At 70.3% G+C, this 57,278-nt stretch carries 47 protein-coding genes and 1 pseudogene; 25 read left to right on the top strand and 23 right to left on the bottom strand.

Annotated features, from left to right (window positions below; genetic code table 11):
• Positions 1-375: 375 nt before the first annotated feature.
• Both ACFYZA_RS31525 and ACFYZA_RS31520 read left to right on the top strand, forming a co-directional pair.
• Positions 376-822, top strand: a complete 447-nt coding sequence (locus tag ACFYZA_RS31525) for a hypothetical protein (RefSeq protein ID WP_388494169.1) — start codon at positions 376-378, stop codon at positions 820-822.
• A gap of 118 nt (positions 823-940) precedes the next feature.
• Positions 941-1,954, top strand: coding sequence for an NADPH:quinone reductase (locus ACFYZA_RS31520; protein WP_388494168.1), 1,014 nt, complete (start codon positions 941-943; stop codon positions 1,952-1,954).
• 226 nt (positions 1,955-2,180) lie between these two features.
• On the opposite strand, the gene ACFYZA_RS31515 is transcribed toward ACFYZA_RS31520, so the two are convergent.
• A complete protein-coding gene (locus tag ACFYZA_RS31515) occupies positions 2,181-3,083 on the bottom strand; it encodes a LysR substrate-binding domain-containing protein (RefSeq protein ID WP_382593348.1) in 903 nt (300 codons plus the stop codon).
• Positions 3,084-3,296: 213 nt separating this feature from the next.
• Between ACFYZA_RS31515 and ACFYZA_RS31510 the strand changes: the two genes are divergently transcribed.
• A complete protein-coding gene (locus ACFYZA_RS31510; protein WP_382593351.1) occupies positions 3,297-3,590 on the top strand; it encodes a DUF1330 domain-containing protein in 294 nt (97 codons plus the stop codon).
• A 114-nt stretch (positions 3,591-3,704) separates the two neighbouring features.
• Here the strand turns inward: ACFYZA_RS31510 and ACFYZA_RS31505 are convergent.
• Positions 3,705-4,061, bottom strand: a pseudogene (locus ACFYZA_RS31505) (DUF2267 domain-containing protein); the annotation flags it as partial.
• 457 nt (positions 4,062-4,518) lie between these two features.
• Here ACFYZA_RS31505 and ACFYZA_RS31500 point away from each other — a divergent pair.
• Complete coding sequence (locus ACFYZA_RS31500) at positions 4,519-5,364, top strand: glycoside hydrolase domain-containing protein (protein ID WP_382593363.1); 846 nt, start codon at positions 4,519-4,521, stop codon at positions 5,362-5,364.
• Positions 5,365-5,532: 168 nt separating this feature from the next.
• On the opposite strand, the gene ACFYZA_RS31495 is transcribed toward ACFYZA_RS31500, so the two are convergent.
• Positions 5,533-6,174, bottom strand: a complete 642-nt coding sequence (locus tag ACFYZA_RS31495) for a DUF6461 domain-containing protein (protein ID WP_388494167.1) — start codon at positions 6,172-6,174, stop codon at positions 5,533-5,535.
• Positions 6,175-6,799: 625 nt separating this feature from the next.
• Between ACFYZA_RS31495 and ACFYZA_RS31490 the strand changes: the two genes are divergently transcribed.
• Together ACFYZA_RS31490 and ACFYZA_RS31485 are read left to right on the top strand one after the other, a co-directional pair.
• Complete coding sequence (locus ACFYZA_RS31490; RefSeq protein WP_388494166.1) at positions 6,800-6,979, top strand: hypothetical protein; 180 nt, start codon at positions 6,800-6,802, stop codon at positions 6,977-6,979.
• A 296-nt stretch (positions 6,980-7,275) separates the two neighbouring features.
• The gene (locus ACFYZA_RS31485; protein ID WP_382593372.1) at positions 7,276-7,620 is read left to right on the top strand and encodes a VOC family protein; all 345 of its coding nucleotides are present in this window, start codon (positions 7,276-7,278) and stop codon (positions 7,618-7,620) included.
• 115 nt (positions 7,621-7,735) lie between these two features.
• Here ACFYZA_RS31485 and ACFYZA_RS31480 read toward each other — a convergent pair whose 3' ends face one another.
• Positions 7,736-8,101 carry a MerR family transcriptional regulator gene (locus tag ACFYZA_RS31480; protein WP_388494165.1) on the bottom strand — a complete coding sequence of 122 codons (366 nt, stop codon included), beginning with the start codon at positions 8,099-8,101 and terminating at the stop codon, positions 7,736-7,738.
• Positions 8,102-8,197: 96 nt separating this feature from the next.
• Here ACFYZA_RS31480 and ACFYZA_RS31475 point away from each other — a divergent pair, with 96 nt between their 5' ends.
• The 4 genes from ACFYZA_RS31475 (at position 8,198) to ACFYZA_RS31460 (ending at position 10,745) form a co-directional block, all read left to right on the top strand.
• A complete protein-coding gene (locus ACFYZA_RS31475) occupies positions 8,198-8,677 on the top strand; it encodes a hypothetical protein (protein ID WP_388494164.1) in 480 nt (159 codons plus the stop codon).
• A 208-nt stretch (positions 8,678-8,885) separates the two neighbouring features.
• A complete protein-coding gene (locus tag ACFYZA_RS31470; protein WP_388494163.1) occupies positions 8,886-9,317 on the top strand; it encodes a hypothetical protein in 432 nt (143 codons plus the stop codon).
• Between the two features lie 82 nt (positions 9,318-9,399).
• The gene (locus ACFYZA_RS31465; RefSeq protein ID WP_382593384.1) at positions 9,400-9,981 is read left to right on the top strand and encodes a hypothetical protein; all 582 of its coding nucleotides are present in this window, start codon (positions 9,400-9,402) and stop codon (positions 9,979-9,981) included.
• Positions 9,982-10,349: 368 nt separating this feature from the next.
• The gene (locus ACFYZA_RS31460) at positions 10,350-10,745 is read left to right on the top strand and encodes a hypothetical protein (protein ID WP_388494162.1); all 396 of its coding nucleotides are present in this window, start codon (positions 10,350-10,352) and stop codon (positions 10,743-10,745) included.
• A gap of 161 nt (positions 10,746-10,906) precedes the next feature.
• On the opposite strand, the gene ACFYZA_RS31455 is transcribed toward ACFYZA_RS31460, so the two are convergent.
• Positions 10,907-12,028, bottom strand: coding sequence for an epoxide hydrolase family protein (locus tag ACFYZA_RS31455; RefSeq protein WP_382593390.1), 1,122 nt, complete (start codon positions 12,026-12,028; stop codon positions 10,907-10,909).
• Positions 12,029-12,527: 499 nt separating this feature from the next.
• Here ACFYZA_RS31455 and ACFYZA_RS31450 point away from each other — a divergent pair, with 499 nt between their 5' ends.
• Entirely contained in the window at positions 12,528-13,571 is a 1,044-nt protein-coding gene (locus ACFYZA_RS31450; RefSeq protein ID WP_388494161.1) for a LacI family DNA-binding transcriptional regulator, read from the top strand.
• On the opposite strand, the gene ACFYZA_RS31445 is transcribed toward ACFYZA_RS31450, so the two are convergent.
• From ACFYZA_RS31445 to ACFYZA_RS31435, 3 genes are read right to left on the bottom strand one after another with little or no spacing between them, the layout of a single operon-like run.
• Positions 13,555-14,265, bottom strand: coding sequence for a sulfite exporter TauE/SafE family protein (locus ACFYZA_RS31445; protein ID WP_388494160.1), 711 nt, complete (start codon positions 14,263-14,265; stop codon positions 13,555-13,557). The two genes, ACFYZA_RS31450 and ACFYZA_RS31445, sit on opposite strands and share 17 nt — an antisense overlap.
• Entirely contained in the window at positions 14,262-15,746 is a 1,485-nt protein-coding gene (locus ACFYZA_RS31440; RefSeq protein WP_388494159.1) for an amidohydrolase family protein, read from the bottom strand. Before ACFYZA_RS31440 ends, ACFYZA_RS31445 begins: the two co-directional genes overlap by 4 nt.
• On the bottom strand, positions 15,743-17,044 hold the full coding sequence (locus tag ACFYZA_RS31435) for a uracil-xanthine permease family protein (RefSeq protein ID WP_388494197.1): 1,302 nt from the start codon (positions 17,042-17,044) through the stop codon (positions 15,743-15,745). Before ACFYZA_RS31435 ends, ACFYZA_RS31440 begins: the two co-directional genes overlap by 4 nt.
• Before the next feature lie 700 nt (positions 17,045-17,744).
• Between ACFYZA_RS31435 and ACFYZA_RS31430 the strand changes: the two genes are divergently transcribed.
• From ACFYZA_RS31430 to xdhC, 4 genes are all read left to right on the top strand, one after another.
• Entirely contained in the window at positions 17,745-18,545 is an 801-nt protein-coding gene (locus tag ACFYZA_RS31430; RefSeq protein WP_382593402.1) for a maleylpyruvate isomerase family mycothiol-dependent enzyme, read from the top strand.
• A gap of 834 nt (positions 18,546-19,379) precedes the next feature.
• Entirely contained in the window at positions 19,380-20,858 is a 1,479-nt protein-coding gene (locus ACFYZA_RS31425) for a xanthine dehydrogenase small subunit (RefSeq protein WP_388494158.1), read from the top strand.
• On the top strand, positions 20,855-23,263 hold the full coding sequence (xdhB, locus tag ACFYZA_RS31420; RefSeq protein WP_388494157.1) for a xanthine dehydrogenase molybdopterin binding subunit: 2,409 nt from the start codon (positions 20,855-20,857) through the stop codon (positions 23,261-23,263). The genes ACFYZA_RS31425 and xdhB overlap by 4 nt, the downstream gene beginning before the upstream one ends.
• 1 nt (position 23,264) lies before the next feature.
• On the top strand, positions 23,265-24,077 hold the full coding sequence (xdhC, locus tag ACFYZA_RS31415) for a xanthine dehydrogenase accessory protein XdhC (RefSeq protein ID WP_388494156.1): 813 nt from the start codon (positions 23,265-23,267) through the stop codon (positions 24,075-24,077).
• Between the two features lie 60 nt (positions 24,078-24,137).
• Here the strand turns inward: xdhC and ACFYZA_RS31410 are convergent, their stop codons facing one another.
• Positions 24,138-25,091 carry a LysR family transcriptional regulator gene (locus tag ACFYZA_RS31410; RefSeq protein ID WP_388494155.1) on the bottom strand — a complete coding sequence of 318 codons (954 nt, stop codon included), beginning with the start codon at positions 25,089-25,091 and terminating at the stop codon, positions 24,138-24,140.
• A 50-nt stretch (positions 25,092-25,141) separates the two neighbouring features.
• On the opposite strand from ACFYZA_RS31410, the gene ACFYZA_RS31405 reads away from it, so the two are divergent.
• The 3 genes from ACFYZA_RS31405 (at position 25,142) to ACFYZA_RS31395 (ending at position 28,351) form a co-directional block, all read left to right on the top strand.
• On the top strand, positions 25,142-26,455 hold the full coding sequence (locus ACFYZA_RS31405; RefSeq protein WP_388494153.1) for an MFS transporter: 1,314 nt from the start codon (positions 25,142-25,144) through the stop codon (positions 26,453-26,455).
• A gap of 80 nt (positions 26,456-26,535) precedes the next feature.
• Positions 26,536-27,255: a cyclase family protein gene (locus ACFYZA_RS31400; protein WP_382593420.1), complete on the top strand. Its 720-nt coding sequence runs from the start codon at positions 26,536-26,538 to the stop codon at positions 27,253-27,255.
• 169 nt (positions 27,256-27,424) lie between these two features.
• Complete coding sequence (locus ACFYZA_RS31395) at positions 27,425-28,351, top strand: LysR family transcriptional regulator (protein WP_388494151.1); 927 nt, start codon at positions 27,425-27,427, stop codon at positions 28,349-28,351.
• Between the two features lie 74 nt (positions 28,352-28,425).
• Here ACFYZA_RS31395 and ACFYZA_RS31390 read toward each other — a convergent pair whose 3' ends face one another.
• Positions 28,426-29,016 (bottom strand): pyridoxamine 5'-phosphate oxidase family protein, encoded by a 591-nt coding sequence (locus ACFYZA_RS31390; protein WP_388494148.1) that lies wholly within the window; start codon positions 29,014-29,016, stop codon positions 28,426-28,428.
• A gap of 399 nt (positions 29,017-29,415) precedes the next feature.
• Here ACFYZA_RS31390 and ACFYZA_RS31385 point away from each other — a divergent pair, with 399 nt between their 5' ends.
• From ACFYZA_RS31385 to ACFYZA_RS31375, 3 genes are read left to right on the top strand one after another with little or no spacing between them, the layout of a single operon-like run.
• A complete protein-coding gene (locus ACFYZA_RS31385; RefSeq protein WP_388494146.1) occupies positions 29,416-30,372 on the top strand; it encodes an iron-containing redox enzyme family protein in 957 nt (318 codons plus the stop codon).
• A 48-nt stretch (positions 30,373-30,420) separates the two neighbouring features.
• Complete coding sequence (locus ACFYZA_RS31380) at positions 30,421-31,377, top strand: fatty acid desaturase family protein (protein WP_388494143.1); 957 nt, start codon at positions 30,421-30,423, stop codon at positions 31,375-31,377.
• Positions 31,374-31,748, top strand: coding sequence for a hypothetical protein (locus ACFYZA_RS31375; RefSeq protein ID WP_388494141.1), 375 nt, complete (start codon positions 31,374-31,376; stop codon positions 31,746-31,748). The genes ACFYZA_RS31380 and ACFYZA_RS31375 overlap by 4 nt, the downstream gene beginning before the upstream one ends.
• A gap of 96 nt (positions 31,749-31,844) precedes the next feature.
• On the opposite strand, the gene ACFYZA_RS31370 is transcribed toward ACFYZA_RS31375, so the two are convergent.
• The 7 genes from ACFYZA_RS31370 to ACFYZA_RS31340 all read right to left on the bottom strand — a co-directional run bounded on the left by ACFYZA_RS31370 (position 31,845) and on the right by ACFYZA_RS31340 (position 40,442).
• On the bottom strand, positions 31,845-32,840 hold the full coding sequence (locus ACFYZA_RS31370) for an NAD(P)H-dependent flavin oxidoreductase (RefSeq protein ID WP_388494139.1): 996 nt from the start codon (positions 32,838-32,840) through the stop codon (positions 31,845-31,847).
• A gap of 189 nt (positions 32,841-33,029) precedes the next feature.
• Complete coding sequence (locus ACFYZA_RS31365; RefSeq protein ID WP_388494137.1) at positions 33,030-34,823, bottom strand: NlpC/P60 family protein; 1,794 nt, start codon at positions 34,821-34,823, stop codon at positions 33,030-33,032.
• Positions 34,824-35,055: 232 nt separating this feature from the next.
• Entirely contained in the window at positions 35,056-35,490 is a 435-nt protein-coding gene (locus tag ACFYZA_RS31360; protein ID WP_382593445.1) for a VOC family protein, read from the bottom strand.
• Between the two features lie 277 nt (positions 35,491-35,767).
• Entirely contained in the window at positions 35,768-37,090 is a 1,323-nt protein-coding gene (locus ACFYZA_RS31355; protein ID WP_388494196.1) for an ATP-binding protein, read from the bottom strand.
• Complete coding sequence (locus ACFYZA_RS31350) at positions 37,090-37,797, bottom strand: response regulator transcription factor (RefSeq protein ID WP_382593448.1); 708 nt, start codon at positions 37,795-37,797, stop codon at positions 37,090-37,092. The genes ACFYZA_RS31355 and ACFYZA_RS31350 overlap by 1 nt, the downstream gene beginning before the upstream one ends.
• A 44-nt stretch (positions 37,798-37,841) precedes the next feature.
• Positions 37,842-39,371, bottom strand: coding sequence for an alpha/beta fold hydrolase (locus ACFYZA_RS31345; protein ID WP_388494134.1), 1,530 nt, complete (start codon positions 39,369-39,371; stop codon positions 37,842-37,844).
• A 186-nt stretch (positions 39,372-39,557) separates the two neighbouring features.
• On the bottom strand, positions 39,558-40,442 hold the full coding sequence (locus ACFYZA_RS31340) for a phytanoyl-CoA dioxygenase family protein (protein ID WP_388494132.1): 885 nt from the start codon (positions 40,440-40,442) through the stop codon (positions 39,558-39,560).
• A gap of 523 nt (positions 40,443-40,965) precedes the next feature.
• Between ACFYZA_RS31340 and ACFYZA_RS31335 the strand changes: the two genes are divergently transcribed.
• From ACFYZA_RS31335 to ACFYZA_RS31325, 3 genes are all read left to right on the top strand, one after another.
• A complete protein-coding gene (locus ACFYZA_RS31335; protein ID WP_388494130.1) occupies positions 40,966-41,283 on the top strand; it encodes a trypco2 family protein in 318 nt (105 codons plus the stop codon).
• Positions 41,284-41,294: 11 nt separating this feature from the next.
• The gene (locus tag ACFYZA_RS31330) at positions 41,295-43,712 is read left to right on the top strand and encodes a hypothetical protein (protein ID WP_388494128.1); all 2,418 of its coding nucleotides are present in this window, start codon (positions 41,295-41,297) and stop codon (positions 43,710-43,712) included.
• Between the two features lie 374 nt (positions 43,713-44,086).
• Positions 44,087-45,214, top strand: a complete 1,128-nt coding sequence (locus ACFYZA_RS31325) for an FAD-dependent oxidoreductase (RefSeq protein WP_388494126.1) — start codon at positions 44,087-44,089, stop codon at positions 45,212-45,214.
• Positions 45,215-45,463: 249 nt separating this feature from the next.
• Here the strand turns inward: ACFYZA_RS31325 and ACFYZA_RS31320 are convergent, their stop codons facing one another.
• The 4 genes from ACFYZA_RS31320 to lysA all read right to left on the bottom strand — a co-directional run bounded on the left by ACFYZA_RS31320 (position 45,464) and on the right by lysA (position 52,277).
• A complete protein-coding gene (locus ACFYZA_RS31320) occupies positions 45,464-47,179 on the bottom strand; it encodes a hypothetical protein (RefSeq protein WP_388494124.1) in 1,716 nt (571 codons plus the stop codon).
• A gap of 240 nt (positions 47,180-47,419) precedes the next feature.
• Positions 47,420-48,796, bottom strand: a complete 1,377-nt coding sequence (locus ACFYZA_RS31315; RefSeq protein WP_388494121.1) for a hypothetical protein — start codon at positions 48,794-48,796, stop codon at positions 47,420-47,422.
• A gap of 385 nt (positions 48,797-49,181) precedes the next feature.
• Positions 49,182-50,687, bottom strand: coding sequence for an FAD-dependent oxidoreductase (locus ACFYZA_RS31310; RefSeq protein ID WP_388494120.1), 1,506 nt, complete (start codon positions 50,685-50,687; stop codon positions 49,182-49,184).
• A 303-nt stretch (positions 50,688-50,990) separates the two neighbouring features.
• A complete protein-coding gene (lysA, locus tag ACFYZA_RS31305; RefSeq protein ID WP_388494119.1) occupies positions 50,991-52,277 on the bottom strand; it encodes a diaminopimelate decarboxylase in 1,287 nt (428 codons plus the stop codon).
• Positions 52,278-52,415: 138 nt separating this feature from the next.
• Between lysA and ACFYZA_RS31300 the strand changes: the two genes are divergently transcribed.
• Positions 52,416-54,026 (top strand): helix-turn-helix domain-containing protein, encoded by a 1,611-nt coding sequence (locus tag ACFYZA_RS31300; RefSeq protein ID WP_388494117.1) that lies wholly within the window; start codon positions 52,416-52,418, stop codon positions 54,024-54,026.
• Here the strand turns inward: ACFYZA_RS31300 and ACFYZA_RS31295 are convergent.
• Together ACFYZA_RS31295 and ACFYZA_RS31290 are read right to left on the bottom strand one after the other, a co-directional pair.
• Positions 54,023-55,603 (bottom strand): serine hydrolase domain-containing protein, encoded by a 1,581-nt coding sequence (locus tag ACFYZA_RS31295; protein WP_388494115.1) that lies wholly within the window; start codon positions 55,601-55,603, stop codon positions 54,023-54,025. The genes ACFYZA_RS31300 and ACFYZA_RS31295 overlap by 4 nt on opposite strands.
• Entirely contained in the window at positions 55,603-57,096 is a 1,494-nt protein-coding gene (locus ACFYZA_RS31290) for an APC family permease (RefSeq protein WP_388494114.1), read from the bottom strand. Before ACFYZA_RS31290 ends, ACFYZA_RS31295 begins: the two co-directional genes overlap by 1 nt.
• Positions 57,097-57,278: the final 182 nt, after the last annotated feature.

The following is a 57,278-nucleotide window of genomic DNA, read 5'->3' as shown; positions in this document are numbered from 1 at the left end:
GAGGTTGGCCGTCGTCCCGCCGACCCTGCGGCTGAGGATGGTCGGTGCTGTGGGGCGGCCGGTTCCTCCAGGAGCAGCCTGTTGAACGATGTTCCCCAGGGATGGTCAACTAGTGCCATTTGCCTAGGTGTTGGGCATGACAGAGCGCTGTGAGGCGCAAGTTGTGGGGCTGCCAACAGGAACGCTGGTGCAACTCGTGCAACACCTATCGCGCGCGCGTCACGGGCCACGGCCACGCCGCCGATCCCTGCCAAGCCCCGATGGCCCCTGCACACCTGGCGGGTGCCCCACCGCAGAGAAGACCCCGGGGCGCCATGCGTGACGTGGGTACGCTCCCGTTCGAGAGCAGCGCGTCCGTCCGGGAGGGGCCCCGCCATGACAGTCCGCAAGCCCGTCGACATCCTCGAGTTCTCCGACGACCTGCACTCCGCGGACACCGAGCCGTTGCGGGAGTTCCTGCGTGCGCGCCTTACCGAGCTCGCCGAGCGTCAGGAGGAGGGCAGTGAGGCGGCCTGGGCCGCCTTCCGGCTCCGGCAGAGCACGGACCGTACCGCCCTGTGCCTGTCCGATCTGCTGACCAGCTGGGGCATGGAGGTGGATGCAGGCCGTGCACAGGAGCCGGGACTTACCCAGCGGCTGCGTCAGGACATCCAGATGTGGTGGAACGAACTGTGCCTGACCGCCGCCCAGTTCCGCGACCACCCCGACTATCGGCCGCGCTGGCGCCACCTGGAATACCCGAGCGTCGAGTTCGCCGAGTGGCACGAGCATCTGACGGACGGCTTCTCCACCGGCACCTATCACGACGGCGCCCACCCGTAGCCCGGTTGGAATACCGGTTCAGCAGGGGGAGTTCGTAAGGAGTGCCCCGTGCGGGGTCGCGCGCCTCTCCGGGCTCCGGCCGGCCGTTCCCCAGGGGCGAGTGAAAGACAGGTGAGAGATGAAGTCCGTCATCCGGGCGGCTGCCGGCGGCCCCGAGGTCCTGCAACTCGTCGAGCGTCCGGTTCCCGAACCGGGCCCGGGCGAGGTACGAGTGCGTGTGCACGTCTCGGGCGTCAATCCGACCGACTGGCGCAGCCGCAGACGAGCGCTGCCGCCGGGCATGAGCGAGCAGGTGCCCCACCAGGACGGTGCCGGCGTGATCGACGCCGTCGGACCGCAGGTCGACCCGAGTCGGGTCGGACAGCGGGTGTGGCTCTGGGAGGCCGCGTGGGAGCGACCCTGGGGAACAGCTCAGCAGTACACGCTCGTTCCCGACCGGCATGCCGTTGCCCTGCCTGATCACGCGCCGTTCGAGCTCGGTGCGGCCCTGGGCATCCCGGCGCTCACCGCTCACCGCGCGCTGACCGTTCATGACGGGGGACCGGGACGCGTTGCGCCCGGCACTCTGACTGGCGCGACCGTGCTGGTGGCAGGCGGCGCCGGCGCGGTCGGCAACGCGGCCGTCCAGCTCGCCTGCTGGGCCGGGGCGCGTGTGGTTACCACGGTCAGCAGCCCTGCCAAGGCCGTGTTGGCGCGCGCGGCCGGTGCCCATCGGGTGGTCAACTACCGTACGCAGGACGCGGCATCGGAGATCCTGGCGTTCGCCCCCGGGGGAGTCGACATCGTCGTGGAGGTCGCGCCGGGCACCAACGCCGCCCTCGACATCGCGGTGGCCGCGCCGGGAGCCGTGGTGGCCTTCTACTCGGGTGGCGAGGGCGAGCAGCTGTCCGTCCCGGTGCTCTCCTCGCTGCCGGCGAACCTGCGTTGGCAGAGCGTCTTCGTCTACTCGGTGCCGCCCAGGGCGAAGCGGCAGGCAGTCGCCGATGTCACGGCAGCGGTGAGCGCGGGCGCGCTCAGGGTGGGCGAGGAGGCCGGCCTGCCGATGCACCGCTTCACGCTGGAACGCACTGCCGAGGCCCACGCCGCGCTCGAACAGGGCGTGGTCGGGAAGGTCCTGCTCGATGTCCCGTGAACGGCCGCGCCTGCTGGTGGCCGGGGCCGGTGGACGCGGGGGCGGGCCTTGCTCCGCACGGGAACGTACACGGGCTCGTGCCTCGGGGACCAATGAACCAGGGGTCGGCGTCAAGCATTGACCGACGTCATGGACTCGTTGACGGCAGGCGCTCCCGCCGGTTGCCCGTGCTTGTCCGGTTCGGCCTCGCCACCGCAGACGTCCGTTTCGCTCGACCTCTTGCGGGTCAGTCCGGCAGCCAGTGCAGCTCGTGCGCCAGGGTTTTGGCGACGGCACGGATCCGGCGGTGTAGTGGCGACTGCTCGCGCGGGAGGACCAGGTGGATCGTCAGGCTGGGCGCGCCGCGCAGCGGTCGCCAGGTGATGCCGGCCGGTTGTGCCGTGATCGCCGTCTCTCCGGCCGGGGCGAGGGTGAGCCCGTCGCGCAGATCGCGCTGAGACATGTCGAAAGAGACTGCGGGCGTGTGGAATTGGGGGTGTGGCCGGGTGTCCCGGAACAGTGCGGACAGCTGATCGTGGATCACGGGGTTGGCCGTGCGGTCCGGGAGTCGCAGCGGATACGCGGCCGCGTCGGCGATCTCGATCTCCGGGTGTTCGGCCAGCGGATGGTGCTGCGCCAGCTGGACCCCGACGCGCATACGCCGCAGCAGGAACCGGCGCACGCCACGGCCCGGCTGCTCACCGCGGGTGATCCCGGCGTCGATACGGCCGTCGGCTACAGCGGGGGAGATCTCCGGTGTAGCCATCGGGACCGCGCCGACCTCGAGTCCGCTGTGGCCGCGGATCAGCCTGTCCACCAGCGCCGGTGCCGTCTCGGCCCCGGCGCTGAGGCTGTATCCGATGCGTAGCGTGCCCAGTTCGCCGGCCGCCGCGCTCCGGGCGGTGTCCCATGCCCGGTCCAACGCCGCCAGCGCGGGCGGCGCGGACTCCGCCAACGCCGCACCGGCCGTGGTCAATACGACGCTACGCGTGTTGCGGACCAGCAGGGCCGTACCGAGCTCCGCCTCCAATCGGCGCATCCGGGCGCTGAGTGCGGGCTGTGCGATACCGATCCGTGCGGCCGCGCGGGTGAAGTTCAACTCCTGCGCCAGTACCAGGAAGTACCGCAGGCTCACCGTATCCGGCGCCACGTGCCCTCCCCGCCGATTGATAACGATCCGTTCTGAGTCTATCCCGCACCGGTCTTTCCCTTGACCGCAGATCAAGCCCTAACCTGCGCATATGGCGCTGCAACTGACCGCAATGCCCGTCACCGGGATCGATCGATCTGAGTGGCTGAGTGGCCCAGTGGTCGAGTGGCAATTCGAAGTCGGACCTGTCCGGCCGAACACAGGAGGTTTTCCATGGCCAAGGGCTACTGGGCCAGTGTCTATCCCGACATTTCCGACCCTGAGACGCTGACCGCCTACGAGGAGCTGGCCGGTCCGGCTGTCCGGGCCGGCGGCGGGCGCCTCCTGTCCCGTGGCGGTCGAGTCGTCGCCCACGAGGCCGGAATCACGCAACGCGTGGTCCTGATCGAGTTCGACAGCTTTGAACAGGCCACCGCGGTATACGAGAGCGAGGCATACCAGAAGGCGCTGGTGGCCCTCCCCGACGGCTTCGAGCGCGACTTCCGCATAATCGAAGGCATCGACTGACCGCCGGGTCCACCTTCGCTCTGTCTCTGAACAACTGTGGCCAGGGTGTCTTCCGGAGCTCCGGGCGCACATCGCCGGAGCCCGTTCTGGTCTTCCGCCGACCTCGACGGGCGGCTACGCGGCTTGGGTGAGTTCGGCGCGGCCGAATAGGAGGGCGTATCCGGACTTCACGTGTCGGGGCAGGATGCGGCGGGGCAGATCTTCGCCCGCCGCGTCGGCGGCCACGCTCAGGGCGGCGCTGACGTCCCAGGTCGCGGTGTGTTCGGTGGCTCCCTCGATCCAGGCGGCGGTCGCCCGTAGGAAACGCTCCGGCGGGAGGGGCTCGGTGGCCCGCAGCGGGTTGAGGAGAATCAGGGCGAAGGTCTCGGGAAGCCGGGCGGCAAGCTCGGCCCGGACCTCGCCCACCGTTGAACGAACGGCTTTCGTACGGAATCGCCTCGCCGAGAGCTCAACGCGATGTGCCTCCCGGGGCCCTGGGCCCCGGGAGGAAGGACTGTCTGGCTGCTGCCTGTTCGGGGGAGGTGGTGGGGCCCCGCGTGGGCGGGCGTGTGGGTCCCGAGTGGCGCGGCGCGCCTGCACAGGGCAGTCGTGCCGGAGCCACGCTGTGGCTGGTTGAGCAGCCGGACCCGCGTGGTGGAACAGGTCTGCACCGACCTTGACCAGCGCTGGCCGGAGCGCCGTGGGTAACGACAGTGTGGGGATGGGCGAGGAGCGGGCTCGTGGCGAATTTGTGATGCCTTGACCAAGCTTTGTGCTGGCCAAGATCACGGATTCCTCACGGCGTGGAGCGTTGTGGGTATCCTCTGGTGCGCTCAGGGGGCGTGCGCCGGAGTATCAGTGCACACGTCGCGCCACACGCGTCGTACCGCACATTCGCGGCAGTAACCGCACACATCGACAGCAGCAGCCAGCACAAGGGGTGGGGACCATGTCCGACAAGTCGCGCAAGCCTGCGCACCGTCTCTCGAAGAGAAACCGCTACATCGGGTGGGGCGTGGCCGGTGTGGCCGTCGCGGCGACGGGTGGCCTGATCGCGCAGAGTGCGTCGGCTGCTCCGGCGTGGCCGGCGCAGAAGACGTTCACCGGTCTTGCCTTCGACACCTGCGCGGCTCCTTCCGCCGCCGCGATGAAGGCGTGGAAGCCCGGGCCGTACGGTGCGGCGGCGGTCTACGTCGGTGGCAAGAACCGTGGTTGTTCCCAGCCGAACCTCACCGCGTCGTGGGTGAAGACGGTCACCGCTCAGGGGTGGAAGCTGATTCCCCTGTATGTGGGTGCTCAGCCGTCCTGCCAGACCGGCTCCAGCCCGGAGAAGATGACGGCCTCCAACGCCTCCTCGCTCGGTGCTTCCGACGGCGCGGACGCGGTGGCGAAGGCTTCCGCGCTCGGCATGAAGCAGGGCAGCGCGATCTACCTGGACATGGAGCCGTACGACATCAAGAACACGGCGTGCAACAACGCGGTTCTCTCCTATGTCCGTGCCTTCACCAAGACGTTGCGTGCCAAGACGTACCGGGCCGGGTACTACGGTTTCAGCACCTCCAGCGCGCAGGCCGTCGCCACCGCCGCTGACCGTACCGACCTGCCGGGCAACCTCTGGTACGCGAAGTGGGACAACGTCAACACGACGACCAGCGACTGGCCCTGGGCGAGCAAGCTCTACACGGACCACAGCCGGGGTCACCAGTTCATGGTCAACAGCAAGGAGTCCCGCGGCGGTTACACCATCACGGTCGACCGTGACGCCTGGGACGCCCCGGTGGCCATCGTCGGCTGACCCGGCGGCGAAGGGAGGAGCGGCGAGGCGCGGCCTCTGCCGCTCCTCGTGGGAAACTTCAGGCAGTGTGAAGGTTGCACTCGGTGCGGGTGTGGTGGCCGCCGAGGGTCACTCCGGGGGTGGCACCAGCACATCCGAGCAACAGCTCAACCATCAGAAAGCCGCGCTTCAATCGGCGAGCAGGAACGCCGGTAGTGGGGCCTCCAGCACCAGGGCCCGGGGAAGTGTCAGGCCGAAGTGCCGCTCCAGCACCCGCAGCGATGTCCGGTGCACCTCGCGGTCCTCTCGCTCGTGGTCCGGCAGGCCTTCTGCGGTCAGCAACTCCCGCACCCTCTGGGCGACTTCGGCGTCTCCGACGACCTGGCCGTTGCCCCAGGAGTCGTCCAGGTGCAGGTTGAACGTGCACACCGTCCGGCCATCCCGGTGGTGGTGGAAGGCCGGCGGCACCGGCTTGCCGTTCTCCTCCTCGTACTCCACCCGAAAGACCTCGGCCCCGCCCTCGGAGATCGCCGGATCGTGCTGGAACTCCCCGAACCAGCCCCCGTACGCGACCGCGAAGGTCCATCCGCCGCTCACCCCCAGCCGCAGCCCGATCCCGTCCCAGACGTCCCCGTACTCCGAGTCCAACGCCTCGACCAGCTCGTCCCCGGTGAGCTCCCCGACCGGTTCCACGGTTCGCTTCGACCACTGGGACGAGGCCGCGATCCGCGCCGCCATTGCCTCGATGCCGAGCCCTCGGGCAAGTGTCACGCTGTAGCCGCCGAAGCTGATGCTCTGTGGCTCCGCGAGCCAGGCGATTCCGTCTGTCATGCGGGTGATCCTGCCGCACCATGCCGACAGGCCCACGACCCGGACCACCGTACGCTCCGGCCCGGCGCCCACCCGGCCCGGTCAGGGAGACAGGCAGTACCTGGGGCGGTGTGTGCCGTGGCGCCGGCGCCGGCGTGATCAACGGTCGTGCTGGGCGTCGAAGGGGGCGCCGGGCACGGGGCAGGGCCGGCGTCGATGAAGGTCAACTCCCCGCCACGCGGGCGGGTCGCGGAACCTGGCACGCCGGTTCAGCCACAGGCCTACGATGGCTGCGCGAGTGCAACCCCAGCGCCGGGAGGCCGCCGTGACGTCGATCCCAGACGAGACCCACCGCCCGGACTACCCGCCGAAGACGCCCCCTCCACCGAAAAGGCCGGTTGAACCGCCCCGCCCTGAAGCGGACACGACGGTCGCTGCCAGGTCTCGCCTACGGGCAGCCATCAGCAACCGGCGCGCAGCGAACTGGGCGCTGGAGAACGCCCCCTGGTCCCCGGGCAAAGCCGGCCGCCACGTCCTCGACCAGCTCGACGCCTGGCATCTCCGCCCTTCCACCGGCCCCGCTGCGCGCCTGACCGAGATCACCGAGCTTCTGACCCAAGCCGCTCTCGCCGACGGGGGCCGGCGCGTGAGCCTGCACCTCGCGGACCAGGACCAGCAGGTTCTGGTGATGGTCCTCTCCCACACCCCCGGCCGGGACGTGACCAGCGACGCCTTGCTGCGCGATGTCGCCGACCTCGGCGCGTCCAGCTGCGGCGCGGACACGGCGACCGACGGGCGCCGGCTCTGGGCGGTCATCGACCTGTGAGGGCCGGACGTTGAGAGGCCTCAACGCTCCTGTGCCTGGCGCGAGTTGAGCGGCATCATGGTCCGCTGTCGCCTCGTCGCCTGGGGATCCATGATTCGCGCCCACGCCGTCACGCCGTCGTGGTCGCCGTAGCCGGCGTGCCTCCTCAGCGGACGTCCCAGGGCACACCGCCCCAAGTGGCTGGCGGACCGCATACCGGCAGAGATCTTCTCCCGTCGGCGCGGCGAAGCGTCTTCCGATGAGTTTCGGTCACGGGAGGGGTCCAATTTCCCAAACGACTCTGAGGAGTGATCCACGTGGACCTGTACAGCGTCATGTGCGTGAGCGACCGGGCCAAGGCACGGGAGTGGTTCGAAGTGTTCTTCGGGCACCCGGCCGACGAGGTCATCGGTGAGGAGTACCTGTGGCGGGTCGGTGAGAACGCGTGGGTCGTCGTCGACGACCGAGACGTGCGAGCCGAGCGCGTAGGCGGAGCCATGATCACGCTCGGCGTGCACGATCTCGACGACATCCTGGCCCGACTCGCCGCACACGGGATCGATCACGAACCGGTCGAGACCTACAGCAACGGCGTACGCCACGTCGTCGTGCTGGATCCCGATGGGAACAGCCTCTCACTCGCCGAGACACCCACCCAGTGAGCCCCTTTTCTGCGTGGTGCGGGATCACCCGCGTCTGACCTGCTCGATTTGAGATGAACGATGCCAATGGCGGTTCTGGAGGGTGTTGCTCCCTGCGCCGGAGCGTTCGGAATGCTCAGGGGGACTGGTGGACGGGCCGAAGTGGGCATCCTGTTCCGACGCGATTGCTGAGTTCGACCCTCAGGGCCGCGAGTTCGGCCATGCGGGCGTCGACGACATGGATCTTTTCCTCGAACAGCGCGGACAACGCCTCGGCGGTATCCGGCGCTTCGCGGAGCGCTTCGCCGGTGCGCGCGATCTCGGCCAGGGAGAAGCCGAGCGTCTGCGCGGTACGGACGTAGTGCAGCCACATCACGGTCTCGGGTGGAAAGTCGCGGTATCCGTTGTCCAGACGTCGACCGGAGACCAGGCCAATCTTCTCGTAGAACCGGATCGTGTCCTTGGTTGTCCCTGTCTGAGCGGCCAGCTCTCCGATGCGCATGGCTTCCCCTCGTCGAGATCTTGGGCTTGACCTTGGACCGTACTCCACTGTTTAGCGTGAGGTGTCGCTGCCCACCTGACAGACAGGAGCCTCACCGTGTTCCATCGTTTCGCCCCCGCACGCCCCGCCTATCTTCGCGTCGTCCGCGCGAATGCCTGGTACGACCTCGTGGTCACGGCGGGGTTCACCACGCCGTGGACTCTCGCTCTGGTACATGACGCGCTGTCCTGGGCGGGGGACTCCCTCGGGCTGGGCGTCACGCCCGAACTCGACCCGATGCAGACCCTGTACGCGAATCTGATGGGTTCGGTCGTGGTCATCTGGGCGACCCTGCGGGTGGTCAGACCGCTCGCGGTGCACGGACTGTTCGACGGCATCGCGCGCACGCTGTTCGTGACGTGGATGGCATACGCCCTGGCCCATGGAGTCCCGCAGTGGCTGTGGCTGTTCCTCGTGGTCGAAGCGGCACTCGCCGTCGTCGAGCTCGCGCCTTGGCTGCTGCGCCGCGACAACCGGTCAACGGACGGCCACTCCGGCACGGCCGATGGCCGTCTCCTCGGCTCGGCGAGATGCTGACGGATGCTGACGGCGAGCCGGGGAGGTTCGGCGAGCGGGCTGTGCCGTGGGCCTCTTGCCTCTGCTGGCGGAGCTGCGGCCGCGGCCGTTGAGTGGGCGTCAGGCGGCTCTCTCGCCGGAGATGGAAGAAGCCTGGACGGCTCCGGGTAGACGGCTCCGGGTCTCAAATCGATTGCCTTCGGCACCCGGGACGGTGTGACATGTGGGCATGAGCAGAATGGCGCAGGTCATCGTGTTGGCCCGCTACGAGGACGAGGTGATGGAGCCACTGACGCGGCCGGACGAGGCCCGCACCTGGCAGGGCTGCTTTGTGCGGATCCCGTGGTTCGTAGGGGGCTGGCACATCGAGTTCGAAAAGTGGGATCGGCGCCGTGGCGTGCTCAAGGATCTGGAATCCCTCCCGTGGAACGAGCCCGCCTGTGTGCAGGTCATGCTGCATGACGAGGACGACGACCTGTTCGGTCTGTGGATGTTCCAGGACGGAGTCCTCGTCGAGGCGGGAATACCCGGCACCCAGCGCGTGCACATTGCCAACCCACCATGGCAAGCGGACCCCGGCTTCCTTGTCCGGACCGGCCTGGGCAGGGGAGAGGACCAGCACTCGCCCGAGCACGTACAAGACCCGCGGCCGTGCTGGTGACCCGGCACAGGCACCGGTCAGCTACTGAAGCCGCTGCCGCCGACCCTGCCCGCTACCCGAGCCACTTGTCGAGTTGATAGCCATGGCTGACGGATTCATCCGCTGGTATCGGGAATCGGCGGCGACGCCAGTTTTCGATGAACAGGTGGCTCTCTTCGAGGCGCGGGGGCTTGCCCTCGTCCATCCAGCCGGAGGCCAAGCCGTGGTCCTCAACGTGGAGGGCGATGGAATCCCCATACGGCAGGAGGACCTTGGCCGTCTGCTGGCCCTTCGTATCGCGTCGATCACGATGAACTGGTGGTTCACCGCGGACACCAATGTGGTGGGTGAGTACTCATACGAGCCGCTCGGCTGTGAAATCCAGACGCTCTGGCTCGATGGTGTTTCCGCCGACGAGGCTCGGCGTGTGGAGGCGGCCGTCGTGACCTCCGCGATGCGACTGCCCGTGCCGACACGTGCCGTCATCGTCGACCGTGACGGGGTTTCCGACCCCGACGACTGGGATTCGCTCGTGCTGTACGACGGAGCCGATGTCGGGAGGTTTCCCGACAGCGTGCTGGCTCAGGCGCAAATCGCGGAGAAGATCCTGCGTGCCACGCCGAGCCTCACCAGGCAGTACGTGAGAGGCGGTCTGACGCGGCTCTCGCGGGCCAACGGGGCGTAACCCGACTCGACGCCCGATGTGGCGACGCAGAGCAGCGGGCAATCAAGTCCAGCAGGCAAACGAGTCCAGCGATGGCGGTGCCCCCAAGGCATTGCTCAATGCGGGAGCGACCGGGGCGGTCCAGAGGGTCGAAGGCGCCGTGTTCTCGACCGGAGTCCAGGCCCAGCACCGGGGTTCGGCTATCCTTTCGCCGGCGTCCGGAGCCGTGACCAGCGCGGGGGACGCCATCGGGCATGCCTGGCACGGCTTGAGCCCTTGGTGATCCACGTGCTGGTGCCCAGCCGTTCGGCAACCGAGCCCCCGGGGCGGGGCGCGCAGCCTCGCACCAAGTACCGCAACGTGTTTCGCCCTGGGGAGGGGGCACCGTCATGTTCCTTGATCTGTCCGCGTATGACTGGATCCTCATCGCCGCGGTCGTCACCCCTGTCCACGTCGGCGTGATGCGGTGGTGCATGCCGACGGCGAAGTCGAAGAAGAGCGTTTCCTTCATTCCTCTCGTCGGTGGGGCGTTCTTGTGGGTGAGCGCTGCAGTGAAGGGATTCACCGCAGCCGAAACGCTTTTCCTTTACAGCTCCATCCTGCTCATCTTCGTCATCGCGTTCGCTCCGGTACGCAAACGGGTGGCAGCTGACATCCGGGGACAGGAGCGGAATCCGGGCATCAAGGTGCAACCGGACATGTTTGCCCTGTGGTGGATCTTCATGTCCATTGGCATCGCCGTTCTCGCTGTCATCGCGGCGTGGATGTCCCAGAAGAACGCATAGCCGCATGTCAATTCACTCGAACTGCAGGGTCCTTCTTATACGGCCAACCCCACAGTGATGCGTTGACCCGATGCGCTGCCCCACAACCTGATGTGCCGGTCATCCGGGAACGGCCACGGCCTCCCCCTGGGCGCGGCCGTTCCAGGGGGTGGCACGGACGGTCAGCGGAACAGGCGGAAGAAGCCACGTACCTGCTCGACCAGTGACTCCGGCTGTTCCAGCGCGGCGAAGTGGCCGCCGTGGGGCAGTTCCTCGAACCAGCGCAGGTCGGTGAACCGCAGCTCGGCCTCCCGCCTTGACGGGCGGGCTATGTCGCGCGGGTAGATGGACAGCCCGGACGGCGCGGTCACCTTGTCGCGGAAGTTGGCGAAGCTCTCCCAGTACAGGCGCGCCGACGACGTGGCGGACGCGGTGAACCAGTAGACGGAGATCTCGTCGAGGATCGTCTGCCGCGACAACGCGTCCTCGGGATGGCCGTTGTTGTCCGTCCACGCCCAGTACTTCTCGGCGATCCAGGCGGCCTGTCCGGCCGGGGAGTCGGTGAGGGCGTAGCCGAGCGTCTGGGGCCGGGTGGCCTGGATCGCCGAGTATCCCCGGCCGGTGCGCCGCATCTCCTTTTCCGCCTCGAGATTGGCCAGCTCCGCAGGCGTCGGGTCGTCGAACGTGCCCGCTGCCACGGACCCCATGTTCAGGTGTACGCCGGCGACGCGCTCGGGTGCCACCTCGCCCAGCGCTGCGGACACCGCTGAGCCCCAGTCGCCGCCCTGCGCGCCGTACCGTTCGTAGCCCAGCGAGACCATCAACGTGTCCCAGGCGCGCGCGGTTCGAGTGATGCCCCACCCGGTCGTCGATGGCTTGTCGCTCCAGCCGTACCCGGGCAGCGAAGGCGCGACCACATGGAAGGCGTCCGAGGGGTCGCCGCCGTGCGCGCGCGGGTCGGTGAGCGGGCCGAGGATCTCAAGGAACTCGAGTACCGAGCCCGGCCAACCGTGTGTGAGCACGAGCGGGAACGCGTCCGGCTCCGGCGAGCGGACGTGCAGGAAGTGGATGCCCAGCCCGTCGATCGTGTCGCGGTACTGCGGGAACACGTTCAGCCGCTCGGCGAACCCGAAGTCGTAGTCCTCGGCCCAGCTGCGGCAAAGCTCCCGCGCGTACGCCAGCGGCAACCCCTGCGACCAGTCGTCCACCGGCTCGCGCTCGGGCCACCGGGTCCGTCGCAACCGTTCACGCAGGTCCGCGATCTCGGCTTCGGTGATGCTGACTTCGAATGGCTCGGCGGACATGGCAAGGCTCCTCAGTGGTCAAGGCGATGCCGGGTCGGATACAGGTGGACGGCATCGCGGTCGGACTCGTCCTCAGCCTGCCCCGGTGTCCTACCGCCGACCCCAACCCGACGCCACGCGCGGGAACCTCGGCGTCGACACGACCGGTCTGATGCTGTCTGTCAGTGCGGGTGAGACCGCCGGCCTTCCACGTGTTCTTGGGGGGTGTTCATCCGGGTTCGGTTCTCGGCGCCGGCAGGGATGTGCGGCCGCGGTGGAGGGTGTGTTCACCGGTCCCTCGCAGCTCCGCTAGCTCCACGGACGGGGCTGGGGCGCACGGTGACTCACCGGGATGCCGTGAGGAGCAGGGACCAGCGGCGCGTGCCATCAGGCTCCCGCCATGTCCGCTGAGTGGTCCGGCACCCGTAGATCCGCGCGAGCACCGCTACCCGCAGGTCACGGGCGTCGGGGAAGATGGGGTCGCCCCGTTGGCCGTTCGAGCAGAGGAGTGTTCGCGCAGATGCCCGCTTCCGGTTCCGCTTCCGGTTCCAAGCCTCCGACGATCGCCGATGTCGCGCGCGTCGCGGGGGTGTCGCGTACGACGGTCTCGCACGCGCTCAACGGTCTGGGCAAGGTGGATCCCCGGACCCGGGAGCGGGTCAAGGAGATTGCCGCGGAGCTCGGGTACCGGCCCAACTTGCGTGCGCAGCGGCTGCGTACCGGGCAGGCGAAGGCCATCGCGCTGGTGTCGTCCATGCCGTTCGCGGTGGCCGGCGGGCCGTCGCGGCTCGGGTTCTACATGGAGGTGGCCGCGGCCGCCGCGGAGAGCGCGCTCGTCCACGGATACGCGCTGGTGCTCGTGCCGCCCGTGCAGTCGGTGTCCGCTCTCTACTCCCTGGACATCGACGGGGCCATCGTGGTCGAGCCCGATGTCGATGACGCGGCGGTCACGCAACTGCGCGGGCGCGGGCTGCCGTACGTCGCGCTGGGCCGCCCCGTGGCCGCGGACGACGAGGCGCCGTACGTGGATCTGTGGGGGGACGAGGTGGCGACCGTGCTGCTCACACATCTGCGGGAACAGGGGGCCAGGCATCCGGCGCTCATCGTGGGCTCCGGGGCGAGGCATTCGTCGGTCGACGCCCGCGCCGCGTACGAGCGGATGGCCGCAGAACACCACTGGGCGCCCGTGGTTGAGGCGTGGCCCGAGACGGGGGGCGAACAGGGCGCGTACGAGCGCTGTACAGCCCTGCTCGCCGAGCACCCCGAGATCGACGCGGTCTGCGCGCTGGTGGACGCGTTCGCGGTGGGGGCGGCGCGGGCCATCCAGGACAGTGGGCGGTCCGTCCCGGACGACGTCCTGGTCGCCACCCGCTACGACGGGCTGCGGGCCCGCACCTGCCAACCGCCCCTCACCGCCGTCGATCTGCACCTGGACCGGGCAGCGTCCGACGCGGTGGAGCTGCTGCTCGCCGGCCTGCGGGGAGCAGCGGCCGCTCCGGCGCCGACCGCCGCTCCCGCGCCGACTCTGGTCGCGCGCGCGTCCTCCCTCAGGGCCCCACGATGAGGACGGTGCCGGACACCAGGGCGAAGACGAGCACGAACAGGCGCATCCTGCGGGCGTCGATCCGCTGATGCACCATTCTGCTCAGCCACGCCCCCACGGCGATCGCCGGAAGCAGTGCCGCCGCCCAGCCCAGATCGGCGACGTGCCCCCGGCCGGTGGCGAACAGCAGGGCCAGGGAGGCCACTTCGCCCACCAGGAAGCAAGCGGCGACCGTGGAGCGGAGCTCGGCGGGGGGCCGGTGCTGGTAGACCAGCGCCAGCGGGGGGCCGCCCACTCCGGTCGCGGTCTCCGTCAGGCCGGTCACCACGCCCGCTCCGACGTACGCGGCGCGGCCGGGCGCGAAGGCCGGCGCGGCGAGGCTGACGAGCGCCGCGAGCACGGTGGAGGCACCGACGAACAGCCCGATGCTGCGGTCCGGGATGAGCCACAGCAGCGCGAGGCCGCCCGGGGTCGCGGCCAGCCGGGCCGCCGCGATCCAGCGGGCCCCGCGCAGATCGAGTGAGCCGCGTTCGCGCCAGGCGATGTACAGGTTCAGCGGGATCATCGACGCGAGGACGAAGACGGGGAGCAAGGAGGGGTCGAGGATTCCGGCCACCGGGGCGACGACCAGCGCGAAGCCGAGCCCGCTGCCGCCCTGGACGAACGCGGCGATCCCCACCGTGACGGCGAGGATCACCAGGGTCTGCGAGGTCACTGTGCTGTACTCCGGTTCTGTGCCGTCGTGTTCCGTACCGTCGTGCTTCGTGCGGTCGTGCCTCGTGCGGTCGTGCTTCGTGCGGTCGTGTTCCGCACGGTCGTGTTTCGTGCGGTCATTGAGGTGGGGTGGGCGCGGACGACGGGCGCCCGGGCCACGGCGGCCCGGGCCAGGCCGATGGCACGTCGTACGAGTGCGGGGCCATCCCAGTCGGTGGGAAGACCGCGCCACAGCCGCAGGCGGCCGGCCACGAACACGGCGCTGATCTGGTCCCGGTTACCCCTGCGCACCAGCTCCCAGGGCAGGTCCCAGGACAGGGCGAGTTCGGGAGTGGCGATGTCCACCAGGAGGAAGTCGGCCGCCATGCCGGGGGCGATGGTGCCGGTGCGGCCGCCGAGGCCGACGGCGTCCGCGCCGCCGGCGGTGGCATGCTCAAGCCACGTCCAGCCCGCCCCGCAGGACGAGTCACCGGTGGCCAGCCCGTACGCCAGCCGCTGGGCGAACTCGGCGGCCTCGGTGAGCCGGAATCCGTCCCCGCGGGTCCCGTCGGTGCCGATACCGAAGCGGACACCGCGCTCGGCCAGGGTGGTGGCGGGGGCGACCGCGTTGCCCTTCCAGGCGCTGGCAACGGGGTTGTAGCTGACGGCCGTTCCCGTGTCGGCCAGCAACGACACCTCGCGGGGGGTCAGCAAGGTGGTGTGCGCGGCCAGGATGTGGGGGCCGAGCGCCTTGATGCCCGCCAGATGCTCAAGTGGCCGAAGGCCGTGCCGCAGCAGGGAGCGTTCGATCGCCGCCAGGTGCTCGTTGACATGCATCTGGACCACCGTCCGGGCCTCGGTGGCCAGGCGCCCGGTCGCGTGCAGGGTGGCGTCGGTGGCGGCCTCGGGGATGGAGATCGCTAGCGAGGGATGGATGAGCGGGTCGTCGCCGTAGGCGGCCAGGTGCTTCTCGGCCCGTTCGAGCACCGCGGCGGAATCGGTGTCCGTACCGGTGTCGTCGCAGATCAAACCGAGGACGCAGCGGACCCCGGCATCCCGTGCGGCGCGGGCGACGACATCGGTGTCCACATCGGCGCGCGTCCCGGCGTCGGTGACGGTGGTGAATCCGCCGCGCAGCGACTCCAACGCGGCGAGTTTCGCCGCCACATAGGCCGACTCCTCGTCCAGCGCGCCTTCGAGGGGCACCCACACCCGGCGGAATATCTCCGAGGGCTCACCGAAGGCGAGTCCCGCGCCGAAGCTCTGGGTGAGGTGGTGATGGCTGTCGACGAAGCCCGGCATGAGCAGGTGGCCCGGCATACGAAGGGCCCGAAGATGCGGATACCTACGCTCCAGTTGCTCGGCCGGTCCCACCGCCTCGAACGAGTCGCCGGAGACGACCACCGCGTACGACTCCATGACTCCTTCCGGCAACAGGACCGCGTCGGGGATGAGGAGGAGAGGGCCGCGCGTGCGCAGCCGTTCCTTGGTGAGCTGGTTCATCGGCTGCCTTCGGTGCGCAGATCGGGGCGTGAGGACATACGGGCGGCGAGAGCCGGTCCGACGTGGTGGAAGAGGACGTTGAGGGCGGCCGCGACGAACGCGCCGACCGCGACGCCGCTTTCGAGCAGGATGCGGGCAGTGGAGGGGAGTTGCTGGTAGACGTCGGGCACGAGGATGGGCAGCAGGCCGAGCGCGAGGGCGACGGCGCAGATGAACGTGTTGGTGTGCCGGTCCAGATCGCAACGGGCGAGCATCTGGACGCCGAGTACGGTGATCACCGCGAAGACCACCATGGCGGTGCCTCCGACGACCGGGGCGGGCACGACGCTGATGGCCCGGGTCACCGGCGCCAGGAAGCCGATGGCGATGAGGACGACCCCGGCGGCCGCCGTGACGAAGCGGCTGCGTACGCCGGTGACGCGGACGATCCCGATGTTCTCCCCGCTCGTCACCATCAACGGCATCCCGAACAGGCCGCCGAGCGCCGAGACGAGCGCGTCGCCGCGGATCGTCTTGGGCACGGCCACCCGCTGGTCGATCTCCTTGCCCACCGCTTCGGCGTTGATGACGGTCTGGCCGGTGGCCTCCGCCATCGACGCCAGGCTGTAGAGCATGAGCGGCAGGGCGGCCAGCACGTCGAACTGGGGCGAACCGAACGGCATGAGCCGCGGCACGTCGACCCAGCCGCCTTGGCCGAGGTGGCCGAGGCTCACGTCCCCGAGGCACAGGGCGAGGACCGAACCGGCGATGAGGCCCAGCATGACGGAGAGTTGACGCAGGACGCCCCTGAAGAGCAGATGGAAAACGACCGTGAACCCGATGGTCGCCATGCCGAGCGCGAGATGGCCGGGATCGGCGAAGCCGCTTTCCCCGGGGCGTCCGGTGACCAGGACCGCCCCGACCTTCACCAGATTGACGCCGACGATCACGATCATCGTGCCGATGACAAGGGGCGGGAAGAACTTCAACAGCCGTGCGAAGAGCGGCAGTACGGCGAAGGTGAAGAGGGCGGTGAGGACGACCGCGCCCGCCGCGACGCGCAGGCCGTGCTGGCCGGCGATGGAGAGGAACAGGATCAGCGGCGCGCCGCCCGGCAGCATGACGAACGGCAGGCGGGGCCCGAACTTCCAGAGCCCGATGGACTGGATCAGTGACCCCACGCCGGACAGCACGAAGGCGGCGGACAGCAGGTCGACGGTCAGCCCCGCGTTCAGCCGCAGGGTGGCGCTCATCAGGAAGATGGCGGAGATGGGCGTGGCTGCCATGACCAGCACGTGCTGCACACCGAAGAGCAGTATCCGGCCCAACGGGCGGGACTCGTCGACGGGGTGGGGCGATGGGCCTCTGCGTTCCGCAGGGGAGGGAGAGGGAGCTGCGGGGGACAGGCCCTCTTTCTCCGTACGAGACGGTCCTGCGGGCGTGTCTTCGGATTCCGTACGGGGCTGGGAGGCGGGCGCCAGGTCTGGGGCGCTGACTCGTTCAGGGGCAGCTGGCTGGGAGCGGCGGGGACGGGACACGTGCGAGCTCCGTTCGGGTCGCGTGCGCGGAATTCAGCCGTGGAGCGGCCCGGACGGGAGCCATATACGAGCGGCCAAATCGATTTGGCCGTCAGTATGGGGAGGGTGAAGGAGCGGCGTCAAGGGTGGTGTCAAGGAGGATGGGCCGGGGGATCGGGGAGCCTCCCTCGGGCGTTCCGGGCCCGCCGCCATCACCGCGAGAGTTGAGAACCCGCTTCGAGAGCCGCGGCCCTGTCGGGGGATTTCGACCAGCGGACGGTGCGTAAGCCCCAGGGGGGCCGAGCGGTGTCGCCCGGACCCAGACGGCCGGTTGCCCGGAGCGCGACCGCGCCCTGACCCAACGGGCGGCATTGGGCAACCGAATGCCCTGGCACCTGCGACGCGCTCAGCCTGCGGGAGACGAGGACGTTCGCAAGGGCCAACCGGCGGCGCCTGTGAAAACCGCTGTCCGGTCACCGGAGCACGGTGATAGACATCCGGCGTGGAAAAGAATCTTGAGTTCCCTGACCTGTTGCGCCTGATCGATGAACGGTCGACCGCCTTCCGTGCCGTCGTCGCCGCCGCGCCCGCTCTCGACGCGCAGGTGCCTACCTGCCCCGGGTGGACGCTGTTCGATCTGGTGAAGCACCTGGGTGGGGGAGACCGTTTCTGGGCCGCCATCGTCGGCGCGGGGTCTGCCGACGCTCCCCCGGCCGAAGCCGTCGCCGCGCGCGCCGCGCTGGAAGTGCCGCAGGAGCGTGAGGCCCTGCTGGCCTGGCTGGACGCGTCGACGCGGCTTCTGCTGGGTGCCCTGCGTGCGGCGGGACCGGAGAGCGGTTGCTGGACGTGGTGGCCCGCGTCGCAGTCACCGCAGACCGCCGGCGGCACCGCCCGGCACCGGGTCCAGGAGACCGCTGTGCACACCTACGACGCCCAGCTCGCCGGAGGCGTCCCGCAGCCGCTGCCGGTCGAGTTGGCACTCGACGGTGTGGAGGAGTTCCTGTTCACCGTCTGCGCGACGCCGAGTGCCTGGCCGCACAAGCCCACGGCCTTCGACTTCCACGCCGCCGAGGGCCGCTCCTGGCGCCTCACCGTCGACGGCGACGGCGCACGCACCACCCGCATCCCCGCGCCCACCGCCGCGACCGGCGAAGACTCCGACGCGGCCGGCGCCTCCGTCCACGGCACGGCAAGTGAGCTGGTCCTCTACCTGTACGACCGGATCCAGGCCGCCTCCTTGCACGTTGACGGAGATTCAGGGCTGCTCGATCTGCTCCGCGCCTGGGAGCCGGAGGAGAAGTAGGACGTAGCGGGGCGGGGGCGCTTGGGCGGCGGGCCGCGCCTCGCGCCGGTAGGACACGACTCTCGCCGGGATCGTTCGTCGCGGCACCGGGCTCAAGTCCTCGAAGCGGCCTCGGGGCGTCACCAAGCCGGCCGTCCACCTGGATTGCAGCGCGAATCTGTCCGCCCAGCGATCACGAGCGGGCTCGGTGTCCCCGGATCAGGCGAGGAGCAGTGAGGCGTGGATGCGGGCGATGGCCCGCAGCACCTCGTCACGGTTCTTGGCGTGCTGCATCCATGCGGGCAGGCGGGCCACCACGGTCATCTTCCGGCCGTGGTCGTGCCAGGCAATCCCTTCACGCAGCGGCGCCTGCACGAACCGCCTGATCAGGTCCAGGTGTGGAAGTACGGGTCCGTGGCCGGTTCGTACGGACCGGAGCGGGCGGTCGTGCACCGCGCCTCAAATCTGGCCGAACGCCCGGCGCCGAGAGTCCCGGCTCTTGACCTGCGTGGTCCCAGCAACTAGCTTGCGGGGACTATCGGCCAGAAGCATGGAAGGAGGCGACCCGCGGATGCACACCAACTCCGATCTCGGTCGCCCCGCCCAGCACGCGGCCTGGGCTCCGGGCCGGATCGCCCACGGCTGCTGAGCACGCCGCTCCAGCGTGTCCTGCGGGACATGCATCTGGTTGCTCTCCCTTCACCCTTCACCTTCCGGTACGCCCTTCCAGGGTGCCGTTTCGTGCGTCCGCTTTGAGCTGGCCAGACCGAACCCGGCGTGCCCGAACACAGAAAGCTGCCTCACATTGGCCCACATGACGAACCGACCGAACACGCACCGAAGTGCGAACCGGCCGTGGTAGCCCCGCAGTTGACCGTCAACGGCGACGCCATGGCGATCGCGCCGGCTCCGCCCCACACCACGGCTCTGGACTTCCTGCGCGAGCGCGGACTCACCGGCACCAAGGAAGGGTGCGCCGAAGGCGAATGCGGTGCCTGCTCGGTGCTGGTGGCCCGGCCCGGGGTGAACCGGCCCACCGACTGGGTGGCGGTCAACGCCTGTCTGGTCCCGGTCGCGGCGCTCGACGGCCAGGAGGTCGTCACCTCAGAGGGATTGGCGACCGACGGCGGGCCGGGCAGGGCTCCCACCCTGCACCCGGTGCAGGAGGAGATGGCGGTCCGCGGCGGCTCGCAATGCGGATACTGCACACCGGGGTTCATCTGCAGCATGGCCGCCGAGTACTACCGGCCCGACCGCTGTGCACACGCCGCCCCCGACTCGGGTGACAGCACGGTCCACGCGGACGCCGAGCACGGTCCCAACGGCTTCGACCTGCACGCCCTGAGCGGAAACCTGTGCCGCTGCACGGGCTACCGCCCGATCAGGGACGCGGCGTTCGCCGTCGGGGCGCCCGCCGACGAGGACCCGCTCGCACGGCGCCGCGAACAGGCGCCGCCGGCGCCGGTCGCCACCGAGTACCTCCAGGGTGACGGTGCCTTCCTGCGCAAGGACACCCTGGCCGAGACGCTGCGGGTGCTCCGGGAGCGGCCCGATGCGGTGGTGGTCGCGGGCTCCACGGATTGGGGCGTCGAGGTCAACATCCGTTCCCGCAGGGCAAGTTGTGTCGTGGCCGTCGACCGGCTGCCCGAGTTGCGGGCGCTGCGCGTCGCATCCGACTCCATCGAGATCGGCGCGGGCCTCACGCTCACCGAGATCGAGCGCCGTCTCGATGGCGACGTCCCGCTCCTGGCGGAGCTGTTCCCGCAGTTCGCCTCCCGTCTCATCCGCAACAGCGCGACCCTGGGCGGCAATCTCGGCACCGGCTCTCCCATCGGTGACAGCCCGCCCGTACTGCTGGCGCTGGAGGCGTCGGTGGTGCTCGCCGGAGAAGATGGCGAGCGTTCGGTCCCGCTGGCCGAGTACTTCACCGGGTACCGGCAGAGCGTGCGCCGGCCCGGCGAACTGATCCGGGCGGTGAGCATTCCGCGGCCGCTGTCGCCGGTTGTGGCCTTCCACAAGATCGCCAAGCGGCGGTTCGACGACATCTCCAGCGTCGCGGTCGCCTTCGCCCTCGACATCACGGACGGTGTCGTCCGCAAGGCCCGCATCGGCCTGGGCGGCGTGGCCGCCACCCCCATCCGCGCCCTGGAGACCGAGGCGGCCCTGGAGGGCCGGCCGTGGTCGGTGCGGACCGTCGAGGCCGCGGCCCTGGTGCTGCGGTCCTCGGGAACGCCGATGGGGGACCATCGAGCCAGCGCCGAGTACCGCGCCGCGATGCTCGGCCAGAGCCTGCTCAAGCTGTACGCGCAGAACACCGAGGCGGTGTCGTCATGAGCCAGTTGTCCGAGCGTCCCGAGAAGCCCGTCGTCGGCGTCCCTCTGCCGCACGAAAGCGCCGTCCTGCACGTGACGGGAACCGCCCTCTACACCGACGACCTGGTGTTCCGCACCAAGGACGTCCTGCACGCCCATCCGGTGCAGGTGATGAAGGCCCACGGCCGCATCACCGCGATCCGTACCGGAGCGGCGCTTGAGGTGCCCGGCGTGGTCCGGGTCCTGACCGGCGCCGACGTGCCCGGCGTCAACGACGCGGGCATGAAGCACGACGAGCCGCTGTTCCCCGACGAGGTGATGTTCCACGGTCACGCGGTCGCCTGGGTGCTGGGCGAGACCTTGGAAGCGGCCCGGCTCGGGGCGGCGGCGGTCGAGGTGGACCTCGAAGAGCTGCCCTCCCTGATCACGCTTCAGGACGCCATCACGGCCGAGAGCTTCCACGGCGCCCGGCCCGTCATGCTGTCCGGTGACATCGAGGCCGGCTTCGCCGACTCCGAGCACGTGTTCACCGGCACGTTCCAGTTCTCCGACCAGGAGCACTTCTACCTGGAGACGCACTGCGCGCTCGCTCACATCGACGAGTCCGGACAGGTATTCGTCCAGAGCAGCAGCCAGCACCCTTCGGAGACGCAGGAGATCGTCGCGCACGTGCTCGGGCTGCACAGCCACGAGGTGACCGTGCAGTGCCTGCGCATGGGCGGCGGCTTCGGCGGCAAGGAGATGCAGCCCCACGGCTTCGCGGCCATCGCCGCACTCGGCGCCCGGCTGACCGGCCGGCCGGTCAGGCTGCGGCTCAACCGCACGCAGGACCTGACGATGTCCGGCAAGCGGCACGGCTTCCACGCCACCTGGAAGATCGGCTTCGACGAGGAGGGCCGCATCCAGGCCCTGGACGCCACGCTGACCTCCGACGGCGGCTGGAGCCTGGACCTGTCCGAGCCGGTCCTCGCCCGCGCGCTGTGTCACATCGACAACACGTACTGGATCCCCAACGCCCGCATCGCCGGCCGCATCGCCAAGACCAACAAGGTCTCCAACACCGCTTTCCGCGGCTTCGGCGGACCCCAGGGCATGCTGGTCATCGAGGACATCCTGGGCCGGTGCGCGCCCCGACTCGGCCTGGATCCAATGGAGTTGAGGGAGCGCAACTTCTACCAGAAGGACCAGTACACGCCGTACGGGCAGCCGGTCACCCAGCCCGAGCGCATCTCCACCGTCTGGCAGCAGGTCAAGCGGAACGCCACGGTTGCCGACCGCGACCGGGAGATCGCCGCCTTCAACGCGGCCCATCCGCACACCAAGCGGGCCCTGGCGATCACCGGCATCAAGTTCGGCATCTCGTTCAACCTCACCGCCTTCAACCAGGGCGGCGCCCTGGTGCTGATCTACAAGGACGGCTCCGTCCTGATCAATCACGGCGGCACCGAGATGGGCCAGGGCCTGCACACCAAGATGATGCAGGTGGCCGCGACCGCCCTGGGCATCCCCCTGTACAAGGTGCGTCTCGCCCCGACGCGCACCGACAAGGTGCCCAACACCTCGGCCACCGCCGCCAGTTCGGGCGCGGACCTGAACGGCGGCGCGGTCAAGAACGCCTGCGAGCAGCTGCGCGAGCGTCTGGTGCAGGTCGCCGCCACCCAGCTGGGAGTGAACGCCAGCGACGTACGCATCACCGAGGGCGTCGCCCGCGGCCTGGGCACCGACCGGGAACTGGGCTGGGACGACCTGGTGCGCACCGCGTACTTCCAGCGCGTCCAGCTGTCTGCGGCCGGCTACTACCGGACGGAGGGGCTGCACTGGGACGCTAAGGCGTTCCGCGGCACCCCGTTCAAGTACTTCGCCCATGGCGCCGCCGCCACCGAGGTGGAGGTCGACGGTTTCACCGGCGCTTACCGCATCCGGCGCGTGGACATCGTGCACGACGTCGGCGAAAGCCTGTCCCCCATGATCGACATCGGCCAGGTCGAGGGCGGCTTCGTGCAGGGCGCCGGATGGCTGACGCTGGAGGATCTGCGATGGAACACCGACGACGGGCCGCAGCGCGGCCGGCTCCTCACCCAGGCGGCCAGTACGTACAAGCTGCCGAGCTTCTCGGAGATGCCCGAGGAGTTCAACGTCTCGCTGCTGGAGAACGCCCCCGAGGAAGGCGCGGTCTACGGTTCCAAGGCCGTGGGCGAGCCTCCGCTCATGCTGGCGTTCTCGGTGCGCGAGGCGCTGCGGCAGGCCGCCGCCGCGTTCGGGCCGGACGGGACCAGTGTCGAGCTGGCCTCGCCCGCGACCCCGGAAGCGGTGTACTGGGCGGTCCAGTCGGCCCGCCGGGACACAGCTCATGTGCGCGACGCCCCCGACGAGTCGGTGGCGGACAGCGGAGACCGTACTGGCACGGAAGCGCTCAGCGGTGCCTGACATGACGTGGATCGCCGCGGTCGCGCGGTTGCGGACACGCCGGGAGTCCGGCGTGTTGGTGACCGTCGCGACCGTGCGCGGCCACGCCCCGCGCGACGCCGGCGCGAAACTCGTCGTGGGACGGGACCGGTCATGGGGCTCGATCGGCGGGGGCAACGTCGAGGCCGTCGCGATCGACCGGGCCCGGGAGATGATCGAGGCCGGCAAGCCGGAGCCGGAGCTGATGGACTTCGCCCTGAACGACAAGGTGACCAACCAGCACGGCGTGCAGTGCTGCGGCGGTACGGTCTCGGTCCTGCTCGAACCGCTGCCGGTGGTGAACGCGGTGGCGATCTTCGGTGTCGGCCACGTCGGCCTCGAACTGGCGCGCATCCTGGCCCGACAGGACCTCGACCTGCACCTCGTCGACAGCCGAGCCGAGACCCTCACCGACAAACGGCTCGGTGTGCTGGCGGACGCCGTGGCGCAGGTGCATGTGCATCACACGCCGCTGCTGCCCGAGCAGGTGCTGGAGGAGCTGCCGCGAGGCACCCACGTCCTGATCATGACGCATGACCACGCCGAGGACGCCGCGCTGTGCGACGCCGCGCTGCGCGCCTCGCACCTCGGCTCCATCGGATTGATCGGGTCGGCGGCCAAGTGGGCGCGGTTCCGCAGCCGCCTCGCCACCGAGGGCGGTCACGACGAGGCCACCATCGACCGGATCAAGACACCGATCGGGCTGAGCGGCATCACGGGCAAGGAACCTGCGGTCATCGCGCTGAGCGCCGCCGCCGATCTGCTCCGCACCTTCGAGGCGGAGGGCAGCTGGTGATCGAACCGCCTGGGCGGTCCGGCTCCCCTCGATGATCCTGCCGCCGGAGCGACGGCCCGCTCAGACGCCCGGCGCCTTCGCAGGGGCGTCGGGCGCGGCCCAGCGGTCCTCGGCCAGTGCGGTGAGCGCTCGCAGGGCTGCGGTGGGCTGCCGGTCCTTGTGCAGAACCAGGTGTACGCCGAGGACCGGGCGGCACGTCCACGCCAGGGGCGCGAGTTCGCCGCGCCGGATCTCGTCCGCGACCGCGGCGGCGGGCAGCAGCGCGATACCGAGCCCGGCCGCGGCGCACCGCTTGAGCGCCTCGGTGCTGACGAACTCCATGCGGGCCGGATGGATGCCGGCCGACGCCAACTCGGCTTCCATCACCTCGCGTTGAGCACAGCCCTTCTCGATGAGGAGCAGCGTTTCCCCGGCCAGTTCCGCGGTCGGTACCCGAGCGCGCTTCGCGATCGGGTGGTCCGGACGCGCTACCAGCCGCAGCTCCTCCTGACCGAGCACCGTGGACGTCAGCATGGGCCCGCCGACTTCCTCCTCCAGGAGGAAGCCGGCGTCCAGGGTGCCTTCGCCGAGGGCCGCCAGGAGAGCTCCGCGACTGGCCGGGCCGAAGATGACCTGGAGCAGCGGAAAGCGGTCCTTGAGGGCGCGCAGGACGGGCGGCAGCCGGTGGGCGCACAGGCTTTCCGGCGCGGCGATCCGCAAGGTCCCGCGGACGTTCTCCGGGCTGCCGCAGGCCGCTCTCACCGCGTCGGCGGCCTGCTCGGCATCGTTCAGCAGGGTCTGTGCGTGGGGGAGCAGCGCGCGCCCCGCGTCGGTGAGCGCCACCCTGCGGCCCAGCCGTTCGAAGAGCGGTGCGTCCAGGTCGCGCTCCAGGCCCTTGATGTGCGCGGTGACGCTGGACTGCACATAGCCCAGCTCTTCCGCCGCCCGGGTGAAACTCATGTGCCGGGCCACGGCGCTGAAGGTCGTCAGGTGCTTCAACTCCACGGTGCGATCGTAGAACTCGATCGTTCGCATCGCAATTGTTCGTTGGACGTGATGGATGCCGGGCTCCTAGAACTGGAGGCATGGGCCCCTCCACACAGCAGGACACTCTCCGCGCCGGTACCGGACGAGCGGCCGGCATCGGCGGAAGAAGCTTCCTTCTGCTGCTCGCCGCGACGTTCGGAACCTTCTCCAACTACGCGCCCCTGCTCTCCGTGACCCCGCTGTGGTCGGCGGAGGGCGGTTCGGGAAACACCGGGGTGGGTGCCGCGACCGGGGTGACCATGGCCACCACGGTCGGCATCCAGCTGTGCATGCGACGGCTCTTCGCCCGGTTCACGCTGCGCCAGATCCTCATCCAGGGCGCCCTGCTCCTCGGCCTGCCCACGTTCGCCTATCCCGTGTCTTCGGGTCTGGGCTGGGTGCTCACGATCTGCGCCGTGCGCGGCGTGGGCTTCGGCATGGTCGCGGTCGCCGGGAGCGCGCTGGTGGCCGAACTTGTCCCGCCGGAGAGGCGGGGGCGCGGGGTCGGCTGCTACGGCGTCGCCGTGGGCCTGCCGCAGGTGCTGTGCCTTCCGCTGGGCGTCTGGGGCGCCCAGCACATCGGCTTCACCGCGATCTTCGTCGCCGCTGGTGCGCTGAGCGTGCTGGCCGCTCCGTTGGCCGCGGCGATCAGCGTGCGGGAGGAGCCGGCCGGTGCGGCGCGGGGCGGCGACCCGGTGGAGCAGGAGCCGGCCGGTGCGGCGGGCGGCGACCCGGCGGGGGAGGAGTCGGCAGGCGGCGGCTCCTCGCATCTGGCCGGCCCGTTCGTCCTCCTGATCGTCGCCGCCTGCGCGCTCGGCGGTGTGACGTCCTTCCTGCCCCTGGCGCTCGAACGCCCCTCCGCCGCGCCGTGGGCCCTGTTCCTGCTGTCGGCCGCCGTGGTCGCCGGACGCTGGGCCGCGGGTGTCGTCAACGACCGGGCGGGACTCGGGCGTCTGCTGGTGCCCGGCATGCTGGCGTGCGCGGTGGGCATGGGCGGCTTCGGGGCGGCGGCCGCGCTCGACGGTGACGCCGCAGTGGTCGCAGCCCTGGCCGCGACGGTGTACGGCGCCGGCTTCGGGGCGCTGCAGAACGACACCTTGGTCGTCATGTTCCGGCGGGCGCGGCAGGGCGGGCACGGCAGGGCGAGCACGCTGTGGAACATGGCGTACGACGCGGGCACCGGCATCGGCGCGCTGGCCGTCGGTCTTTTCTCCCAACTGATCGGCCTGGACGGGGCGTTCACCGGTTGCGCCGTCCTGATCCTGCTCGCCGCACACCTCGCGCTCCGGGACGCGAGGTTCGAACGGCGGGCCGGTCGTGCGGCGGCGGGGGAGCGGCGGAAAGGTATGGGCCAGGGTGCGGAGGACATCTAGCCAATTCGTACCGACCGGGGTTGTGCGTGGCACTCCCGCGCAGTGATCCTTACATTCGATGGACGGGAAAGGCAGCCTTCATGGTGAACAGCTCCTCTTCACCCCGTACGCGGGCGACTTCGCGCCACACCGGCCCCGGTGCGGTGTTCGTGGACCTGAGCCACGAGATAGTGCCGGGCGCGACCGCCTACCCCGGATTGCCCCAGCCGGTGCTCACCGACCACATCACACGGGAGCGGTCCCGCGAGAACTACGCGCCGGGCACCGAGTTCCACCTCGGCATGGTCCACATGATGGGGCAGACCGGTACGTACATGGACGTGCCCCATCACCGCTACGCCGATGGCTACGACCTCGCCGCGCTGGACCTGGCCCGCATCGCCCATGTGCCGGTGACGGTCGTCGACACCGACCAGCGGGAGATCCAGCCGGAGGCCTTCGCCGGAGCGGAGCTGACCGGTCGCGCGGTGCTCATCAGGACCGGCTGGTCCCGGCACTGGGGCACCGACACGTACGGCAGCGGACGCCACCCCCATCTGTCCGCCGCCTCGGCCGCACTTCTGGCGGAGGCGGAACCGGCCGTCGTGGGCATCGACTCCACCAACATCGACGACACCACGGGGCGTGAACGCCCCGCGCACACGCGACTGCTCGGCGCCGGCATCCCGCTGGTCGAGCACCTGACCAACCTCTCCGGCGTGCCCGAAGGAGAGGGCTGGTTCACCGCGGCACCCGTGAAGTTCGCCGGCCTGGGCACGTTCCCGGTCCGCGCCTTCCTGCATACCGACCGAGGGGCGTGATCCACGCTCCGCACCGTTCCGAGGATCAGAGCGACATCGGGTGCCAAGCGGCACCCACGCGCGGCGCCCGGCACACACCCGCCGGGACGCGCGGACGGTCGTGCCCGGCGATGGAGACCCGCCGGGCAGGACCGTCGCAAGCTGCTCGATCCTCTACGAGAGCGGAGCAATGGCCAACCTTCAGCAGTTGCGAACCCTGCACACGGTGCGCAGCCACGGTGGCATCCACGCCGCGGCCAAAGCACTGCACCTCTCACCCTCCGCGGTGTCCCAGCAGATCAAGTCGCTGAGCTCGGAGTGCGGATTCGCCTTGGTCGAGCCGGAGGGCCGGGGTATCCGGCTGACCGACGAAGGGTCCATCATCGCTGAAGTCGCCGCCCGGATAGCCGACTTGTGGCAGACCTCGGTCGCCAGGCACCAGACGCCGTCCACGCAACCGCAGCGCAGACCGACCATCGCCCTCGGCGCCTTCCCCTCGGCGATGGGCACCTGTGTGCTCCCGGCGCTGCGCGGCGAGGACCAACTGCCCTTCCACCTGCAGCTGTTCGAGACCGCGCCATGCGAGGGCCGGGACCTCGTGAAGGCCGGGATCCTCCAGGCCGCGGTGTCGGTGAAGGAGACGGACGACCTCCCGGTGGCCGAACTCGACGGGCTGCACACCGTTCCGCTGCGCCACGAGCCGTTCGTGCTGGTGGGCCCGCCGGGCCTGGTGTCGATGGCCATCCGTTGCGGCCCCGAGTCGCTCTCGGGATTCCCCTGGGTGCTGCCGCGGGTCGGATCGGACTGCGACCGGCTGATCAGTGCCCACCTGGCCCGGCACGGCGTGATGGTGCGCCCGGTGGGGCGTACGGACGACTGGAATCTGGCCCAGGACATGGCACTCGCCCTGAGCGCGGTGACCTATGTGCCGGCGTCCGCGCTGATCCGGCGTGAGGGGCTCAGCCGTTCGGTGGACGGCGCGGGCATTCCGGCGCCGTCCCGGACCGTCGTCCTGGTCGCCGAGGAGGCGGCTGCCGTATCGAGCTGGTTCATCGTCCTGGAGCAGCGCTTCAAGCGGGCCTGCGCCCGCACATCGGGTGCGCCGCAAGGCAGTTGAGACGGCGTCGCGGCCTGGCATGACCGGCGGCCGGTCCGCGTCCCGGGCCCGCCTTCGGCCCGGGACGCGCAGGGTCAGCCGTTGCGGAGCCGCACCAGCCCGTCGTACTCGGGCTTGAGCTTCCACTGCGGGTCCGGCGGTGTCCGGTGGGGGCGCGGCACGTAGTCCGAGTAGCGCTCGCACCGCATGTCGTGCAGATAGCGCGGACAGTTCTCGAAGACCTGCCGCACGCGGACCTCCACCACGGCGTCCGCGTCCGGGAACGCGTCGAGCAGCGCGGCCTCCGTGGAGAGGTGCGCGATGCCGTTCACGCGGAGCTTGATGGGTTTGCCGTAGTCGATGAACAGCATGCCGATCCGGGGATTCTCCACAATGTTGCCCAGGCTGCGGAACATTCCGTTGCCGTCGTAGCTGGGAAAACGCAGGAGGCCCGGCGTCACGACGTGGACGAAACCCGGCAGTCCGCCCTTGTACGAGCAGTCGGGGAATCCCTGTGCGTCCGCCGTCGCGAGGTAGAAGCACGGGGCGGCGGTGATGATCCCGGCGGCCGATTCGTCGAGGTCATCGGTGACGTACTTGCCCGCTATGTGGTCGGCCAGCGGCCGGGTTTCCAGCGCGTCCTGAACACGTCGTGCTCCCTGATTGTAGAAATCTCGCTCAGGCATGAGGTCGTCCCGTCCCTGATAGCAGGCGTCGTAGGAACCGTCTTGCCCCAGGTGAGCTGCCCACAACAACTGTGCGTGGTTGGTGAACGTTTTTTTTCGGAGGAGCGGAAACCCCCGAGAGCGGCACGGCCCGGCAGATCCCTCTCATTCGCGCAGATCCCCCGCGCCCGGCCGTCATTTCCGCCCTGCGGATGATGCATTGCGTTGGAATCTGACTGTTTCGACCTTCTGAAGTGTGCGGGATCTTGCGTTCAGTGGCGGAACACTCTTGTAAGAGGCCGCAAAAGTGGCCGGGAACAGGGGCGTACGCGTGGTGCCGCCCAGGCCCGAAGACCCCGCAGGATTCCCGGTCCGTCCCGATGCGACACCCGATCACCCTTCGATGGAAAGGCAATTTCCGTGACCGCCACCACCGTTACCGCCATACCCGTCGACAGCTGGTCCGACAGCATTTCCCGCGCTTTCCCCCGCGCCGGGGAGACCCCCGACGCGGCCGCACGCGAGACGCTGCTGAGCCGCCTGCACCGCCACTACGTCGCCTACATGGCGGGCCCCGCCGACTTCGCGCACATACCCCGGCTCAACACCGACCCTGCCATCACCGCGATCGAGGAGGCCTGGCTCGCCTGGGAGGACAGCCAGGTCGACCCCTTACAACTCCCCTCCAGCGGAGCCGAGTTCCGGACCTGGTTCCTCGACGTCGCCGACCGGCACACCCAGCCGGAATTCTGCGAGTACCTGGCCAACGAGGCGAACCTCGAACAGATGGCGCTGTTCTTCATGGGAGAGGAACTCGTCGACAGCAAATTCGACGACCTCATGGCGATGGTCCAGATCGGCACCCAGGGACTCACCAAACTCACCATCGCCGAGAACTACTGGGACGAGATGGGCGAAGGCGACATCAACCAGGTCCACACCCGGATGTTCGAGCACTCCGCCGTCTACATGCGCGCCCGGCTCGCCGACGCCGGCATCGGGCAGGAGGCGCTCTTCTGCCCCGAAGCCTTCGAGAACGCGTGCCTGCTCCTCATGTACGGCATCCACCGCCACCTCAACCCGCGCGCCCTCGGCGCCATGGGCGTGCTCGAACAGAGCGCGTCTCCGCGGTTCCAGGCCATGGTCGACGGCTGCAACCGCCTCGGTGTGCCCGCCGACGTCATCGACTACCAGCGCATCCACGTCCACGTCGACGCGGACCACGGAGCCGAGTGGTTCGAAGGGGTCTTCGTCCCGCTGGTCGACGAATCCCCGGAACTCCTGCGCGAGATCTCCCTGGGCGTCGCCACCCGGGTCCGGGTCGCCAACGCCTATTACCGCCGCATCTGGGAGGCCATGCTCCGGCTGCCGCACTGATCCGTGCTGCCCGTCGAGACGAACCGCCTCACCGAGGAAGGAACCACGATGGCCGTCACGGCCTCCCCCCGCCCCCCGCAGGAACTCTTTCGTAAAAGCCGGGTCCAGGCCTGGGACCAGACCGTCTTCATCTTCAAACTGACCCTGGCCGTCGCCCTGGCCGTGGTCGGTGGCTACCTCGCCCTGCGGCCCAGCCCGGTCCTCGCCCCGGCCGGCGTCCTGATCCTGGGAGCCGTCTACACACACATGGTGGAGCTCCAGCACCAGTGCCTGCACCACTCCGCCTTCCGTACCTCTCGTCCCCACCGCCTCGTCGGCGTCCCCCTCGGCGTCCCCCTGCTCGTCTCGTACAGCCACTACCGAGTGCGCCACCTGCAGCACCACCGCTTCCTCGGGACCCCGCAGGACTCCGAGTTCTTCGGATTCGACAGTCGCAAACCCATCACTCCCGGCCTACTGCTGCGCGGCCTGTTCGACTACGGAGGCCTGCTGTTCGTCGTACGCGACGTGGTCGCGAGCTGCACCGGCACCTGGACCTACGACGCCGGGCAGATCGCCGAGCGCCGGCGGCGCGAGGTCGTCAACGAATACCGCCTGTTCGGCCTGATCGCGGTGGCCGCCGCGACCGCCGTCGCGCTCGGACATGGTGAGACCCTGCTACGCCTGTGGCTGCTGCCGCTCCTGGTCGCCGTACCGATGCACTTCCTGGTGGAACTGCCCGAACACCTCCTGTGTGAGACCGAGACCACCGATGTCTTGCGCAACACCCGCTCCATCAGAGGAAGTTGGCTCACCACCTGGTTCACCAACGGGAACAATCTGCACATCGAGCACCATGCCGCGATGGTCGTGCCGATCAACCGGCTGCGCGAGCGGCACCCGGAGGCCGAACGGTACGCGGTGCACGTCGAGCGCAGCTACGCCGCGTTCTTCCGCAAGGCCGCCGGCGCCGCGTGGCGCAACCGCGCCGCCTCGGCCCGGCGGCGGGAACGGAGCACCCGGTGAGTGCGGCGGGGCGTCGCCCGGCCGTGGTGAGCGGCAGTGCCATCCGGCACGCGAACCGCCTGTACGGCGAAGCGGTCCCGGACGCCAGCCGGATGTCCTGCGTGGGGGAGACCATCCGGATCGAGGTCCCGGAGGCGGAGTTCCTCGTCCGGCTGACCCGGCCGAGCGCCACCACGACACGCCTCCGCATTCAGGCGGTCTTCCGCGAGGACAGGCCCGCCGGGGGCACCTGGTGGTCGAGCTGGGAGGTCGACGTCACCGCCCTGCCGGGCTCCTCGGAGGTGGGCCGCGCCCTGGTCGCGGAACTCACGCGCAGCCGCGCGTCGTTCACCGCGGCCCTCACTGATGCCCGCTGGACGGAGGCGGCCTGAGCGAAGAACTAGGGAGGGGGCGGCACCACCCAGCGAGATGGTGCCGCCCCCTCCCACTGCCGTGTCCCGGGTGGCCGGCCGAGGATGCGACTGACGTCAGCCGGTGGTGTGTGATCCGTCCGTCGGCCGCCTGCGTCCGGCTCGCGCCAGTGCGTCCTCGGCCTGGGCGGCCAGAGTGGTGACGAGTTCGGCGGCCGACGGCAGATCCGTGATCAGGTCCACCGCCTCGCCCGCCCAGACCGGCTCGGGCGGAATCACCCCGCTCGCCACATCGTCCCGGTACTTCAGGGGCGCGCTCCCGTCGCGGGCCAACTCGGCCTCCCTGCCGCGCCATTGGTCCAGGTAGGGGTGTCCGAGGGTGCGAGCCGTGTATCGCTCGACGGGCCAGCTGGATCCGCGCGCGATGTCCAGTACGCCATTGCGTTCGGTGTCCTGTCCACGCCCTTCGAGGAGCGCCTCGCGGACCGAGCGCTCGACCGAAGCCTCGGTGGTGGCCTGGAAGCGGGTGCCGATGAGCGCACCCGCGGCGCCCAGGGTCAGTGCCGCGGCGACGCCCCGCCCGTCGGCGATCCCACCGGCCGCGAGTACGGGCACCGGAGTGGCGAGGTCCACCACGAGCGGGACGAACGGGAAGGTGGAACGTCCCCGGCGGGCACCGTGCCCGCCGCTTTCGGTGCCCTGCGCCACGATGACGTCGGCACCCAGGTCCACGGCCCGCCGGGACTCCTCCACATCGGTGACCTGGATCAGCACGGCCGCCCCCGCGTCACGGACGCGATCGACGAAGGGGCCCGGGTCCCCGAAGGAGAACATCACCGCCGCCGGACGGAACGCCAGTGCCTGCTCCACCGCACGGACATCGACCGCCCAGGCCAGAAAGCCGACGCCCCAGGGTCGGTCGGTGCCCCGGGTCACGACCGACAACTCCCGTTCCAGCCAACCCGGTTCGCCGTATCCGCCACCCACGAGCCCGAGTCCGCCCGCGCGCGACACGGCGGCCGCCAGCGCGCCTCCGGCCGCACCTCCCATGGGCGCGAGCGCGATCGGGTGCCGGACGCCCAGCATCTCGGTGAAATCCGTCGACAAGGCCATGGTCCTCATGATTCCCCCTGCCCCTCCAGCGCCGGGCGGAATTGACCATCCGCGCCATCCACACCGGACGGAACCGGCCACCCGCCGCAGCACGGAGGCGTGGCGCTCGGCGCACACCCCGTCCGCGCCGCGCTGGAACGCCAACTCGGTCGTCCGCGTATCCCCGGCCGGGTGCGACCCCGCTGCCCGTCAGAACCGGCGGATCACCCGCAGCGAGGCGGTGTACAGATCACCCTTGACGCCTTCGGCGGGAACCGACTGCTTGCCGTTGAGGATTGACTTGGCTCCGAGATCCGCCATGGTCGGCCCGTTGGGCGTCTTGCGACTGGAGACGAAGCGCAGACCGCCGTGCTGGTCCTCCCCGACGTAGATGCCGGTGTGATCGATCACCCCGTCGGTGGCCTCGGGATCGTCGGGCGCCGCGTCGGTGGCGTCGAAGAAGACCACGTCACCGATCCGCAGCGGGGCCAGCGAGGGTGCCGCTCCGGTGGCCCGCGCCACGACCACGCCGGGGCCGGAGGCGGACTGGTTCTTCGAGGTGCGGGGCAAGTTGAGGCCGTCGAAGTTCTTCGAGCCGACCATCGGTATGCCGAGATGGTGGCCGTAGACCATCCGGACGAAGCCCGAGCAGTCGAGGTGGCCCTTGAACTGCGGCTCCGCGACCACCGGACCCTCGCCGCTCGCGGGGAAGGTCCAGTCGAGCCCCATGTACTCGTGGAAGTCGGCGCCGATGAAGCGCAGTCCGGCGGCGTCCGGCTCGCTGTACCCGGCGGTGCCGAGCACCCTGGCACCCTGGAGCGCGGGGTCGGTGACGTCGGGGGCGAAGGGCCGGAACATCGACGCGTACGCGAGGGCGTCGGGGGAGGTGTCGCCCGCCCACGCGCGGATCTGCCGGTCCAGGGCGGGGGTCCAGCTGCCGTCGAAGGGCGCGGGCAGCACCCGCACCCAGGTGTCGTGGCTGATCACCGGCGGGTCGGCCCACTCGGCCGAGACCACGTCGAAGTCGTAGACGCGGGCCTCCAGCGGCACCGTGGCGCCGGCGGAGGCCAGTGCCCGGACCCCGAGGGTGCCGGAGCCGAAGACCTTGGCCGGGTCCTTCTCGGGGTCGCGCAAACTGTGGTGCCAGGTGGTGGGCTCCGTCTTGCCGTGCGACCAGGCGCGGGCGCGCAGCACGTCACCGGTCTTCTCCACCCGGACCCACCAGTGGTCGTAGGCGGCGAAGCCGGTGCCGACCGTGACGGCCGGGCTCAACGTGCTCACGGCGTTGGCCAGTTCCTTCTCCATCAGGAGCTGGATCTCGCCGGCGGGAGTGATGTTCAGCCGGGCCCGGTAGTGGTTGTTGACGTCCGTGGCCGCGAAGGTGAGGGCGAGCGAGACGGGTGCGCCGGCGGGCACCTTGTCGAAGGAGAAACGGGCGCGTGCGTCGACGTCCCCCACGGCCTTGTCGGAAAGCAGTGCGTGGCGGCTGGCGTTGGCGGCGGTGAGCCGTATGGCGGCCCGGCCGGCCTCCAGGAAGTAGTCCGCGTCCGCACCGTTGTGGGTGGACCACTTACCGCCGCCGGGGGAGGAGCCCCAGCCGGTCCGGCCGGCCGGCAGGGTCCGGGAGAAGGCGTCGGAGAACGGCTTCTTCTGCTCGGTGAACCAGCGCTTCGGTCCGCGCAGCGTGACCGTCCTCGCGCCGGTGGTGAGGGTGGCGAGCACACCCCGCTCGTCGGACACCTCCAGGAGCGCGGGGGTGCCGGCGAGCGTACGGGTGGTGAGTGTCCCGGCCGGGTGGGCGCCGAAGTGCCAAGGGTCGGTCGGGTCGAGCACCATCGGGAGCCGCCCGGCGGACACCGTCGGCACGGCGGCCGTAGCCGTGGCCACCGCTGTCGGCGTGGCCGCGACGGCGGACGGGGCGAGCGGCAACGAGCTGCCCGCCGCCACTCCCACGAGCGCGGCGAGAGCCGATCTGCGGCTCGGCGCGGACATGGATGAGGACATGCGGGTACCCCCCGGTGACAGAACAGATGATCAGGCGGAGGCCCCAACCGGCGCCCCCCGCTCAGCAGTCGGCCAGGCCCACGCTGACGCTCCATCGGCCTCGTGGGCAACCGACTTTCTTCACACTATCAACACCTATTCACCCCAACGGGCCACTTTGTTCACCGCGACGGGCCGGCTCGGCAGCCGTGCCGGTGGTGTCTCGGGGATGCCACTGAGGCCCCCTCGTGGCTCAGTCGAGGCAGAACTCGTTGCCCTCAATGTCCTGCATCACGATGCAGGACTCGTTCTCGCCGTCGGCACGCATCGTGCGCACATGTACCGCGCCGAGCGCGACCAGCCGTGCACATTCGGCTTCGAGCGTGGCCAGACGCTCCTCACCCACGAGCCCGATACCTGCCCGAACGTCAAGATGCAGCCGGTTCTTGACGACCTTCCCTTCGGGAACACGCTGGAAGAGCACGCGCGGACCCACCCCCGAGGGGTCGCTGCACGCGAAATAGACGACCTGCTCCTCAGGCGGCAGCGAGCGCTGGTGGTCCTCCCAAGTGGCGAACCCTGCCGGGACCGGAGGCACGACGTACCCCAGCACCTCGGACCAGAAGCCGGCGAGACGCGTGGGGTCTGCGCAATCGAAGGTCACCTGGACCTGCTTGATCGTTGACATCCGCGCACGATAACAAGGCCCTCGCTCACCTCCCCTGGCGGGTGGATCCGCACACCGTCGGGAGGGCGGTGCCGTCCGCCAGGGGCTGCTTCCCGCGCTCACAGCGGTGAACGGAGGCCGGTGCTCCACAGGATGCGATCAGCCACGGGACAGCCTTCAGAGGGGCGAGAGTTCGGGCCCGGCCGGGGCGCCGCACCTCATGACGTACGGGCCCGCACCCGGCCGCAGTGACTCCTGGGACGTGCGCGGACCAAACCCGCACCCGGAACCCGTGCGCTCAACGCCGCACCCGACGGCCCGAGTTCACCGGATACCCGAAACCGACCTCGGCTCCGCCGCCGGGAGCCCCGGCGGCGAACACCGTACCGCCGTCGGCCGTGACGAGGTCGTGGACGATGGCGAGACCGAGGCCGGAGCCCGGCACCGACTGGGTGCGGCGACCTCGGTAGAAGCGGTCGAACACGGAGTGCCGCTCCTCCGGCGCGATACCGGGGCCCCGGTCCCGCACGCACAGCCGCCCGCCCTCGATGTGGACGGCCACGGGCGTGCCCTCCGGGCTGAACTTCAACGCGTTGCCGAGCAGGTTGTCGACACACCGCTGCACGGCACGTGGGCGGGCCCGTACCGTCTCGGGCCGGTCGGCCGTCACGTCGACGGTTCGGCCGGTGCGCCCACGGCAGCGGTGCGCGGCCTCCTCGGCCACGGCGACCAGGTCGACCTCGGCCGGTTCCTCGTCGGTCGAGCGGTCCGTGGCCAGCTCGACGAGTTCGCGGACCAGGGCGTCCAGCGCCGCCGCCTCGGTGACCAGGGTGCCGAGGATCTGCTCCTCGTCGCTGGGGGCGAGCCTGCCCCGGGCCCGCTGGAGGAGTTCGGCGCTGCCGCGCACCGAGGTCAGCGGCGTGCGCAGCTCATGGCTCGCGTCCTGGACGAGCCGCTGCTGCTGGGCGCGGGAGCGCCGCAGTGCTTCGAGCATGGCGGCGAAGCTGCGGGTCAGCTGGCCGACCTCGTCCTTTCCGGCGGGCGGCAGTTCCGTCGTGAGGTCCTGGGTCGTGGTGATGGTCCGAGTGGCCCGGGCCAGTCGGCGTACCGGGCGCAGGATGCGGTCGAGGGCGAGCCAACTGAGCAGCGCCGACAGGGCGGTCGCGGCGATGGTCGTCCACGGGATGCGCCACAGGAAGGCGTGGTCGATGCGTTCGGCGCTCGCGTAGTGCTGGGCGACCATGACCGCGCCGCCGCCCGGCAGCGGTGTGGTGAGGACGCCGTACTCCGCGTCGGCGACGGTCACGTCCTCGCGTGCCGTGCCGTGCCCGCTGCGTGCCACGCGCAGGGCCGCTTCGGAGGGAGTCAGTACCGCGCGGCCCGGGGCGAGCGCCCGTACCGTGCCGTCGGCGGTCAGCACCTGCTCGGTCGAGTCCGGGCGCGGGGGCGGGGTACGGGAGACACCGAGCAGCGTGACAACGGTGGCGGCGCGGTCGTCCAGCGCGCGGTCGAACTGTTCGCCGACCACATGGCTGACCTGACGGTAGGAGATCGTCGCGGCCAGTGCGATGGCCAGTGCCGCGGCCGCGACGACTACCAGGGTGATCTTCGCGCGCAGCATCACGCCGCCCGCACGGTGTAGCCGACGTTGCGCACGGTGTGGATCAGCCGCGGAGCGCCGTCCTCTTCGGTCTTGCGCCGCAGATAGCCGATGTAGACGTCCAGGGAGCGGGACGTGGTGTCGAAGTCGTAGCCCCAGATGCGTTCGTACATCTGGGTGCGGGTGAGGACCGCTCCCGGGTGCTGCAGCAGCAGTTCCAGGACGTCGAACTCGGTCTTGGTGAGGTCCAGCGGGCGGTCGGCGCGCTGGGCGCGGCGGGCCGTCGGGTCGAGGGAGAGGTCCGCGACGGTCAGCGTGTCGGTACCGGCCGCGCCGTGCGTGTCGGCGGAGCGGCGCAGCAACGCCCTGATCCGGGCGAACAGTTCCTCCGTCGCGAACGGCTTCGACAGGTAGTCGTCGGCCCCCGCGTCCAGTCCGGCGACGCGGTCGCCGATCTGATGACGAGCTGTCAGAACCAGCACGGGCAGCCGGTCGCCGCGCCTGCGGAGCATCCGGCACAGGGCAAGACCGTCCAGGCCCGGCATGACGACGTCCACCACCGCCAGGTCGGGCCGATGCCTCTCAAGGAGGTCAAGGGCCTCAAGTCCGTCGGACGCCAGCAGCACTCGGTAGCCCTCGAAGCGCAGAAGTTGGTCCAGTGTGCTGCGCACACCCGGATCGTCCTCGACGACAAGCACGGTCCGGCGTCTCTCACTCGTCTCAGTCATGTGATCATCTTCGCCGGTGGTGGACGCGGTCACGTGCCTGCCCGTCAGCGGCCCACGGGCGTCACGGCGATGGGCGCCACGCGCTGGAAGCAGGAGGTGTCGCCCGGGTCACCGGTGCGGATGAAGCGGGTGGTGGCCTGTGTGACACAGCCGCTCTGTTCCAGCTCCGGCACGTGCCCCACGTTGCGCACCGAGAAGAACGCGCTGTCGCGGAACTTCCGGGCGGCCGCGCGGCCGTTGGCGTCGGGGGTGTTGGCGTCGAGGTCGCCGGAGATCACCATGACCGGGACGTCGGGCATCTCCAGGTCGGTCGGCAGGGGGCGCGCGGTGTTCTCGCGCGGCCAGGAGATGCACACGTCCCCGCCGTCCGTCGGCCCCTCGTTGAAGCCCCGCCCGCTGAACGCCCCGAACCCGCCCTGCCCGACGCCCGCGAGAGCCTTGCGGTACTGCGCCCACCGCACCGGCAGCGGTGCGTCGGCGGCCCACGCCTTGCGGTAGTCGTTGCAGACCACGCCGATGTAAGGGGCCTGGTCCTCCGTGCTGCCGGAGGCCCCTTCCTCCTGCGCCAGCCGCCTGAGCGGCGCGGTGTCGCCCTTCACGAAGCGGTCGAGCGCCCAGGGCACGCTGCCCAGCAGAGACGGCTGGTCCGGAGCCATTCCGACGCCCCGACTGGCCGCCTCGTACAGGAGGTTGGCGAGCTTGCCCTCGGTGAATCGCTCGCGGTACGTCCTGCCGTCGGCGTGGATGGCCACGGTCAGCGGACGGGCCCTGAGCCGAGCCGCGGTGGTGGCCAGATCCCGTACCGCCTTCTCGCCGTCGCACGCCTTCGGCACCGAGCGCTCGCATATCCGGTGCAGGGCCAGTGACACGGCCTGCGCCGAAGGACGCGCCAATGGGTCGAAGTCGTGCGGGTAGGCGCCGGACAGCACGATCGAGCGCACTCGCTCGGGATGCCGGTTCGCGTACACCGGCATCAGGTACGTCCCGTACGACAGCCCGTAGAGGGTGAGTTGGGGGACGGCGAGCCGGGCGCGCACCGCGTCGATGTCGTCGGCGGTCGCCGCTGTCGTCAAGCCCTGGGCGCGCGGACCGAGGGTGCGGGCGCAGCGTGCCACGGCGTCCCGCTGCTGCTCGCGAGTGCCGAAGCGGTACTCGGCGTCCGTGACCCCGCACGGCATCCGCTCCGATCTGCCGGTGCCGCGCGGATCCACGAGCAGCAGGTCATGGTCGTCGAGGAGTCCCGCAAGGCCCCCCGCGAACTCTTCCGCCTTGCCGATCGCGACCTCGCCGGGCCCGCCCGGATTCACGGCCACGGTGCCCTTGGCGGGGCCCGGCGCGCTGTGCCGCACGACGGCGTAGCTCACCCCCACCGTGCCGAGCTCGGGCCGGCCGGTCACGACCGGGCGCCGGATCGTGTCGCAGTCCACCCGGTGCCCGGCGACGGCCGGACACCACGAGGGCCCGCCCGCCCGGGGGACCCCGGCCGCGTCCGCCGCCGGCAGCGCCGTGAGCAGCAGCGCCAGCGTCCCTACGGCCAGCCCGGCCTGCCGCGCCCTGCTGAGGTAAGTCGTCATGCCCGCTCCTTCGTTCCGTCCTGCGGTGTGAGCACGACAGTGCCGGGCGCGTGACAGGAGTTCGCAAGAGCGGAGGCAAAACCGTGTAAGAGTCGCGGTGCCGGGGCGCGACCGGTGCACGCAACTGTTCAGGCGCGGGACGACTGCCCGGTGCAGGACGGAACGGCGGCGTGGTCGGCCACAGCCTCACACCCCTTCCGGCTCGCCCCTCGTCCGGTCCCATGGATCGAGTCCGAGGAGCCGGCGGGTGAGCGGTGTCATCGCGCCCAGTTGCGCGGCGTCGTACTCGCGTCCCCCGGGGAGCTCGGGCAGGTGGGCGCCGTGGGCGTGGGGCGTGCGCACGTAGCGCATGAAGTACGCGATCCTGGCCAGGGACCTCCGGTTGTGGGAGGCGGCATGCGGCATGAGGTGGTGCATCAGCACGAACGAGCCTGCCGGCCCGGTCACCTCGACGCTCCGGTGGTGCGTGATGTTCCGCCAACTGCCGTGCAGAGAGCGGCTGTTCACTCCTCGCGCGCGTGCGGACCGCACTTCTTCCTCGACGAGCCGGTGACCTTGGGGGACGACATGGATTCCGCCGCCGTCCTGTTCGACGTCGGTGAGGTAGTAGCAACCGCCCAGCTGCAACTCCTCGGCGGTGAAAAGGAAATCCTTCTCGGGAGGCACCGACGCGTCCAAGTGCAGCCGCTGGCTGAGCACTTCGTCGGGGCGGGCGTCGTTGCGCAGCGTGATGCCGACGGATCCGTCGAAGGCGTGCAGGCGAGGGGTTCCGTGCAGCTGTGCCATCACGTGGTAGAGGGTCTCGTTGCCCATCAGCGGGATGAGCGCCGGGGTGTTGATGGTCTGGTCCCGGTGGGGGAGGTACGGCTTGATCCGGCCGTCCATGACGCGCCAGTGCGGCGGCAACGACAGGCCGGGCGGGACGAGGTCGAGGATCGCGGCACGGTAGTGAGCCGTCTCCTGGGCGGTCAGCGCGTTCTCGACCAGAAGGTATCCGTCCCGTTGGAAGCGTTCGATCTGTTCGGCGGTCAACAGGCCTGGCAGCGACCGGCGTTCACGTGTTTCGCTCATGTCTTCTCCCGGTGCGGGGGCTTTGATGCTGAGCGTGTGTTCCGGGACGGCGGGACGTGGCGGCTGGGTCTCGCCGTGCGGAAGTGATCTCGTCGACAGTACGCCCGGCCGACCGGAAGACGGCAGTGGACGGATCGGACGCGGAGCCCAAGGGGCAGCGGACGGCACGGACTGCGTGAGGCATTCGCGGCGACGGCTTCTGACACCTGGACGTCGGTTCTGGGGTGCGACGCGACGGAAAGCGGCGCCCGGCGCACGAGGTACGCCCAGCAGGAGGAGCCGTGCCCGGCACCCAGGGCGGTGTCGCCCCGCCTCGCCCCCGGGGTGCTCCCGCTCGCTCGTCCGCCGGGGCGGCTTCGGCCCGGTCCGCGTCGGTACCGGTGGCGTCCGGTGTGGCGGCACAGGGGGAGCAGCGGGGGCGTTCACCCGGGGACATGACCGCGGACTTTCGTACGGCCTCTTCCTCGCCCCGGCCGGGGTGGGCAGACTGGGTTTCCGCGCAACGGCAACGGGGGAGCACGACATGGAGCTGGACGGTACGGAACTCTCAGAAGCCATCGGAGCGGTGCGCGAGGGCCTTGCCCGGGCGCAGCAGGACGGGGCAGGACCGGGAATCCACTTCAGGGTCAGGGAAGTGGTCCTGGACCTGGGCATCGAGCTCCACCGGACCACCTCGCGAGGTGGCGGGGTCAAGGCGTTCGTCGTATCGGGGGAGGCCCGCGGCGAACGGTCGTCCGCGCGGACCCACCGGCTGACCGTGACCCTGGACATGGACGGCGACGTGACGGTCGGTGATCGCGGCGAGCTCGGGGACGGGCCCGGCGAGCGGCCGTTCGCGTAAGGGGGCCCACCGTGTCCTGGAACCGGGCGGTCGCGGTCGAGCACGGGGGCCGCATCGGCGCCGGTTGCGTGGTCGCACCGGGAGTGATCCTGACGGCGTACCACCTCATCGCCTCCGCTGCCGAGAGCGGCTCCCGCCCCGTGGTACGGGTGCTCAACGAGGGTGCGGACGCCGCCGGGACCAGGGCCGAAGTGGCGTGGCACCGTGACGACGCGGTACTGCTGCGGTGCCGGCCGCGGAGTCTCGGCGACACCTTCTCCCCGGTGCGGTGGGGTGAGCTCATCTGCACCAAGCCGGGCTTCGTTCCCCGGTGTTCGGCCGTGGGTCTGCCCCGTGCCGCCGTTCGGCGCGATCCGGGCGGGGCCGGGGGCGGGGACCGGAGCTATCGCGCGCCGGCACAGCTGACGGGCCGCATCAACGTGGTGGACAACGCGTCGCACACCTACAGCTTCCAGCTCGACGGGGCCTTGCCGGAACACCGCTCGGGCCAGGGCTCCTCGCCCTGGCAGGGAATGTCCGGCGCCGGGATCTTCTGCGAGGACCTGCTGCTCGCGCTGATCACCGCCGCGCCCGCCGGGTGGAACCACGGCCGCCTGAACGCCATCCCCGTACGGCAGTTGCTGGACGACCTCGGTTTCTGCGACATCATCGAACAGGCCGCCGGCACGCGCCCACGGTTGGAGCCGGCCGATCTCGACGGACTCTTCGACAGTCCGCCGCGGCCCGTGGTGGCCCCCTCCTACCTCCTGTCGCCGCGCGCGGAGACGGTGCGATTCACCGGTCTCGACACGGAGATGAGCAGACTGGCGGAGTGGTGCGGCACGTCGAGGACCGTGGACGTGGCGGTCGTGCACGGCCCCGGCGGCATCGGCAAGACCCGCATCGCCACCGAACTCGCCCGTCGGCTCTCCGAACGCCGCCTCGAAACCGAGTCACCGGCGCGACAGGACATCCCCTGGGCCGCGGGGTTCCTGTCCGAGAAGCCGGTGTCCCAGCCGCCGCCGTACGCCGACCTGCGGCACCTCGTCCGGCCGGTGCTGGTCATCGTCGACTACGCCGAGTCGCGCCAGAAGCAGGTCGAGAGGCTGCTGACGGTACTGGCCGCGCACCAGGCGCCCGGACGCCGGATCCGTGTGCTGTTGCTCGCCCGCTCCACCCGCGACTGGTGGGACCGGCTCAGCATCCGGCATCCCGCTCTGACCAGCGGCCTCGCCCTGGCGCTGAGCCCCGACGCGCTGTACCGACACCTGAACCCCGCCCAGTTGCGGCACGACGCCGCCCTCGCCTTCAGCCGCCGCATCGCCCTGATCCACCGCGCCGACCGTGACGGCGCGGACTTCGACGAGTACGAAGAGTACGACAGAGACGACGGCGACGACGGCGACGACGGCGTGGACGGCTGCCGGGACGACGACAGCGACAGGGACGCCGCCACCGACCGTGCCGGGCCCGGGAGTCGGGACGCCGGCGACGTGGATCCGGGCGCCGGCGCCGACCCGGTTCCGGTCGATGCCCCGGCACTTGCGCCCGTCCCCGTCCCGGCACTCGTGCCCGTCCCCGTCCCGGTCACCGAGGACGGCGGCAACATCCTGGGCGTGCACATGGATGCGCTGGCCGACGTGCTGCTCCACAGCCCGCACGAGTTTCCCGACGGTCTGCCCCCGGTCTGGATGGTGCTGGTCGACCATGAAATGAAGTACGTCCAACGAGGCGCGCGCAGAGAGCGTCTGGACCTGGGCCGGGACTACCTTGACACCCTGCTGACCGTGCAGGGCATGGCGCGGGCGGCCGACAAGGAGGAGGCCACTGCTGTCTTCCAAGTCGCCTGGGACGTTCACTACCACGGCCTCGCCGTTCCGCCGCCGCTCGGCGCCGACATCATCCTGAAGCTCCGTCGCATGATGAGAGCCCTCTACCCCGCCCCCGACGGCGCCTACTTGGGCGGAACGGGCCCGGACATGCTGGTCGGTGCGCTCATCGACCAGCACCAGGAGGAGGACGCCGAGTTTCTCGAGCAGGTGCTCGCCAGCCCGGTGCTCAGCTCCGGCCAACGACGCCGCTCCCTGACCGCCGTGTCCCGTGCCTTCCCCACGCAGCCTGCGCTCAGGGCCGGTACCGCCCGGCTCGTCGCCACCCATGCCGCACTGTCCGACCTGGCGAAGGATCTTGTGCACCAGATGACCGAGTCCGAGCGGACGCGCTGGCTGGCAGCCGTCCGCGCCGCACGGTCCAGCCCCCACGGGCACGTGCCCCCACCCACGGACCGGCAGCCTCGACCGCGTCCGAGTCGAATTGCCCCCGCGCCTTCCGAACCGGTCGGGTGGTGGGACTCCGTGAACGAGGCGAGCGGCCTCCGGCTCTTCCTCATGGTGGCCGTTCCCGTCCTGCTCGTCACGGTCTTCGTCGTGTGGAAGCTGCTGGGTGCGTGAACCGGTGGGTCAAGGCGCCGGAAGTCGCGGGCCCCGCCACCGCGCGCAGCACGAACGGCTCGGCGTGGTCGGCGACACGCGGGGCGGATCCCGAGAGGGCCTGCCGGAGCGGCTGAGATCCGGGGCTCCGGTGCATCTGGAGACGGCTCTTAAGGTTGAGCGGTTTTAAAAGTGCAACAGTTGCACTTAGTGGGTCGGTGTGCTTTTCTGGGATGGCGGCGCCACGGCTTCCCTCGTGCCTGGAAGGAGCGACCAGCCGTCCCCTTCCCCGCCCTTCCTCTCCGCGACGTTCAGCAGGCCATCTCGCGTACGACAGAGAGCTGTTGGCGACACCTGGCCCCAACTGGCCACCCGGCAACCCATGGAGCACCACCATGACCACACACCCACGTATCGCCATCGTCGGAGCCGGCCCCGGCGGCCTCACCTGCGCCCGCATCCTCCAGCGGCACAACATCGCCGTCGCGGTCTACGACCGCGAGGCCGGCCCGCACGTGCGCAACCAGGGAGGCTCTCTCGACCTGCGCGAGGACAACGGCCAGATCGCCCTGCGTGAGGCCGGCCTCCTGGACGAGTTCTTCCGCCTCTCACGCCTCGAAGGCCAGGAGATGCGCCAGCTGGACCCGGCCGGAAGGATCCTCTTCCACCACACCCCTGACGAGGGTGAGCGCTTCAAGCCCGAGATCGACCGGGGCGACCTGCGCGACCTCCTCCTCAACTCCCTTGCACCCGGCACTGTTCACTGGGGGCACACCCTCACATCGCTCGAAGGCCCCGATGAGGGACCTCGCCGCCTGCGGTTCGCCGATGGATCCGCCGTCGAGGCCGATCTCGTCGTCGGTGCCGACGGAGCCTGGTCCACGGTCCGCGCCGCAGTCTCCGCGGCCCTGCCCGAGTACACCGGCATCAGTTTCCTCGAAGCGTGGTTCCACGACGTCGAGAACCAGCACCCCGAGATCGCCGCCCTCGTCGGCCAGGGCGGTGCTGCGGCGGCCGACGGCTCCCGCGGCCTGTTCGCCCAGCGCAACAGCGGGGACCACATCCGCGTCTACGTCATCCAGCGCCTTCCCCGCACCTGGATCCGCGACGCGGGCCTCACCCTCCAGGACACCGACGCCCTCCGCACGTTCCTCGCGGAACAGTTCCGCGACTGGTCCCCGGCCCTGCGGCGCCTGTTCACCGACAACGACGGCGGTTACGTCGACCGGCCCATCAACGCCCTTGCCGTCCCGCACACTTGGGACCACAACCCGACCGTCACGCTGCTCGGCGACGCGGCCCACCTCATGCCCCCGCTCGGCGTCGGCGTCAACCTCGCCATGCTCGACGCCTGCGAACTCGCCCTCGCCATCGCGCACAACGACACGGTCGCGGACGCCATCCGCGCCTACGAGCGGACGATGCTGCCGCGCTCCAACGAGTGGCAGAAGACGCTCGACCACGGCGCCGAGGAACTGATCTCCACCGAGCTGCCCGACTTCGTGGACGGCGAAGGCCCCTGATTCGCGGGCGACTTGGACCACGCGCCGGAAGCTCTGGCCCTATGGCGCCGGTCTGGCGCCCCCCCGAGACACGGGTGACGGGCTCGAACGTCGTGACCGACTTCCCGGAGCCCCAGCCCCCGTGGCCTGTCCGGCAGAACGAGGTGGTCCGGGGCGGCCCGGGCCGACCTTTTGCAGGTCACCCCGGGCTCACATCCTGGCGCCGTCGGGTCCGGGGCGGCGAGCCCCAGCCCCGACGGCGCGTCACCGTCAGATCGTGACGGTGGCCGTGCAGCGGCTCAGCTCGAACTCGGTCCAGTACTCACGGTCCGTACGCCCGTTGAAAAGGTGCTCGTCCCACCAATACCCGCCCGTCTTCCTGCTGTTGGAGCTGCTGAGCGAGATCTCGTACGTCCCCGGCTCGAGATCGGTGAGCAGCACGTCCACCCGGAGGTGTCCCTTCGAGAACGCTCCGCCGTCGAAGTCGGCGTACTTCAGGAAGTGCTTGTCCGACGGCTTCTTGATCCACAGCGTGCCGCCGTTCACCCGGACCGTCGAGAAGCGGGTGCCGCCGTCGCGGTACCACCACCAGCCCCAGTAGTACTCCGCCACCGCGTCCCATGTGGCGATGACGGCCTTCTTGCCGTCCTTCAGGGTGGCCGGGGTCAGCGCGATGTCGTGGCGGAGCCGGCTCCAGGCGCCCCTGCCGTGGTCGGACACCGTCTTGCCGGTGACGGTCGCGCCCCTGCTGGCCACGTCCGCGATGCTCGGCGGCGCGGGCGGGACCGGCGGCGTGGGCGGCACGTACCGGTCGATGCCCCGGTGCACCAGTAGCAGTACTTCCCGCGCCCCTTCGGACGGCCCCTCCTTGAAGCTCAGCAGGGCGGGTGTGTTGTTGGAGTCGTGGCCCTCCAGCACGACCGGCCGGGTCCAGCCGTCTTCCTCGGTCCACGTGCAGTGGCGCAGGGCGTCGCCGGCGTCGGTCCGCGCGGACGGGTACACGGCGTGCAGCTTGCCGTCGTACGAGGCCAGCGCGGCGGTGCGGAGCGAGAAGGCGGCGTCGATCCCCTTGCCCTTCTCGACCGGGACGGGCCCGGGCAGGCGGTCGCCGTCCGTCCAGGTGCTGCCGTCGAACACGGCGGGGAAGAGCATCCCGAAGCCGTTGCGGACCAGGTGCAGCTTGCCGTCGTGGGCGGCCAGCGACAGGTTGGCCCGCATGCCCTCCTTGGACTCCTGCCACTCCCTGCGCAGCCGTTCGGAGTCGACGCGGGGGGTGTCCAGTGGATTCCCCTTGTCGTCGAGGACGTGGGTCCACCGCCCTTCGGCGTTCCTGACCAGATGGACGAGCCGGTCCGCGTACAGGTCCACGTACAGCAGATGCACAGCGCCGTCGAGGACGGCCAGAGCCGGAGCGAGGGCGGACCTTTGACGGGTGACCTGCTGGGGGCGGCTCCACCGGGGCTTGCCGTCCACCAGGCTGAGTTCGGTCTCGAACAGCTGGGGCTTGCCGTGGGTGTAGTACCCACCGGTGCCGGTGAACACCATGCGCAACGTGCCCTTGTCGTTGACGAGAGCGGGAGTCTCGGCGCTCTCGACGCCGGGTATGTAGGCATCGGGCGTCCACCTGCGTGCCTGCTCCAGCGCGTCGGCCGCGGCCTGGACCTTCGCCTGCCAGGCGGAGGTCTGCTCCTCGGTGGCGTCCTTGGGCAGCGGCTCGGCGGTGGCCTCGTCCAGCGCGGTCTCGTACGGTCGTACGGACGCGGGGGTGAAGGAGGTCCACCGCACGGGCAGGACCTTGTCGCCCTCGCTCTCCTCGCGGGCACCGCGGTGGACGCAGTAGATCGTGCCGTCGACCTCGGCGAGGACGGGGGCGGCGAAGCTGAGGTGATCGGCGAAGGCCACGGCCGGACTCCAGCCGCCGGCCGTCGTGTACAGCGCCCGCCTGAGATTCTGGTCGTCTTCCTGCGGCTTCGCGGTGTCGGTCACGTGCGGTCTCCTTACGTCGGTCCCGGCTCGGGCGGATGGCCCGCCCGGACACGACGCACGGTACGCACGAGGTGACTCTCGGCTCCCACTGCTCTTGATCATTCGTCCGGAACATGCCCTGACACGACCGGAAGTCGATCACTCGCGCCTGGGCGGGCTTCACCGGCCGGGCACCTCCGGCGGCCACCCTGAGCGCGACTCGCGCTGCTTCGGCCCCGTCGGGCCGAAGCAGCGGCGACGTCAGTCCGCGGTGTCGTTCCTGCGGCGGCGCAGCATGGTGAAGCCGAGGCCCGCTGCGGCGGCCGCGGCGCCGCCACCGGTGGCCAGGAGCATCGTGGCGTCGCCGGAGTCGCTGCCGGATGCCTGGGCGCTGCTCTCGGCACCGGCCTTCACGCCGCCCCTGGGCATCTGACGGTCCGTGGTGGTGCGTTCGGAGAGATCCTTGGTCTTGCCGCCGGTCTTGCCGCCGGTCTTGCCGGGCCACTGCTGGAGCAGTTTGCCGTCCTTGCCGATGGTGATCTTCAGGCCGGAGGGAAGCTCGACGGTGGGCCGCTTCACGGCGTGGACCCCGTCGAGGAAGCCGCCCTTGTCGCTCCAGACGGTAGCGCCCCAGACGTTGTCGGTGCCCTTCTCCACCAGGGCCGTGCTGCCGTCCTTGAGCTTGATCTTGCGCTGGGTGTTCTGCTCGGGCTTGGGCTTGGACCGGGTGTCCTTGTGCCAGGTCTGAGTGAGGGTGCCCCCGTGGTTGAGGGTGACCCTGAGGCCGGAAGGCAGGGTCTTGCACGCGCCCGGCGCCTCCAGCGCGCCCAGGGCCTTGCCGGACTTGCCGAACAGTTCCGCACGCGGCTTGCCGAGGATCCAGTCGACCTTCGCCGTGCCGCCGTCCTTCAGTGCGACGGTCCTGGTCTGTGTCCGGTCCTGCGGCTTGGGCGCGGTGGTGTCCTGCTGCAGGATGGTCCCGCCGTGCTGGAGGGTGATCTTCAGGCCGGAGTCGAGGACCTTGGAGGCGCCGGGCCCTTCCAGGGTGCCGACCAACTTGCCGGAGCGGCTGAACAGTTCCGCGCGGGGCTTGCCGAGGATCCAGTTGACGTGCGCGACGCCGCCGTCCTTGAGGTTGACGTACTTGGTGTCCACCTGGTCCTGCGGCTTGGGCTTGTTGCCCTGGCTGTTGGTGAAGGCCTGGTTGAGCGTGCCCCCGTACTGGAGGGTCACCTTCAGACCGGAAGGCAGGGTCTTGGAGGCGCCGGGGCCCTCCAGGGCGCCGAGAGCATTGCCCGCCTTTCCGAAGAGCTCCGCTCTCGGCTTGCCGAGGATCCAGTCGACCTTCGCCGTACCGCCGTCCTTCAGCGCGACGGTCCTGGTCCGTATCTGGTCCTGGGGCTTGTCCCGGTCCTCCGGCCGGGTTTCCGGCCTGGCGTCGCGGTCCGGCTCGGTGTCGGGGGCCGGTTTCGTGTCGGGAGTCTCCGGGTTCTCCGGCTGCACCGACGGGGTCGAGGGGCCGGTGCCCGGCAGAGTGGGCGAGTCGGCGAACGCGGATCCCACTGGCAGGGCGAGCGCGGTCATCGTGCCCGCGGCGATGGCGGCGTTACGGAGTGCCGAACGGCGGCTGGCCTTCATGAAAATTTCTCCCTGTCTTGATCGGCCATTGTTCGCGGCCGTTTCCTGCTGACGTAAATCAAGGTAAAGAGTTGGTATTGCGGCCGCCGGTAGGGAACGTAACGGACGTTTCTAGAACCGACGACACCCCTGTTACGCGGCAGACTCACGCAGAAAAGGAATATCGCGGAGAAAACTCGGGACCTTTGCCCTTGCCCGGAACGACAATTACGCATACGCGCGGGCGGGCGAACAGGTCCGGTCGTCGAGGGGTGTGCGCCGACGTGCCGGCCAGGCCGGAGACGAGGGGGCGGAAACTCGTGCGAGCCGGCGGTGCCCCGTCGTCCGGGGCCGGCCCCGACCGACCCGCGCGCGCATGCCGTGGCTCTGCGGGCCTCCGGCCGGGTCAGTCCGTGCCGATGGCCTGGGCGTAGCGGAACAACCCGGCCGGGTCGTAGCGGCGTTTGACTTCGGCGAGCCGGTCGTGGTTCGCGCCGTAGTAGGCGCGGCGCCAGTCCGTGAGGTCCGGGTCGGGGAAGTTGACGTAGGCGGCGTCGGTGTCCAGGCGGTTGCGCAGGAGCCGGTGCGTGGAACGGGTCTGTGCCAGAAGGGAGTTCACCTCGGCCGGGGGCGTTCCGGGCTGCCAGTGGGTTCCGATGTCGATGACGTAGGTGCCGTTGCGGTGGGGGTAGGCGGTCTCGTCGGGCCGGGGGGAGTCACTGGTGCCACCCATGGCGAACAGCGTCACATATCCGGTCGCCTTCGCGGGACCGGGGCGCCAAGTGCGGGTCCACTCGGCGATCTCCGCCACCGTGCCCGGCGCCAGCCACCGGTCGGGGACCAGGGATTTGGAGGCGTAGCAGTCCTTCGCGCCGGGGTTTTCCATGAGGTAGTCCTGTGCGGACCAGAATCCGCGTTCTTCGATGAAGCTGCGCCGTGGGCGCAGGGCCAGTAGGGGAGTGAGCAGACGGCGCAGTCTGTCCTGGGGGCCGATGAACTGGCCCAGCACCCACAGGCTGGTCGTGCTCTGCCCGTTGTGTTTGAAGCCGATGCGCACGTCGAAGTCGCCGGCACCGTCCCCGGCGAGGATGTCCTGCACCTCTGCGACGACGTCCACCGCCGAGGCCAGTGCGAAGGTGAGGTCGAAGACGGTCGCGCGCAACCGCCCCACGGGCACCGCGTCGAAGGTGAAGGCGGTGTTGATCCCGAAGTTGCCGCCGGCGCCGCCCCGGCAGGCCCAGAACAGATCCGGGTTCTCGTCGGCCGCCGCGCGCACCACCGTGCCGTCGGCGAGCACGAGACGAGTCTCGGCCAACCGGTCACAGGTCAGACCCCATTTGCGGTCGTTGAACCCGAGCCCGCCGCCGAGCGTGAGACCGGCCACGCCGACCCCAGGGCAGCGACCGCCGGGAAAGTACAGACCGGCGTCCCGGGCCGCGTAGACGTCGGAGTTGGTCGCTCCGCCGCCCAGATGAAGACGGCGCCCCTTCGGCGTGACCTGCTTCATCGCGCGCAAGTTGATGACCAGACCAGTTGTCGTCGAGTAACCGGCGTAGTTGTGCCCGCCCGAGCGCACGGCGAAGGGCACCCCGTGCCGGGCGGCCCACCGGACCGCCTTGACCACATCGCTCTCGGCGGCGCACATGACGATGCCCGCCGGCCGCACGGCGGCGTACCGCTGGTTGTCGATCGAGGCGGACGCCAGGTAGCCCTGCCCGCCCGGACGGTGCAGATACGCGCCCGCGCCGAGGATGCGCCCCAGCTCCCGCCAGGCCGCCTCATCGGCGCCCCACCCCTGATGCGCGGCCGCCGGAACGGCCGACGCCGGACTGTCCGCGTACCCCTGGGCGAGGGCGGCCGCGGCCGCCATCCCCGCGCTCCGGCGCAGGGCTGTTCGTCGACTGATCCGCACGATGCTGCTCCTCCTGCTCAGGTGTCGCCGCGCCTGCACGACACGACGCAGGCCGACCTTCGATCGCAGGGGGAGGAGCACGTGCCATGACACTCCAGGAAACGATCATGAATCACGCGAAGGAGACCGACCCACACGCCTGTCCGCACGCGGGTCGGCGTGCCGCCGGCCAAGGGATCCGCGCGGAAAGGGAGATGCCGGCGATCAGGTCTGCCGGCCGGGACTCCGGACGAGAGGCCTCACGAGGACCGGCGGACTCATCCGGAACTCCGAAGCGCCCACCCGGCGGGCTGAAGGTCCGCCCTACGGAAGGTCCCGGCGCATCAGGTCGGCGTAGGTCTCGCGGCGCACCACGGCGCGGTGCGTGCCGTCGCCGACGAAGACCACCGGCGGGCGGCGTGCGCCGTTGTAGTTGTTGCTCAGCGCATAGGTGTAAGCGCCGGTGACCGGCACGGCGATCAGGTCCCCGACCCGCGGATCCGCCAGCCGGACGCCGACGCTGAGGCTGTCTCCGGCCTCGCAGTGCCGGCCCACCAGGCGGCACAGCTCGCCCCCGCCGGTCGGACGGCCGACGACGGCAGCCTCGAAGCGCTGCTGGTACAGGGAGACTTCGAGGTTGTCGCCCATGCCGCCGTCGACGGCGACGAAGGTGTGGCCTCCGCCGCGCTTGACCGACACGACCCGGTACAGCGAGACGCCGGACTCGGCGACCATGGAACGGCCCGGCTCAATGAGGATGCGGGCGTCGGCGGGCAGCAGGCGTCGGGCCGTGTCGGCGACGGCGTCGAGATACGCCTCTACCGTGGGCGGCCGGTCGGCGTAGGTGTAGCGGGAGCCCAGGCCGCCGCCCAGGTCGTAGACGGCGAACTCGCCGAGTTCGGCAACCGCCTCGACGGCCTGCGAGAACGGCGCCAGGTCCAGGATCTGCGACCCGACGTGCACATGGACGCCGTCCAGCCGCAGCCGGTCGCCGGCGCGCAGCCGCGCGATCGCCGACCGGGCCTGAGTCGGGGACAGGCCGAACTTGGAGCCGTTCTGGCCCGTGGACACCGCCTCGTGCGTGTCGGGCCGGATGCCGGGGGTGACCCGGACCAGTACTCCCTGCTCCGCCGTGCTGCCCGCCAGGATCTTCTCAAGGCGGTCGATGTCGTCGAAGTTGTCGACGACTATCGTCCCGGCACCGGCCTCGACGGCGAAGCGCAGCTCCTCCTCGGTCTTGGCATTGCCGTGGACGACCAGGCCGGCCGGATCGGCTCCCGCGGCCAGGGCGAGGGCCAGCTCGCCGCCGCCCGCCACGTCGATGCCCAGGCCCTCTTGCGAGAGCAGCCGGATGACGGCGGTGCAGGGGAACGCCTTGGAGGCGAAGACGACGCGGGAGTTCGGCCAGCGGGCGGCCAGGCCGTCGGCATACCGGCGGGCGCGGGCGCGGACCGACGCTTCGTCGAGGACCAGGGCGGGAGTGCCGTAGGTCGCGGCGAGTTCCTCCGCCGCTACGCCGCCGATGACCAGTGCGCCGCTGCCGTCCCGGGTGGTACCGGGCGGGAACAGCCCCAGCAGTTCCCGGCTTTCGTGTGTCTGCGTCGTCGTCATCCGCGCTCCCTGTGCCGCTGATCCGTACCGCTCTCCTGTTCATCCTCCCGCTCGGGCCGGCCCGGATCTTCGTTGACATCGTCAATCCGGATCTCCCAGACTTGACGCTCACAACAGTCCTTGAAGTCGGGGTGCGGCATGCGGGAGTCCGATAGGCGGGGGCACCTGTCCGTCCGTCAGCTCGTCGACAACATCGGGCCGGCGCTGCTGCGCCTGGTCCAGGAGGGGCCTTCGAGCGGCGGACCGCTCACCGACATAGTCATCCACGCCCCGGGTGCGCCGACACAGCTCGGACCCGGGTGCGTGGTGCTGGGGGTCGGCGTGACCACGGAGGCCGAGCTGGGCGAACTGACCGCGGCCATGCGGCAGGCCGACGCGCACGTGCTGGCGCTGAAGGCCCCGGTACCGCCGTCGGCCGACGACGGACCGACGATCATCGAGGTCAACCGGGATGCGTCCTGGATGCACGTGGCGACGACCGTCCGGGAGCAGCTGCTCGAGTACGCGAGGATGCGCGTCCGCTCGGCCGACAGCGGCGCGGAGCTGTTCGCCCTGGCGCACGCCGTCTATGAGGCCATCGGCGCCCCGGTCACCATCGAGGACCGCTTCTCCGCGCTGGTCGCCTGGTCGGAGGGCCAGGACCGGACCGACTCCGAGCGGATCGAAACCATCCTGGGGCGGGCCGTGCACCAGCGGACGCTCGCCGAACAGCGCGAGCGCCAGGAGTTCGAGCGGCTCCATGCGAGCACCGAACCGGTGTACATGGAGGCGACCGGGCCCGGTCAACTGGCACGCGTGGCCATCGCGGTCCGGGCCGGTTCGGACGTCCTCGGCTACATCTGGGCCGCCGTCCCCGGGCCGCTCGACGAGGCGGCCACAGCCCGGCTGCGTGAGTTCGCACCCGTGGTCGCGCTGCAACTGGTAGCCCTGCGCACCGAGACCAGCTATGCCCGCCGTCAGCGCGGCGAGCTGGCCGCCGCCGTGCTGGGCGGGGCGGCCGACCCGGTGGAGGCGAGCCGGCTGCAGTTGGGCTCCGGTCCGGTCTGCGTACTGGCCGCGGCCCCGCGCATGGCGGGGGACCGGGGCTCCGACGCGCTGGACGCCGTCGGGCTGCGCCGGTTCGCGGACACGCTGGAGTACTTCCTGGCGGCCGTCCATCCCCGCTCAGCCGTGGTGACGGGCACCGGAGCCGTCTACGTACTCGCCGCCTGGCCTCCGGACCACGCCACGCCCCTGGAGTCGGCCGTCGCCCTGGCCCGGGACTTCCTCGCGCGGACCCCACTGGCCGGCGACTACGTGGTCGCCGTCGGCGGCCCGGCCGAATCGCTGGGCCGGATCGCCGACGTACGGGCTCAGACGGACGCCGCGCTGCGGGCCCTGCGGCACCCGGCCGTTCGCGGGCCGGCCGTGCGCGCAGTGGAGGACATGGCGCTCGCGGTGCTGTTGCTGCACCTCGCTGACGTGACCGAGGCGCTCGGCCTGCCGGACGCCGGCGGTGCGCTGCACCGGCTGCGTCGGAACGAGGGCGAGGACGGTCCGCTGGCCGCGACCCTGGCCGCATACCTCGCGGCCGCGGGAGCCACCGACACGGCGGCGGAGGCCCTGCACATCCACCCCAACACCATGCGCTATCGGCTGCGCCGTATCCGCGAGGTCTCGGGTCTCGACTTCGCGGATGCCGACGCCATGCTGCTCGCGCACCTCCAGCTCCGGGTGCGCGAGCTGCGGACGGACGCCGCTCAGGGCTAGGGCTTGGGGTGATCCCGGAACGAGCGCGTGTAGCGGCACCCGTCCAGGTCGACCCAGAGCACCGCGCCGTCCGGGGCGGGCCCCGGCGTCAGACGCTCCGGCAGCCGGGGGTCGGCTCCGACGCGGAACGTCCCGTCGTCGAGCGGCACGAGTTCCGGTTCGTCGCAGGGCGCTTCCACGCCTGTCGCGGCGATCATGTGCAGTCGTCCCGCCCGCCGCACGATGCTGAAGCTGGGATACCAGGGGGTGTAGCTGCGGTAGTGGCCGGTGAGCGGATGCGGGGGAGCGGTCGGACCCGAGGAGGCGGGGCCCAGTGACTCGGGCCCGTAGAGCCAGCGTCCGTCCAGAGTGTGGTGGTAGGCGGACCATTCTGGGTGATCGCACACCAGCCGGCCGTCCCCCGCGTCGTACAGCCTGCCGCTCACCCCGTCCGCGGTGAGTGAAAGACGGTTGTCCCCCCTGGCCTCGACGCGGATCTGACGCGGCGTCGTTCCGTGGATCCCGACGTAGCGCCGGGCATCGGGGATCCGCTCCGGGTCGAACAGCGCCGGATCCGCCGGGGCGCCCTGGACCACGTCGAGCACATGGCGGGCGAAGCGGTCGATGATCTGGCACTCGCCGGGCGCGTTGGTCAGCACGGCGACACCGTGCCCGCCGTCGAGGTCGGCGGCGAGGTACGAGCGGTATCCGACCATCCCGCCGGCGTGCGTCAGCCAGGTGCGGCCGTCGATCACCTCCACATCCACGCCGAGCGCGTAGCCGCAACCGACCGCTCCGGCAGGCAGCGTGACGATCTGGCGGAAGAGCTCGGGCCCGATGATCCTGGTGCCGTCCAGATTGCCCCGCCCCAGCAGCATGCGGGCGAACAGGCCCAGGTCGGAAGCGGTTGCCAGCACATTCCCGTCGGCCGCCGAGTACTCGAAGAAACCGGCCGGCGCGAGCGGGGCCGAGGGCAGCGGCGGGAGGTCGTCGCGCAGGAACCGGTAGCCGGTGGCGAGTTCGGCGCTGTCCTCGTGAGTGATGCGTGCCGTCGAGTCGACCATGCCCAGGGGCCGCAGCAGCCGTCCGGCCATGGCGTCCGCCAGCGATTCCCCCGTGACCTGCTCGACGATCAGTCCGAGCAGGTTGTACCCCTCGTTGGAGTAGTGGAACAGCTCACCCGGTTCGGCCCAGGTCTCGGCATCGCGCAACGCGTAGCCGCGTGCGGCGGCATCGGGCATCGCGTCGGCACCGGCCACAAGCCCCGAGGTGTGCTGCAGGAGGTGCCGGACGGTGATCGCGCGGGAGCCGCCGTTCGGTGCGAACCAGGGGAGGTGGTCGGCGACCGCCGCGTCGAGGTCCACCTTCCCCTCCTCCGCCAGGATGCCGAGCAGGAAGGCGGTGAACGTCTTGCTGATGGAACCGATCTCGAACCGCGTGCCACGGGAGACCGGCGCCCCGCGCTCCGCGTTCGCGAATCCCGCGGTGACGAACGCCGACTCACCGGTCCCATCGACGACGCTGATCGCGATTCCCGGCACCGGCCACCAGGTCCGGAACTGGTCCGCGAGCCCGGTAAGAACCTGTTGCACATCCATCAGACGCCCGCCTTCCGCGAACCGAATCCCGCGAACCTGTCCGGACCCAGCTCGAACCGGGACGCGTCGATCTCCGCGTCCGGCCGGTCGCCTTTGACGAACCGTCGGCACAACGGGTACATGAGCACGGCCAGCACCGCCACGGTGAGGCTCGTACCGAACGTCACGGCCTCGTCGACCGCGGTACTCCACACCAGGTACACGATCATCGCCGTGGGCAGCACGACGACCAGTACCGCGCCGGGCCAGCCGCCCGGCACCCGGAACGGCCGGAGCATCTGCGGATACCTCCAGCGCAGAACAAGGAAGGCCACGAACTCCAGCAGGATCGAGGCCAGAGTGAGCAGCACCGTGGCCCGCAGGATCGAGCTGAAGTCGACGGCGGAGAGCACGATGACGACCGTGGTGCTCGCCAGCAGCGCACCCACCGGTGTGCTGAACCGTCTGCTGTCCCGGGCCATCCAGCGGGGGAGGTAGGCATCCGCGGCGAGCGCCCTCGGGACCCGGGTACTCGTCAGCAGGATCGCCATGAACAGCCCCACCAGGGAAAGCGCCGATCCCACGGAGAGCAGCACCTTCAGCCAGAGTCCGCCCAGCGCGTCGCCGACCACGACGAAGTCACCCTGCACCCAGTCACCGGGCGAACCGTGGTGCAGTCCGCTGCCGATGGCGGCGAGCGTGGGCAGCAGATAGGCGGCGATGATCAACGGAACCGAGACCATCAGGGCCCGGGTATAGGTCAGGTGCGCGTCGGCGACCTCACCCAGCACCGTGCTCGGGCCGTCGAAGCCGAGGTACAGCCACACGATCACGCTGAGCGCGCCGGCCACTGACGAGTGCACGCTCTGCCCCGGCACCGTGAAGGGCGAGAGCACGTTGATCCCGTTGCCGACCGCATGCACGATGCCGAGGACCGTCAGTACCGCGAACGGCGCGAGGATCAGCAGCATCATCCCGACCGAATACTCGCTCACCGCTTTGGAGCCGCGGTAGTTCAGGTACGCCATCGGGACGACGAGGGCAACGGTGACGATCCAGTGCAGGTCCAGAACGAAACCGCCGTGGAACAGATCCACGATCACCAGTCCCTTCCCACGGCTGATGCCGGGGATCCAGGTGCCCGAGTAGTCGACCAGCAGAATCGGATAGAGAGCGAGGTTGAGCACCGACCCGATCGAATTCCAGGCCCCGAACACGAACGCGGCACCTCTGCCGAGCGCGATCTTCGTCCAGTGGTAATAGCCGCCGTCCACCGGTATCGCGGAACTCAACTCCGCCGCCACCAGCGCGTTCGGCACGCCGAACACCACCGGCACCAGGACGATCATCAGCACGGTCATGCCCGGACCCGCGCTGGAGAGCGAGGCTTCGAGCCCGAAGGGGCCGCCGGACACCGTGAAGAAGAAGATTCCGACCAGGGCCAGCACGCCGAGCGCGGGTTTGCTCGCCCCGGGCGCCGGCCGTGTCACTTCCGACGGGATCAGTTCGGACATCTGGGCCCCACTCTCCGTTGTGCCGCCTGGTCGGCACAACGTACGAGGCGCCACCGGAGCCGTCCTCGTCGTACGCGTCAAAGCCGAGCCCCGACGGTTGTTGGCATCACCAAAGACGCTGCGTCTCTCGCGCCGGAGGCAGATCGCGTACGCGTCGAGGAACAGCACTCGGCCCGCGCGAT

It is taken from the genome of Streptomyces sp. NPDC001828, from assembly GCF_042892175.1.
Classification (GTDB): Bacteria; Actinomycetota; Actinomycetes; order Streptomycetales; family Streptomycetaceae; genus Streptomyces.
The sequence above is the reverse complement of the archived record's forward strand: the minus strand, read 5'-3'. Positions and strand labels throughout refer to the sequence as shown.

What these genes read in the sequence shown, in the direction of transcription:
- ACFYZA_RS31450 (WP_388494161.1), top strand. Translation starts at nt 12,528, where the DNA reads ATGCCCGCTTCCGGTTCCGCTTCCGGTTCCAAGCCTCCGACGATCGCC.
- ACFYZA_RS31470 (WP_388494163.1), top strand. Translation starts at nt 8,886, where the DNA reads ATGAGCAGAATGGCGCAGGTCATCGTGTTGGCCCGCTACGAGGACGAG.
- ACFYZA_RS31510 (WP_382593351.1), top strand. Translation starts at nt 3,297, where the DNA reads ATGGCCAAGGGCTACTGGGCCAGTGTCTATCCCGACATTTCCGACCCT.
- ACFYZA_RS31480 (WP_388494165.1), bottom strand. Translation starts at nt 8,101, where the DNA reads ATGCGCATCGGAGAGCTGGCCGCTCAGACAGGGACAACCAAGGACACG.
- ACFYZA_RS31410 (WP_388494155.1), bottom strand. Translation starts at nt 25,091, where the DNA reads ATGCGAACGATCGAGTTCTACGATCGCACCGTGGAGTTGAAGCACCTG.
- ACFYZA_RS31325 (WP_388494126.1), top strand. Translation starts at nt 44,087, where the DNA reads ATGACCACACACCCACGTATCGCCATCGTCGGAGCCGGCCCCGGCGGC.
- ACFYZA_RS31340 (WP_388494132.1), bottom strand. Translation starts at nt 40,442, where the DNA reads ATGAGCGAAACACGTGAACGCCGGTCGCTGCCAGGCCTGTTGACCGCC.
- ACFYZA_RS31500 (WP_382593363.1), top strand. Translation starts at nt 4,519, where the DNA reads ATGTCCGACAAGTCGCGCAAGCCTGCGCACCGTCTCTCGAAGAGAAAC.
- ACFYZA_RS31395 (WP_388494151.1), top strand. Translation starts at nt 27,425, where the DNA reads ATGGCCAACCTTCAGCAGTTGCGAACCCTGCACACGGTGCGCAGCCAC.
- ACFYZA_RS31350 (WP_382593448.1), bottom strand. Translation starts at nt 37,797, where the DNA reads ATGACTGAGACGAGTGAGAGACGCCGGACCGTGCTTGTCGTCGAGGAC.
- xdhC (WP_388494156.1), top strand. Translation starts at nt 23,265, where the DNA reads ATGACGTGGATCGCCGCGGTCGCGCGGTTGCGGACACGCCGGGAGTCC.
- ACFYZA_RS31315 (WP_388494121.1), bottom strand. Translation starts at nt 48,796, where the DNA reads ATGAAGGCCAGCCGCCGTTCGGCACTCCGTAACGCCGCCATCGCCGCG.
- ACFYZA_RS31455 (WP_382593390.1), bottom strand. Translation starts at nt 12,028, where the DNA reads ATGTCCGCCGAGCCATTCGAAGTCAGCATCACCGAAGCCGAGATCGCG.
- ACFYZA_RS31360 (WP_382593445.1), bottom strand. Translation starts at nt 35,490, where the DNA reads ATGTCAACGATCAAGCAGGTCCAGGTGACCTTCGATTGCGCAGACCCC.
- lysA (WP_388494119.1), bottom strand. Translation starts at nt 52,277, where the DNA reads ATGACGACGACGCAGACACACGAAAGCCGGGAACTGCTGGGGCTGTTC.
- ACFYZA_RS31390 (WP_388494148.1), bottom strand. Translation starts at nt 29,016, where the DNA reads ATGCCTGAGCGAGATTTCTACAATCAGGGAGCACGACGTGTTCAGGAC.
- ACFYZA_RS31400 (WP_382593420.1), top strand. Translation starts at nt 26,536, where the DNA reads ATGGTGAACAGCTCCTCTTCACCCCGTACGCGGGCGACTTCGCGCCAC.
- ACFYZA_RS31345 (WP_388494134.1), bottom strand. Translation starts at nt 39,371, where the DNA reads ATGACGACTTACCTCAGCAGGGCGCGGCAGGCCGGGCTGGCCGTAGGG.
- ACFYZA_RS31495 (WP_388494167.1), bottom strand. Translation starts at nt 6,174, where the DNA reads ATGACAGACGGAATCGCCTGGCTCGCGGAGCCACAGAGCATCAGCTTC.
- ACFYZA_RS31365 (WP_388494137.1), bottom strand. Translation starts at nt 34,823, where the DNA reads ATGTCCTCATCCATGTCCGCGCCGAGCCGCAGATCGGCTCTCGCCGCG.
- ACFYZA_RS31405 (WP_388494153.1), top strand. Translation starts at nt 25,142, where the DNA reads ATGGGCCCCTCCACACAGCAGGACACTCTCCGCGCCGGTACCGGACGA.
- ACFYZA_RS31355 (WP_388494196.1), bottom strand. Translation starts at nt 37,090, where the DNA reads ATGCTGCGCGCGAAGATCACCCTGGTAGTCGTCGCGGCCGCGGCACTG.
- ACFYZA_RS31520 (WP_388494168.1), top strand. Translation starts at nt 941, where the DNA reads ATGAAGTCCGTCATCCGGGCGGCTGCCGGCGGCCCCGAGGTCCTGCAA.
- ACFYZA_RS31460 (WP_388494162.1), top strand. Translation starts at nt 10,350, where the DNA reads ATGTTCCTTGATCTGTCCGCGTATGACTGGATCCTCATCGCCGCGGTC.
- ACFYZA_RS31380 (WP_388494143.1), top strand. Translation starts at nt 30,421, where the DNA reads ATGGCCGTCACGGCCTCCCCCCGCCCCCCGCAGGAACTCTTTCGTAAA.
- ACFYZA_RS31440 (WP_388494159.1), bottom strand. Translation starts at nt 15,746, where the DNA reads ATGAACCAGCTCACCAAGGAACGGCTGCGCACGCGCGGCCCTCTCCTC.
- ACFYZA_RS31295 (WP_388494115.1), bottom strand. Translation starts at nt 55,603, where the DNA reads ATGGATGTGCAACAGGTTCTTACCGGGCTCGCGGACCAGTTCCGGACC.
- ACFYZA_RS31290 (WP_388494114.1), bottom strand. Translation starts at nt 57,096, where the DNA reads ATGTCCGAACTGATCCCGTCGGAAGTGACACGGCCGGCGCCCGGGGCG.
- xdhB (WP_388494157.1), top strand. Translation starts at nt 20,855, where the DNA reads ATGAGCCAGTTGTCCGAGCGTCCCGAGAAGCCCGTCGTCGGCGTCCCT.
- ACFYZA_RS31300 (WP_388494117.1), top strand. Translation starts at nt 52,416, where the DNA reads ATGCGGGAGTCCGATAGGCGGGGGCACCTGTCCGTCCGTCAGCTCGTC.
- ACFYZA_RS31335 (WP_388494130.1), top strand. Translation starts at nt 40,966, where the DNA reads ATGGAGCTGGACGGTACGGAACTCTCAGAAGCCATCGGAGCGGTGCGC.
- ACFYZA_RS31525 (WP_388494169.1), top strand. Translation starts at nt 376, where the DNA reads ATGACAGTCCGCAAGCCCGTCGACATCCTCGAGTTCTCCGACGACCTG.
- ACFYZA_RS31465 (WP_382593384.1), top strand. Translation starts at nt 9,400, where the DNA reads ATGGCTGACGGATTCATCCGCTGGTATCGGGAATCGGCGGCGACGCCA.
- ACFYZA_RS31370 (WP_388494139.1), bottom strand. Translation starts at nt 32,840, where the DNA reads ATGGCCTTGTCGACGGATTTCACCGAGATGCTGGGCGTCCGGCACCCG.